Here is a 57,671-nt window from a genome sequence, read left to right as displayed (position 1 = left end):
ATCTGCAGGGATTGGCTGGGATCGTTTTTCCCCCGGCTTACGCTGCCGCTCATGACGGTGCGGCTACCCAGCGCCTTACTCAGCACCTCTGCGGTCTGACTGTTTGGAGCGAAGCCGCCGAAGATGGTGTCCTGGCAGTTGTCTACGATGATCTCTGAACCCTCTTTACCATAGTTTTTTTCGAGCTGACCGAAGGACTGTATGATGGGCACCATGGAAAGCCGGCGTGAACGTGATGCACTGAAAATTAATTCAAGCGATTCAATAGCCGGAAGCGTTCCCAGCTCATCGCAGTAAAACATCACACGGTTTTTTAGCTTGCCGCCGTTTTCATCGGCCACCGCAAGGATTTCACGGTAAAGCTGCTGGATCATAAGGGATACCATAAAATACTTAGTTAGATCTTCTTCGGGAAGCACAATGAACAGTGCGGATTTTTCATTACAGAACTTTTCCGCATCAATAGCTGTTTCAAAGCAGAGTATCTGTTCCATCTCGGAGTCAAGGAAGGCATTTAAACGGGATAGTACGGTGGAGAGCACCGATGCCATGGCCTGCTCTGCGGAATTGAGGGCAGCTCCCGCAAACCAGCGGGCCTTGTGGTCGGATGGCAGTTTATCCATCAGGAGCTGGAATTGGCTTTTTCCTTTTACTTTGCTGGGTGATAATAAATCCTGTACCAGTTTGAACACACTGATGATATGACGGCAGTCCACCTTTTTCCCATCCACCTCAGTGGGGGGCAGATATTCGGCAATCAGCAGAATCACCGAGGACAGGAGTCCTTCGGCGGCATCATAGAAAAACTGATTTTGTCCATAATTCTCACCGCTGGCATTGATGATGGTTTTGGAGATAATCTTTACGTACTTTTCCGCTTTTGCCTTTGATACAAGGTTGTTTTCATCAGCAAGGTACTGATCCATGTAGGTGTTGACCAGATGGAGCATATTGTTGCCGTCTGAGCGGGTGGGGTTACGAAGATCGATGACCGCCACACGGTAGCCGTAATAATCACGGGCAATGGCACCATAATTGCGATAAAGATCACCCTTGGTGTCGGTGGTCAAAAAGCTCATACCCGAGGCGCAGGCATATTCCAGATTGGGGTATAAGAAGAATGCCGTCTTACCTACGCCGGAGGCACCAATCATCATGCAGTGGACATCATCGGTATCCACAAGTGCCGTCACTTTGTTCTTGGCTCCTGTACTGCCGAGGATGATTCCCTGCTCATCTGTGGCAGGGAGGGACTGTCCCCGTCGCTTTTCAAGGTTACGCGCCCGGTACTCCCTTGAATACTGCCGGTGGTAGGCGCGGCTCTTTTCCTTTTGGGCTTCCTCGATTTTCTCCCGCATTTGCCGGATTTCCTGCTCCGTTGGCTCTGTAAGCTGTGTCACTTCGTTCTCAAATTTGCCGATATAGTTGAAATATATCCCGATGTGCTGAATGGCTTGTTTTGCCCTTTTCTTGTCGCGCTCATGCACTTCAATCCGGCTGATAAACTCGTTGAGAATGGCGGGGGTCAGGTCGGTAAAGGCAGCGTAGCGTTCCGTCAGCTTCAAAAACTTCTGCGCCCGTCCGCCCGCGTTCTCAAAAGCGGATAGCTGCTCTTGCAGCTCGGCAAGCTCCGCTTTCAGCGCATAGTATTCTTCTGAATACTTCTGCGACATTTGCTCATAGCGGTCTTGCGGGATCGTGCCGAGGGCGTTGTCCTCATAGAGCTTGTTCAGCACCTTGTCAATCTGTTCAAGGCGCGTCGTGATTTGCGGGATACGCTTCTGCTGTTTCTTGGTCTTGTCGGTCTGCTGCATGGCAAGGTTCTTTTTCACTAAGGCTTCAAATTCCGCCCAGTTGCTGATAGAATAGTCCTCGATTTTCTTCAGCACTTCCGCGATGGTCTGCATGAGCAAATCCGCGTCAATGATGTGCGGGGAATTGCATTTGGGGTTTTTGGCTTTTCCCTTGTGGTACTCGCTGCAATAGGCAACATGACGCTTGCCGCCATTCCGATAATCTATGCGAATGTGCATTTTCGCACCGCAATCCTTACAGAAAAGCAAGCCCGACAAAGGGTGGATTTCCCCGTCCCCGTTGGGGCGTTTGACGGGCGCATTTTCCAAAATCCGCTGTACGGTTTCAAAGTCGGTGCGGTCAATAATCGGCTCATGCACATTTTCGGTTATCTGCCATTGGCTCCGGTCTACATAGTGGTTCCGCTTGTCGCGGAAGTGCTTTGTGGTCTTGAAGTTGACAACATCACCGCAATACTCCTGCCGTGTGAGGATATGGGTCAGGGTGGCTTTGTTCCACTTATAGCGGTTGGCCTCATTGAGCGCCCTGTTTTTACAGGTTCCCCGCCCGCGCTCTTTCATGTAGAATGTGGGCGTTGGGATTTGCGCCTGCGTGAGATATACGGCAATTTGGTTTCGGTTTTTTCCGTCCAGAAACAGGCGAAAAATCAAACGAACAACTCCGGCGGCTTCCTCGTCGATAATCCAAAAATCCTTGTTGTCCGGGGATTTGACATAGCCATAGGGGGCTTCGGTGGCAATCGGCTTTCCACTCATGCCCTTCGTCTTAATGCCGGTCTTTACTTTCTTGCTGATGTCCTTTGCGTACCACTCCGACATGATGTTGATAAAGGGCGCAAACTCCAATGTATCGGGCTTTTCGCTGTCTATCCCGTTGTTGACTGCGATAAAGCGCACATTGTTCCGTCTGAATATCTCCATCGCATTGCCGACTTGGAGATAGTCACGCCCCCAGCGTGTCAGGTCTTTCATAATGCAGACACCGATTTTCCCGTTCTCTACATCGTCCATCATGCGGGAGTAGGCAGAACGGTCAAAAAATCTGCCGCTTTCGTCATCGTCAATGTAGTGCCGGATATTGGTTAAGTGCTGCCCTCTGGCGTAGTTCTCCAAAAAGATTTTTTGGTTCTGTATCGAGTTACTCTCACCGCCGTCCCTGTCCTCGTCGCCCACGGAAAGGCGGGAGTAAAGGGCTGTAATTTTACTATAATCAGTCATGTGCATAACCTCCTGTGCGTCCATATAGGCTTCCTTTACACTTAAAATTATGCACTCCAACGTGCAGAACCGTATTCCATGCCTTTTCGGTACTTCTTCGCGTTCTTGCCTTTCATGTAAACGGCAAGCCGGATAATGACCGCCCCCGCAATGCCGATAAGCAGATCGGCGGGGTGCAGGCTCGGCGCGATACTGGAAAAGGCGGCGGCAAAGCCCGTCCCAAGCTGCAAGAGCTTTTCGCTTGCGTCTGCGCCGGGGGTAAGGCGTATTGCTGCGCCTATCTTGTCAAACAGATAGACAAAGAGCAGATAGGGCAGGTTGAGGATAAGCAGCTTTTTGACTTCCTGCTTCATAGCGATACCTCCCTGTCCTTGTTCTTTACCTTGTCCCGCTGCGCGTTCAAGCCCGCCGCCTTTTCTTTCAGAGAGGAAAGCAGCTTGCGGATAGAGGGCTTTTTCTCCTGTGTCAGCTTCTTTGCGGAAAACTCCTTAAAGGCTGCGGTCAGCACGTCAGCGTCGCGGCCTTTGAAAAACACAAGGTAGCGGGGCGGGTTTTCCGTCGTGTCCTTTTTCAGCGCAAAGTCGATACCGTACTTTTTCGCCGTACTCTCAAAGGCTTTGATATTGCCCTCGGTAATCTCAATGTTGGAAACTCCCGCGTTCTGCTTCATAAGCTGCTTTAAGGTCTGCTTGCCCTGCGGCGTTTTGTCTTTCTGCTTCTTCATCTGTGCAAGCAGCGTTTTCATAGCCTTTTGAAGTGTCTGCGCGGTCAGCTTCCCGGTCTTGATGTAAAGGGCTATGGTCTTTTCGTTGATTTCATCTTGCATTTACCGTCCTCCTTTCGCGGTAGTCTGATAGTGTTAGGGTGGTACGCCGCTGCGGTAGCCGCCCATAAGCTTTAGATACGGACGCGCAAGCCGTTCAAATCCTCGGCGCGGATACCCACAAGGTACCATTCCTGCGCCGCGCTCATTTCAATGCGGGTCGGCTTCCATTTGCCGCCTGTGAATACGTCGAAACACTCTCCGCAATGCAAGCCGCCGTAATAGTCGGCAATGTCAAAGCGAATGTCGTAGCGGTCGGTCTGTTCGTCAAAAATCAAAGCTCCTGTTTTCTGTGCCATGTGGTAATCCTCCTTTAGATTTTGCCTGTCGCCATGTCGTGAGCGACAAGGGCGGTATAGTAGCTGTCAATGGTATTCGGCGCATTGAACAGCACCGCTTTAAGGTACTGTTTGATGTTGCGGATTTTGGTGGTATTCTCTTTCATGCAGTCAAAGACAAATTCAATGTGACTGCTGTTGAGCTTCATAAACTTTGCCTTGACAAGCTCTGCCGGGTAATCGTCCCCGGCGATACGGATTGTCTTTCTCTTGCTGCATACCGTTTCAAGGATAATCGAAACAATTTCGTCCAGACGGTCTTTGTCTACCTGCCCGTAGCGTACAAAATGGTCGTACTCGATATTGTCCTTGATGATTTCCTCATAAACGCTGTATGCGTCTGTCGCTTCCTTTCGTTTCCGTTCCGGCGGCTCTGCCGCTTCCCCGTCGTAAGGCAAGGGATTTAGGGAATGGATAGGAATGGAATCGGTACTTGATAAATCTATATTTGATTTTTCTTTTTTGGGTAAGTTAGTCTTTTGTATATCTTTATTTAATTGCGTTGGATTTTCCAACGTAGGTTTTTTCTGCGTAGGTTTTTCCAACGTTGGATTATCCAATGTTGGATTTTCCAATGTAGGTAAATCCGATACAGGCGGGGTCTGCGGCTGCTCAAAAATCACATAATCTGCGCCGCGCAAGCGTCCTTTCTCGTCGCGTTCCCTTGAACGCACGATATACCCGGCGCGTTCCAGTTCCTTAACGGCTTCCCGGATAGCGTCGATTTTCTCCCGGTTGATAAAGGACAGCCCCGCAAGGGTGTAGTCCCAATCCTCTGGCAAGGACAGCATTTGCGATAACAGCCCTTTTGCCTTTAGGGATAGCTCCTTATTGCGTAAGTGGTGGTTGCTCATAACCGTATAGCCCTTGTTGCGCTCCACTCTGAAAACTGCCATAGCTTCATCACTCCTTTGCTGCATACCTGTTACGCAATAGAAACGCGATTTTGAGGGTTTAGGTATCAATCCCTTATCCGCTGAAAACCGCGTCCGCAAAGCCGCGTAAATCAAGGGCTTTTTCATGCCTACTGCGTAACAAAGGGCATGAAAAAAGCGGCGTTCCTGTTCTTCCTTGTGGGAAGTGAGAAACGCCGCCTGTGCGGTGCGTTATTCTGCTTCTTCGGCTATGAGGTCTTGTATGACTTCGCCAAAGTCTGCCGTAAAGGAAAAAATGAAGTATTCCAAAACGGCGGGGTCTGCGTCCATAGGCTCGGCTTCCTCGGAAAAGGGCAAGCCCATAAGCCCATAGAGCATTTTTATGATTTTGAACAGCTTCCCCCGGTCGGCGGGGGTGTTCATGGTAACAAGTACGTCGGTCAAGCGGTTTACGGTTTCCATGTCGCCGCCTGTCGTTACCCATACCATTTCTGCGAATGGCTGCGTGATTGCTCCGGTTACAAGGTTTACCTTATCCTTGCTGATTTCGCCGGACGGGAGTATAATACCCTTGTCTAAAAGTACGTTTTTCATGTCGTCCTCCTATAATTTGTGGTGCCAAAATGGTGCCCGGTCTTACAAAATCATCTTATACGGAGATATGGCAAGATAAATGACGATATGCAGAAAACCTTGATTTTAAGCCATTTTCGCGAGGTTTTATAAACACTTGCGCGGGCTTATAAGAAGATTTCCGTCTATCAAATCAATAAAAAATAGTAAGCAGACAGATGACCACTTATGTCTCAAATTTCATCAAAAATCATCCCGAGACGAGTGGAATTTAATTTTTCTCAAACTGCTCCAGTCGTCTGTTTGCCATACAACAAACAAAAACGATGAACCGATTTTATCACGTTTTTCAGAGGTCTCAAAGCACAATTTTATGAAATCATTCCTCAAAATCGCAAAAGAGACCATTTTTCATAGGTAAAGTGGAATTTACTTTTTCATTTGACCGAAATCAGCCATCGCACTATAATGGACTATAATGCACTATAATGTTATAAAAAAAGAGACCAGAACAGGGTACTCCCCTATCCTGATCTCATCATACAAATTTACATGTCCAATAAAAATGCCTTTAAAGCTCAATTTGCGGTTTTACTGGCTCATTTTGCACCTGTCGCTGTGTTTCTCTTTGGGGGACTGCACTGTTTGCGGCTACTATAGCTTTCTTGGCCGCAAGTCTCGCCCGAAGTGATGGGCGTTCCCCTCTTGCCCTGCGCTTTCGCTCTTCTTCCTCGATGCGCTGCAGTTCCTCCAATCGTTCCTGCTCCGCTTGCCGGTTTTTCCTTCTCTCCTCGGATTTTGGAACCGTGTTGCTGAGTACATTGTCAATCTGGTTAAGATTGACCTCTTCAAGCTCCTCCACTTTGGCAAGTGGCTTATACTCTGCCAGCTTCACAAGAAGTTCCGCAGCCTTGCGGACATCCTCGATGTTGTCGCTCTCTTCTATCACAGTTCCGAGGTACTTCTTATAATCAGCAGAGTTGCCATTTCGGATATCATCCGCTATATTCTGCACCTGCAGTTCCCAGTTATCGACTGTATCCTTGTACTCATAGGGATCAAAATCACTGGAAAAGCGGTCTATTTCAGCCGCCAGCTTCGCAGCCTCGTCCACATATACTGGCTTTACGGCATCCATATCCGGTTGCGCTCTATCCTGCACAGTTAATCCCGGCAGTTCTCCAACCACCTTTGCATCCGGGAAAGCATCTATGATCTGCCCGATCTTTGACAGTCCCTCCTGATCATGCCATATCTGAGGGACATACCGCAGATCATCAAGGTCTATGCTGTTTCCATAAAGTACATCCATCTGCACATCATCTATCTCCGGTGTCCCGGCTTCATGTATGTTGATACCGACAGCAGGAATCGTATTGCTATGGCTCTCACGGATGCCTTCAAACAATGCTTTTGCCTCTTCTATCGTGGCAATTCCCTCATAATAGGCTCCCATGCTGTGAAATTCGCCACACTCCGCAACGGTATAGGTTATCTCCGTGTTATGCTGCTGTGCTTCCTGTATTATTTGAGCCTGTTTTTCTGTAAGGTACGCTTCCACACCGGTCAGATACTCGGAAAGACTCCCATGCTGTTCCTGTGATATCGTGTTTATATCGAGCTTTACTCCACCCATAATGATATTTCCCTGATTAAGAGTGTTAAACAGATCATCCTCTCTCACCGAGCCGCTGTAATACAGCACCACATCAAGGTCAGCTCCCTTCTCCTCCATACCTCTGCATCGACTTCCGGATACAACGACATCCTCAATGGTTACATCCATTCCATAATCATTCACTATGCCCTGCACTATATTTTTTACATTAGCCTCTATCGTTTCGGGATCCATGCCGTCAAGCTCATGAAACATCTCCTTGGTCTTATCCTTAAATGCGCTTATGACAGCGGCATCATTCAGGCTTTCGCCTTTTGTATCGTCTTTTGCCATTTCCGCTCCTTTCCAAAAGGCTCCAGAGATAATCCCCAAAGCCTTTTAATCTTATGCTATAACCTCTTCTTTTTTCTTTGCTACCGCAGGTGCTTTCTGATCCATGGTAGCCACAACTGCCTTCTTCTCATTAAGCCTTGCGATAAGGGAAGGTCTTTCCTCTTTCGACTCCGGTTTTGTAACAGGTTCTTCCGCATCATCCGTATTGGATATATCAGATTCCTCAGCTTTTTCACTGATTTCAGCCTTATTCTCTGATATGTGACCTGCCTCTGTGTCAGCCTCCTGTGCCGGCACTACCGTCTCAGTCTGCTCTGCTGTTTCTTTCTCCGGCTCCGGCTTTGGAGCATCTTCATCAAGATCAACCGCATCCTCACCCTTTTCATCCATATCAAGCAGGCTGTTCAGCTCTGCAAGCCTTGTCAGCTTATCGTTAAGCTCCTGTTCATGTGGGAATGGCTTTTCTACCTCAATCTTTGCGGTTTCAAGCTGCTGTTCCACATTGGCGAGCTTTGCAATCGCATCCTCAAGCTGTTTTGTCATGGATTCCATGGCATTACCTATACGGGTAATGTTACCGGACGGGTCAGAGCCAATCTCCACTTCATGGCTGAGTTTTCCCTTCATGTTCAGCGTAAACTTCCTGAAAAATGAATCAAAGGTTACATTCATCTTCATACCCAGATACTCACCGATTGGCACAGCCACATTTGCCTGCTTCATCTCCTTACAGATACCGATGATCGCTGTTCCGGCTTCCTTCCTGTCATCATAGGTCTTTCCGGCTACCGTCATGGTGAAGATATCCTTATCCGCAGGCTTGTTTGCATTATAGGTTGCGATATCTGCCTTCATTCCGGCAATACGCTCTTTTAACGCTGATATCTGCTGCGGATAATTCTTTGCGATATTATCCTCCAGTCTGTATTTCTGACTGGTATGGTTCGCTTTCATCAGCTTCAGCTTCGATACCTGGATATCCAAGTCCATCTTTTCCTTAATGTACGGATTACCTGTTGCCAATGCCTTGACCTCTGCATAGGTAAGAGCCGCCTCGTCGATATCCTCACAGCTTCTGACCGGAGATTTACTGGTCATGATCTGCCCGATGAATTTCTGCTTATTCTCGATGAGCTGCCATGAGTAGGCATCAAATGTGCCTTCCGTGACATACCGGAAGATCTTTACTTTCGGATTGGTATTACCCTGTCGTAAGATACGACCTTCCTGCTGTTCAATGTCAGACGGTCTCCACGGCACATCCAAATGATGAAGTGCTATCAGCCTGTCCTGCACGTTTGTACCGGCTCCCATCTTCTGTGTTGATCCCAGTAAAAAACGGACCTGTCCGCTTCTTACTTTGCCAAACAGCTCCGCTTTCCTCGTCTCGGTATTCGCATCATGGATAAAGGCTATCTCTTCCGGTGGTACTCCTTTTGCTATCAGCTTATCTCTGATATCCTCATATACATTGAAAGTTCCGTCTCCTTTTGGTGTCGAAAGGTCGCAGAAAATGAGCTGGGCTGACCGCTTATCTGCTGTCTTTTCCCATATCTCAAAAGCTTTCTCCACGCAAACACTGGACTTACTGTTTTCATCATCCGGTAGCATATCATTCATGAGTCTCTGATCAAGAGCCAGCTTACGCCCATCGTTGGTAATTTTAAGCATATTATCGACGGATGAATCCACCATGCGGTTACGCACCCGCTCTGCCCTGTCTGCCAGGGATGCCACCATTTCCTTCTGTGCCCCTGACGGCTTTAATGTCACATTCTCATACTCCGCCTCCGGCACAGGAAGCTTTAACATATCCGGTGTCTGTATATCAGCACTCTCCTTAAAAAGTGCGATCAACTCCGGCAGGTTAAAGAACTTCGCAAACCTTGTCTTAGCCCTGTATCCGGTTCCTTCCGGCGCAAGCTCTATCGCTGTCTGTGTATCACCGAAGTTAGCCGCCCATGCATCGAACTGTCCAAGCCCCAGCTTCTGAAGCGTACCATACTGTAAATATCTCATATTGGTGTAAAGCTCCGTCATGCTGTTGGAAATTGGCGTTCCGGTTGCAAAGGTCACGCCTTTACCGCCTGTCAGTTCATCAAGGTACTGGCATTTGTTGAACATATCCTGCGACTTCTGCGCCTCTGTCTGTGCGATACCTGCCACGTTACGCATCTTGGTATAAAGGAACAAATTCTTGTACGAATGCGACTCGTCCACAAAAAGCCTGTCAACGCCCAGCTGTTCAAAGGTTACGACATTATCCTTACGGCTCTGATCATTAAGTTTATCAAGCCTTGTCATAAGCTGCTTCTTGGATTTTTCCATCTGTTTTATGGTATATCGTTCGCCCCTGTCCGCTTTTGCCTGTGCTATGGCTTCCGTGATCTCATCTATCTGCCGCTCCAGAATCGCCACCTGTCTTTCCTGTGACAACGGGATCTTTTCAAACTGGGTATGGCCGATGATAACAGCATCATAATCGCCTGTCGCTATACGGGAACAGAACTTCTTACGGTTTGCAGGCTCAAAGTCCTTCTTCGTTGCCGCAAGGATATTTGCTCCGGGATACAGACGCAGGAAATCACTCGCCCACTGCTCCGTCAAATGGTTTGGTACTACAAACAGCGACTTCTGAGCAAGCCCAAGCCTTTTAAGTTCCATAGCTGCCGCAGTCATTTCAAAGGTCTTGCCGGCCCCTACGCAATGGGCAAGGAGCGTATTATCTCCATACAACACATGGGCTACCGCATTTTTCTGATGCGGCTTAAGCTCTATATCCGGTGTCATGCCCGGAAACTGCAAATGTGAGCCGTCATACTCTCTTGGTCTTGTGGAATTGAAACGCTCATTATAAACCTTTACAAGATCTGCTCTTCGCTCAGGATCCTTAAAGATCCAGTCCTTAAAGGCTTCACGGATTGCCTCCTGCTTCTGTGCCGCAAGGGTGGTCTCCTTCTTGTTAAGCACCCTCTTTTCCTTGCCATCCTCCACAATAGTATCATAGATACGCACATCCTTAAGGTTTAAACTGTCCTCCAGTATCTTATAGGCATTCGCCCTTCCTGTACCGAAGGTCATGTTGGCAAGGGTATTTCCATAGTCGGCATTCTTGCCCTTTACATTCCAAAGCCCGGTCACATCCGAATACTGTATACCCATGACATTCCGGTTAAAAAGATATCCCGGTGTCTGGAAGGTCTCACGCATGAAGTCCTCTATATACTTCGGGTCAACCCATGTTGCCCCAAGACGGACTTCTATATCCGAAGCTTCAAGGTCTTTCGGCATCACCTGTTCAAGATGCACCACATTCACCTGATACTCCGGGTGATTCTCCGCATAGTTCTTTGCTATGGACAGCTTCTCACGGACATTACCGGACAGATACTCATCTGCCGTCTCCCACTGGTCTGTCAAAGGATTTTGGAAGATAACTCCTGCAAGCTCCTCAGTTATGGCTTCTTTTTCCTTTCCCGTAAGCTCTGCCATATAGTCAAGGTCTACCTTGGCTTTTTCAGCCAGGGAGACCGCCAGAGCCTCGCTTGCGGTATCAACGCTTGTCACCACCTCTGCGTGTTTGATGGTACGCTTCGTGAACATATCCGCTTTTCCAAGGAACTTGCCCTCATCATCCAACTTCTCCAAGGAACAGAGCAGGCAGTATGAAGAGTCCTGATTAAAGGCTCTCTTATTGGTCTGGGAACTGATAAGCCCGTATTTATCGGAGAACTTATCATATAATCCGTTCAGTTCTGCCTGTTTTTCTCTAATAGCTTCGTCGGGATAGTCCTCCATCTGCATCTGAATCAGTTCCTGCGTACAGTCACGGATAGAGATCATCCCCTTTATGCGGTCTTCCATGGTATCTGACACATCGGCAGGCTTCATGACGGAATTCTCACGATAATACACATGATCATCCACCATACAAAAGCTGTAATTCTTTACATTCGGATCCGCCGGTATTACTTCAAGGTCAGACTTTCCAAGCTCATCCGCCGAAAGCTCCACCGCTTCATATTCCGCATGGATATTGCTGATTGCCTCACGGAGCTGCTCTTCAAAAGGTCTGCTTTCATCAGGTACACAGGTACTCTCCATACCAAAAGGTCCTGACACCATTTCCATCTTTCCTACGATCATCTCCGGGTGGTCTGCAAAATACTGGTTCATGGCGATGCCGTTTGCATCCATGCCAAGATGCACCCAGTCCGGCTCGATATCCATCAGCCTGTCCCTTTTCTGGAAAAAAAGAATGTCGGACGTTACTTCTGTTCCGGCATTCTCCTTAAAGGCTGTATTGGGTAATCTAACCGCTCCGAGCAGCTCTGCCCTTTGAGCAAGATATTTCCTCACCTGCGGGCTTTGCTTATCCATGGTTCCCTTGCTTGTAACAAATGCTACAATTCCGCCCGGTCTTACCTTATCCAGCGTCTTTGCAAAGAAATAATCATGTATCTGGAAGTTAAGCTTATCATAGGGCTTGTCGCTGACCTTATAATTTCCAAATGGCACATTTCCCACGGCCACATCAAAGAAATCATTCTGAAAATCGGTCTTTTCATATCCGCTGATACGCACATCTGCCTGCGGATAAAGCTGCTTTGCGATGCGACCTGTCAGATCATCAAGTTCCACTCCATACAATTTGCTGTCCTGCATTTCCTCCGGCAGCATACCGAAGAAGTTTCCTACACCCATAGCAGGTTCAAGGATATTTCCCTTTTCAAAGCCCATTTGCCCCAGTGCTTCATAGATATTTCTTATGATCACGGGACTTGTGAAATGTGCGTTAAGGGTACTCTCCCTAGCAGAATTATATTCATCCGGTGTCAGCACACTCTTTAATTCCTGATATTCCGCAGACCAGTTGCTCTTACTTTCATCAAAGGCATCCGCAAGACCTCCCCAGCCGACATACTGCGATAAAATCTGCTGTTCCTCCGGCGTTGCTGTCCTATGTTCGTCCTCGATCTGCTTCAAGGTTGTAATCGCCCTGATATTGTCACGGAACTTTTCCTTTGCACTGCCTTTCCCCAGGTCATCATCTGTAATACGGAAATTCTTCGCTTCAACCTTTGCCGTCTCAGACAGTTCCGCTTCCCTTGCGTTATAGGACTCCCAGAACCTCCCGACAAGTCTCCTTGGAAAGCTCTCATCATCCATAAACTCATACTGGATGTTCTTAACTGCATCAAGGCTATCAGCCTTTTCAATCTTCTTTTCATACTGCCCGACCCTGACTTCATCAGAAAGCTTCTCTTCCAGCTTGCGAAGCTCCGGTTCAGAAAGCCTTTCGTAAATATCGTTACCTTCAGTATGGATGGAAAAGCTCTCTTCATCCCCGTCATGCCTTGTGACCTCATAACGGATCTTCTGACGCTCTCCACGGATATCGGCTTCAAGCTCATACTCCGCTGTATGCCCGAAATTACTGTACTCCGCTCCGATATAGGAAATATTCTGTATATCCTCTGCGGTAAGCTCCACGTTATGGAACTTCTCCCAGTCCTCTTCCGATACATAGGTAAGCTCGTCAAAATCAAGGTACTTTAGCTCATTTTCTATAAGATCGGTAAGGGTATCATATTCATTCTGAGAAATGATCTGCCCATCAATCGCAAGACGGATGCTGTTATGCTCAAGGTCTACAGAAGCCTGTATCGGGTACTCTTTTCCGTCAGCTTCATCTATAAGGTCGGTATAAGCTATCTCCACATTGGAAAGATCCGAGAAATCTGCATCATGATCATACTCCCTGTAGCAGAACTCATTGATAAGCTCTTTTGCCTGCTCCTGCTCTGGAGTAAGGACTGCTTCTTTTTTCCGAAGAAACTCCGGCACTTCCGAAAATCCGAAGGAATCCACGAAATATGCCTTGTCCTCACCATTCTGATGCAATACCACCACATCCGATACGGACATGGAACGTCCCTTGTAATCTACGGGATGGTCTATGTTGAACTTCTCATAAAGATCTTCGAGGGTAGTACCTTCCTCCAGTTCTCCGGTATATACCGCCTCATAGTTTGCCGCATCAACAGACAGTCCTCTGTTCTGCAGGTGCTCCAGGTTTTCAAAGATGATATCCCGTCTGTCCTCAGCTTCATCCGATATCTGATAGATTGTATATGTTGAAGATTCCTGTTCTAAAGCCTGCCCTTTAAGCACTTCTCCCCGCATGGTCTCGTCAACATACTCCTGCGCCTCTTCAAGAGTCCTGAAGGTCTCCGTTGGAGCAGCAAAAGAATCAGCAACCGGATGAATCCCATAGGAGCCATCTTCCTCACGGTATACCCATACATACTGACCGGATGGGAGCTTCGTTGCCCACTCCTGTGGATTATCATTTTCATCATCTGCCTCATGGACTATCGACCAGCGGCTGTTTTCTCCCCGTCCGACAGGCGGACCGAATTCGGGATTATGATCTGCCTCTTTGCTTTCCGGCTCTTCCTGTGCATCCCCGGCTTCAATGGCATCAACAAGTTTTTCCTGCTCATCCGCAAGAGCTTCCTTTTCCTGCTCCTTTTTATACTCCGCATAGGCTTCCTTTGCCTTGGGAGACAGATACTTATCCTCTGCAATCAGTTCACGGATACGCTTTTCCACCACATTCCAGTTAAGAAGCACGGATGTATATGGCTCCATAATACTTCCCTTGTCAAGCTGAATGCCCTTTGCATCATGGTCTTCCCAACTCTTGTCATTTCCAATCAAGGCATCCGACTGTCCGCCTGTACCATATTCTTTTTTAAGGAACGCTACATTATCCTTGCTGTCATGCCCCTCCTTAAAATAATCATAGATACGGAAAAGTCCCTGTGATACGCCGCTTCCATGGGTGAGCCTGCTGTCAATCTCATCCTGGGTGATGAAGTTTTCAAGCCTTACATTTACCTCATCTGCAAGAGGAAACTCCCTACGCTCTGCATCGAGGTCGGCAATCTCCGAAAGTAGGTACTCCGGCTCTTTTACATATCTCCACCGAAGTTGAATCTCTCCGCTCTCTATCCTGTCCGCAGCCCTTCCGATTTCCTCTGCAAGCAGTTCCCTTCCCTCATGGGTAGATAACAACTCTGCGATATGTGCCTGGCTGTCGGGATAATTACTTCCCTGGATAGAAAAAGAGTCAGGCATATCATCAATGCCGTCACGGAAAAAGAAATAAATCTGATCAGCAACTCTCGCCCGCTCGGTACTGTCCACAAGAAAGGCTTCATTTCTTGACATATATGAGCCATTTTCCACCATCTGACGGGTGAACTCTTCTACAAGGCTCCAACTATAGGTAGTGGCAAAGTCCACCTGAGCAGAATTCCCCGGTGCAATACTCATACCATTTTCATTAAACCAGACAGATACCCTCTGCCCGTCAAATTCAAAGCCCTTGCCTGTCGTTCCGATCTCATTCTTAATGAAATCAGTCATTTCCGCAGCATCTTTTCCTGCCTGGTACTTTGCATAGATACGCTTACGGTTATCCTGCTTTCCGCCACCGGAACGGATGATATCAAGAAGCTGTTCATCCTTTAACGCAAAAACAGCGGGAGCCTTCGTTTTCACGCTTGCTTCCGCTGCTGCTATCGTTCCCACCTGCTCCGCAAATGACGGGAACAGGTCAAACATATTCAGTTGTTCGGGTTCTGCATCCGGAGGATTTAGCTGTAGATCAGCTCCGATAAAACTATCTCCTCCGCCGATGCCCGGATGTTGTTCATCAGACCCACCCACTTCATCTGGTCTGATGCTTTCAGGGCTTCGTTCACTCCCTGTGACTTCGCCATCTGATCGGTCAGAAGATCCATCCTCTCCTCTGCCTGCTTCTGAATCATCAGGCAGTGCTCCTTCAGATTCCCCTCTAACATCATCCCGCTGTAGGTTCCTCTCCGATGTTCCTTCAGAAAGTTCCTCCGCATTAGTCCGTACTTCGTTAAGGGTTCCTCCGGCTCGCTGTTCGCGATCAGGTTCGGGATCAGATAATCCCCGCTCTGCATGTAAGTCAGTTCCATGGTCATTTCCTCCTTGTTCTGAAATATTAGCGCTTTCGCCTTTTTCATAATCATCGGTGGAAATATCACCTTGCCGCTCGCTTTCACGCTTTAAAGCATTATATTCATTCTGAGCCTCATTTGCAAGCGAATTTTGGCTTTTTTCAACGGCTTGTGATATATTCTCCGTTTGTCTTTCTACTTCGCCATATCGGGCGATATGACGCTCCTGTGCCGTTACCGCTCTTCCGATTTCCATGAGCACCGGCTCAGTCATTTCCGATACCGCATTTCCCAGTACAGACAGTGTTTTCACATCGCTGAACTCATGCAGATACCGGAAGTCAAAATCATAAAGCTCTGTGTCCACACCGCACCTTGTAAGAAGCGTATATGCGATGGAATCTCTCATGGTATCCTGCAATCTCATTTCAAGATTCAGCTCATCGTAACCATACAGAAAGCTTCCATCCACCCTGTCCTGCAGATCAGGCATTACATCCCTGTAATAATCATCCGCAATACGATGTGCCAGCTCCACAAGCCTGTCCCCGAAAGGTCTGTTTTCATCCGTTTTTCCATATATGTTTTCCAGTCTGTTAAGAACCGTCTGTTCATTCCGTTCTCTGACCTGCCATATGTACGGGAGCCTTCCCACATTCCATCCGGGATGCACATTTGATACATCAAATACATACCGAAGTCTCGGTCTGCCGCTGCTCTCATCCAAAAGGGCGATACCCTTGGAGCCACGATTGACCCAGCAGTTCATCTTCTGATTCCATGTTTCAAGCTCTGCACATGCTGTGGCATCTGGTCTTTGGGCATAGATAAGCAGCTGATCCATGAACGGATACCGGTATAATCTGCCGGCAGTGGTAAGAAATCCCTTCCACTTTTCCGTATCTGCTGATAAATCTTGTGCCGTAGCCTGTGCAAGCCATTTGATCTCATCATATTTTCTTGCCATAGCCTGTTTCTCCTTATAAAGATTATGGGAGAAGGACATCGCTGCCCCTCTCCCGTTCCAAAACAAAAATCCTTATGCCAAAGCCTGTCCTCTGTCCTTATTCATCTGACGAGGCTCCCTGGTTGCCTCATTCTTGGCAACAATGTCTTTCTTCTGGGCAAGTCTCTCCTTAAGGGAAGGACGCTCCTGCTTCTTTTCTTCTTTTGCAGAGGTCTTTTCTACAGCAGTTTCCTTTGAAGCCTCTGCTTCTTTTGCTGCAGCCCTCTCCTCTGCCTTGTCAGCACGGAAAAGCTCATGTTCCTTTGCGTCATAGGCATATACGTGATCGGAGAGTCTTTCCTCCGGTGCTACCTGTGTGGCATTCACATCCTGCACCATACTCTCTAAGGTCTTAAGATCCATCTGGTCATTCTTAGGTACGATCAGCACCTCATGCACACTCGAAGGTAAAATGAAGTAGTCCTGACCCAGCTTCTCGGTGATATCATCCATGACCTTATCGTTAAGGAGAACTGCCGCACCGTTAAGCTTATCCTCATTGGAAAGTACATACATCATCTCATCAGGTGTAGGCGGGATCATACCGGCGATGGCCTCCCTTGCCTCTTCCTCGGACATTCCGCTTCGCATCATATCAGGAAGCATCATATCCACCATGGTCTCCGTCATGCTCTTGAATGTTGCCGGAGTAAGGGTGTCCATGTTATCAAGGGCAATCTGATGAAGCTGTTCTACATCCACACCGTATCCCTCCATGAGCCTGTTGGTGATAGGTGCGCTCATTGTGCCGCTCTCTTCTTTGCCGATTGCGATATGGTATGTAACAGCCAGGTCATCCACCATGGTATGAGGCTTATCTGCAAGATACTCCGCATTCTGCTCTGCATTGATAAGGCGGCAGGTGATACGATCCTTCACGCTGTCAAAATCGGTAAGCTTGCTCACATCAAAATCCTGTGACATCTCATGCTGTGTGCGGACATCTGCGATTGCAGCCAGGATATCATCCATAGGTCTGCCGTCCTCATGCTGTTCATAAAACTGATTGAGGTAAATATTGGGAGCGATATTGCTGTCCTCAAGCTTAACCATAAGACCATCAAGCTTCTGATCATTGTTCTTCACAACTGTCTGGATAGATACATCCGCATCTGCGTACTTCTCAGGCAGAAACTCCTTGATACGGTCTGCCACTTCCTGCTTAAACTCTTCGTAATTCATGCTTTTGCTCCTCCCTTCATAGTTGCTTCCTTCTGCATCTGTGCCTTACGCTCCAACTTCTTCATGCCCTGCATATAGGCTGTGAAGCGTGCCTTCCCGCTTGTCTTTGGCTTTTCTGCAACCTCTGTTGCGATCACGTTGTTATTCTGCATCGTTTTCATCCTCCTTCTTCTTTGTATAATCTTCAAGAAAATCCCAGAAATCCTCCGGGGTGTTCTCGCTTACCATATCTGAAATATCTTCAACGCATCCGTTCAAAAGATCATTGTTATCCTTTCCTGCCGTGCAAATAGCTCTGATCTGCTCCAGCTTTTCTGCATTGGAGATATTTCTTCTGCGGCAAAGTCTTTCAATATCCTCAAATTTCACATTCATAAGGTATCCGACGTTCCTGATTCCTTCGAGGATATACTTGATAAAAGCGACCTCTTCTTTTTCCAGAATGCTGATATCAGCATATTTACCGGGATAGTAATCATCATCAGATGCTCCAAAATCATGATCATCCGTGCTGATAAGCTCCTCTTCCTCTTCGGGTGTAAGATGATATTCTTCATCGAAATCATCCGGCTCTTCATCAAAGTAGTCATCATCACATTCATCACAGACATACTTCCTTTTACTGTCCCTGTACTTCTTTACGGCTAAAGCCGCAGCAGAGACCGAAGCCCCTGCCGCCGCAATGCCCAGTAATATTTTTACTGCTTTCTTCATGTTGCTCACTCTCCCTTCTTCTTACGCTCCGGAAACTCAAAGGCGAACTTGAACTGAAAGCCGCTCTTTTCCTCACCATCCTTGTTGGTGTAGTCATACGCCTCCACACCTTCAGGCTTAAGAAAAGCATCATAGCTCTTGCCCTTCTTGCTCTTAAGACCTTTCATAAAGATCTTTTCTCCTGCAAGAAGCTTCTTGATCTGCTCCTCGTCAAGCTTTCTTCCCATGGCATAGCCAATGCTCATGCCGCACTTCTCGGTGCAGTATGCCCCGTACTTGCCGACAACGACATCACCGCCACACTTCGGGCATTTTCCAATTGCTTCTTCAGATCCAAACATCTTCTTTTCCTCCTCGCTTACGCTACTGTATGTTTTTATCAACTCTGTTACCATGTCCTTAATGCCCTTCATAAAAGCATCCGCACTCATCTCACCCTTGGAGACAAGGACAAGTGCGTTTTCCCAGTCCGCCGTCATCTGCGGAGATTTCACCGCATCAGGCAGGATGGTTATGAGCTTGATCCCATCATCCGTGGGAACCAGCTTTTTCTTATCTCTTTTGACAAAACCATCTTTTACCAGCTTCTCGATGATATCCGCTCTGGTGGCAGGTGTACCAAGCCCCTTACGTTCTACATCATCGTCCATTTCCGAAGCTCCGGCAGTTTCCATATACTTAAGGAGCGTATCTTCCGTGAATGACTTAGGTGGCTGCGTGAAGCCCTCTACCACTCTCGGATTTACTTCACGAAATGACTGTCCTTCATGTACCACAGGCAAAGACTTTTCCTCATCCTCCGCATCGGCTTTTACCTTAAAGCGGTTCCTGAGCATTTTTTCATACTTCTTAAAGCCTTCGGATATGACCGTCTTTCCGCTTGCATGAAACTTAAACCCATCACAGTCAAGTTCCACCTTTACACTCTTATAAATATGCCTCCCGGATGTAGCACACAGAACACGATATGAAATGAGGGAAAGAATCTTCTTCTCTCCCTCTGCAAGTGCATCCATATCCTGTTTTGCTATTTCCATCGTGGGAATGATGGCGTGGTGGTCTGTGACTTTTTTGCTGTTTAAGACTCTGCCGATGTCCGGTGAATAATCCTGCGGCATCTTTAATACGCTCTTAAACACCGCTCCGATCACATCCTCCGCAGTCTGCCCCATATCATCGGATAAAAACTGGCTGTCCGTCCTCGGATAAGTACAAAGACGCTTTTCATAAAGGCTCTGGGTATAATCTAAGGTCTGTTTTGCCGTAAATCCAAAGATACGATTGGCATCCCTCTGCAGGGTGGTAAGGTCATAAAGTCTCGGCTGTGCGATACTCTTTTCCTCTTCCTCCACCTTCGTAATACGCACCGGGTTAAATACGGCACATCCCTCTACGGACATTGCCTCATCTTCGGTCTTGAACTTATCGGATACCGCTTCCATGCCATTTACATCTATATGGCAGGTATAAAACGGCTCTTTCTTAAAGGTTCGGATTGCTTCGTCTCTGTCCACAAGCATTGCAAGTGTAGGAGTCTGCACCCTTCCGACTTTCAAAAGTCTGTTATAAAGCACAGTGAAAAGCCTTGTACCATTGATACCCACAAGCCAGTCAGCCTGTTGTCTGCATAAAGCACTCTGATACAGGTCGTTGTACATATATCCGGGTTTCAGATTGGCAAAACCTTCCCTTATGGCACTCTCTTCCATAGATGAAAGCCATAAACGCTTAATAGGTTTATCACAGCCTGCCTGCTCATATACAAGACGGAAAATCAGCTCCCCCTCTCGTCCGGCATCGGTAGCACAGATAGTCTCGTCTACGTCTTTATCGTGCATGAGCTTCTTAAGTACCTTAAACTGGGCTTTCGTATCCTTTTTAATCTCATACTGCCAGTTTCCCGGCATGATCGGGAGCGAATTATATGACCACTTCTTTAAAGCGGGATCATATGCATCCGGCTGTGCCAGCTCAATAAGGTGTCCTACGCACCACGAAATGATATAACCGTTTCCTTCGATATAGCCATCCTGTGCATTCTTTACACCCAGTGCATCCGCATAAGCTCTGGCCACACTGGGCTTCTCGGTAACCACTAACTTGTATCCCATGGCAGCCTCCTTATAAAGAAGCTTCCTTCGACTTCGTAGCAGTCTTCTGAGGTGCATCATGTTTCTGCTGAGAAACCTCGGCTTTCTTTTCGGAAAGTCTGTTCTTAAGGGATTCCCTCGGCTTTTCCTCCTGCTCCTTGCCTCTGGACTTATAAAACTCCACCATGCCCTTCAGCTCTCTGTTGGATACCTTGGTCTTTTCAGTCTCCCAGATCTTCTTGCCATCAGCACCTTCTCCGACGCAGTGATCCTTGCGTACTGTGGTATGACCGTCGGCAGGTAGCTTCATCCACATACCCTTACCATACTGATCCTCATGCACTGCATTTGACCTTGCAACAAATGTTGCCCAGGGACTGTGATCATTTTCATCCTTGTTAGGAATAAGGATCTGCTTATACTCCTTGCCATCCTTTCCCGTAAAAGGCTCTCCGACACATCCCTTGCCAAATTTGATGGTGATCTCATCCATCTTCTTTTTTTCTGCTGTCTGTTCCATAAAACTCATTTCTCCTTTCAAAAGATGACGGAGAGGTTATCCTCTCCGCCGTAAATGTGTTTATTCATCTTTTTCTGATACATCTGCTGCGCTCTCCTCTTCCGTATCAGATATTGTTGCATCTTCCATATCCTCCGCCGTAGGAGCAGGTCTGTCTTTCTGTTCTTCTGTAGGTTCAGGATAATCTGCCGCATCATCGGCATTATCAAACCAGGCGTCATTAGGATCCTTTTCCTGCTCATCTGCATCGTCTGCATATACTTCCTCTTCGGCTTCTTCATCCTCATCCTCGACAAAATCGCCGTCCTGCTTTTTCTTAATTACCTTGAAATAATATGCAGCTCCGATCACGCCACCGCCAAAGATTGCCATGATAATGTATCCCAAAAGCGGATTGCTCTTAACAGGCTCTTCCGGCTCCTCTTCGGCAGGCTCCTCCGGTTCAGTCTCCTGTGGTTCCTCCGGTGTCTCAGTAGGAGTCTCAACTTCGTGGGTATCGTCGATATCCGTATTGTTATTAGGCAATGCGCTCTCCGTCACAGGGATCTGCGATTCAAGAGCCGCTGAGTTCTTAGGCAGAGTCTCCGAATTATCTGTTGTTACATTAAGCAGGTCATTTTCTGTAATCTCTGTCAGGAAGTAAACCATTTCCTCCTGTCCGTCACGATCAATGATCAGATAAAAGACCTTGCCGCTTGCAGCTTCAATGGTATAGAACTCTTTTCCAAGGTTCATATCCTCTCCGTTTTCTCCATCTGATAAAGCTGCTTCCTCTGCATCTGCCTTGGCAAACTCAGCTTTCTTCTGTGCTTCGGGAGATGAATTGGTGCTGGTGGTTGTACTTGTCGTATTTCCGTTACTGTCAGTCGTGGTATGATCTGTAACCGTTGCTGTCGCACTGGAAGGCTTGGTTGCCTCCGCACTTGCAGGAAGCTGTTCTGCCGGATTACTGTCATCATCGGAGTTGGGATCCTTATAGTATGGATTCTTTGTCTTATAAACCTCCGATACATTCCCGGCATTATCCATGGCAGTGATCGTGAAATACTCATAGCCTGCATCGAATTGGGAAAGGCGGATATTCACGGTTCCGTTTGTAACATCTGTAAACTCATATCCGTTCACATAGATAACCTTTACACCGGAGTCATTATCGGATGCCTGGATAGTGAGAAGTCCGTCCGATACTGCCGCATTCAGCGTGGGCTTACTTGTATCAAAGCACTTAATGGAACGGCTTCTCTCATAACTCTTATCATTGGCATCGGTAACAAGCACATACACAGTGCAGTTCTCGGAAATTTCAAGGAACATATCCTCTGTTACATCGTTATAGCTGCCATTCTGTCCGATCTTTGCTTTCACGGACTTTATGGCAAAATTCCCGGTATCAAGAATATCCTCGACCTTAAAAGTGACCTTTGCGGATGTTCCGCTTGAATACCATCCCGAAGGAGTATTGATTGTGATTTTTACACTCGGCTCCTTGTATTCGCAGTCCTTAAAGTTCTGACTACATACAGGGCAGTCTTTGTTGTAATCATACTGACTGCACTTATGTTCGCAGATGCACTCAGGTTCCGGCTCAGGTGTGGGTTCTGGAGTCGGTGTGGGATCATCTTCTCCAGTCTCACCATCTCCGGATTCATTTTCAGATGTGCTGTCTCCTGTGTTGGAACCATCCCCGGCATCGGAATTATCCCCGCCTGTAGGATTCTCAACTGATGTATCTGTTCCATCTTCAGATGAACCATTATCCGTTGATTCGCTGTCTGACGCATCAGCACTTGATGACGAATCATCTGTAGTTCCTGCTTCATTACCTGTCACGCTCTCTTCGGCATATACCGATACCGCCGTGGAGCTGTTCGCAATGAATGCCCCGACCGGCAGTGCAAATAGCATCACCGATAAGATCAGCGATGCAATAATCCTAATTGATAACTTTCTTTGCATTTTCGTTTGTCTCCTTTTCATTTTCTGCATGAAAGGCCCCGCCTTCATCGGGCGGGGTCTGTTTTGATTCCTTATCCCTTGCAGCTATCATGTCCGCAACCTCTTTTTCAGAAAGGCTGTTAAATAGTGCCAACTGCTCAGGTGTTATATGTTTCTTTCTGATGATCTTCATTGCTTCCGCATCATCCGCTTCCTGTTCGAGTCTTGCCCAGTATTTCTCACGCTCGGTGTAATACTCTTTCTTCTCGGCGGCATGAATACGGTTTTTCTTGATTGTTTCTCTTTTCATCTTGCCTCCTTAATGTCCCGGCAATCTGCCAAATGCGTAGAAATGGCTCTGCCAGTATGGTGTGTTAATGGAAGAGTATTTGATGGGATCGCCTGCATGGATCATCTGACCATTGCCGGCATAGATACCAACATGGGTTACCGGATTACCGGAATTATATGTACCTGTGAAAAAGATAATATCCCCGGCTCTCGCTTCTGATGCGCTGATATGCTGGCACTGGTTATATATGCCCTGCGCTGTGGTACGTGGCAGATTGTAATATCCGCTGTGAGTCACCACATAGCACACAAAGCCCGAACAGTCGAAGCTCGTTGAAGGACTACTACCGCCCCATACATAAGGGTATCCGAGATAGTTCTCCGCTTCTGCTATAAGTGCAGCTACATCGCCACTGCCACCGATAGGATCTGTCGTGCCATAAATGGATCCGTTACCGTTTTCAAAATAGAAAAGCGGATTATAATACTCTCCATCTGATAAGCACTCCAGATGTAAGTGGCTTCCCGTTACGGCTCCCGTACTTCCGGTCTTGCCTATAATCTCTCCATGCCTTACAGTCTGCCCTGCGCTGACATTCATACTTTCAAGATGCGCATACTTCGTAGTAAAGCCTTTTGAGTCCGTGATCACGATATAATTCCCGTAATCATCGTCATAGGCTGCCGTGGTAACTGTTCCGTCATGCCCGGCATAAACCTCTGTCCCTTCCGGTACTGCGATATCAATACCTCTGTGGAACTGGTTCTCTCCGGTAATGGGATTCTTCCTATAACCGTAGTAACTCTTTATCAGGCTGTACCAGTCCGTATCGAGAGGCGTATAAAACTGCTGAAGCGCACCATTGGTCTGCTGATATGCCGCATAAAGCGTACTTGCATCGTCATTCCCGGTAAGACGCTCCGCAACGATATCCTCTAAAGGCTTACGGGTAAGTTCCACATCAAGGATCGTTACGGTATATTCCTCTTCCACTTCTTCCTCTTCACCGGTTTCCTCATTCGTAACAGTTACCGTGCGGGTTCGTGTCTCTTCCCTTGGTGTAAGGGTCAGCTCATACATCTCATCAAAAAGCGATTCGATCTCCGCATCACAGTCCGCAGCCACCACATCAACCTTTATGGCTGACAGGTAATTGATCAGCGTAAAAGGATTATGTCCGATTTCTTCCAGGTTATAGTTGTACTCGTCATAATCGGGATAATCTTCCTCGATGCTGTCTATGGTGTTCTGCAATGCCATTTCCCTTGAAGTCATGGCTTCATCCGATGCATCAAGCTGAGCTGGCTGACTCTGATAGCTTCCTGCCATAGTAGCTGACAAGCCACCGTTAAGTACGGCAGAACAACTTGATATACCTGCGGCTATAAGCATAAAAAAGAGTCCGAACAAGCCTATTGTCGCTATCGCTCCGATATGCTTCCTTGCAAACTCTGCTACTTTTCTAGCCATGTTTGTGGTTGTTGTTGCCGCTTTTTTTGCATATCCGGCAGCCTGCTTTGCCTCAGTCGTTCCTTTCTTAAGTGCCTTGGCATACTCACGCTTGATACGCTGCTTCTGAAGACGCTTCTGTATGGCTTTCTTTTTGACCTCCGGGTTTTCCTCCAAATACTTTTGATACCTGAAGTTCACTTCCGCCTTGAACTGCTTCTTTTCAAGAGCTGCCACTTTATTACTTCGCTTTGCCTGTACGCCCTGCTTTATGTTTCTTGCATGAACGATAACGGCTTCACCAGCCTCTTCTGTCCTGTGGGCAGCTTCAACACCGGAGTTATCCTTTTCATCCTCCGATATCTTGTCATGCACCAGTCCCTGTGCCTCCATCATTGCCCTGCGGTTTGCAGCAGTTATGGGATTATCATTCTTAGGCTTTTTCAGCACCTTATTGGTCTGTAGCTCATAAGTGACTTTCCCGGTCTTTTCATCGAAATGCCGTACCAGCCTGTACTCCTTACGCTGCGGCAACTTCTTTCTCGCCTTCTGGGTTTTGACTCCGGCTTTTTCAGCTTTCTTTTCAAGCATCTCAAGCTTATGGCTCTTTGCTGTCTCGGCTCCTGCCTCTTCCACAAATCCTGTCTTTCCATGGAAATCTCCATCGGACTGTATAAAGCTGTCCTTTACCCTTGCACGGCTCTCATGCTGTCTGTGCTTGCGAAGTGCCCTTGTTTCCTCACGCTGAGAAGCATACTCGGTATTTTTTTCATCTTCGTTCTCATGTCTTTTAAAGAATTCCTGATTGACCTTTCTGCTCTTTTCTTCTGCCTGAGAAACCGTATTTGCAGACGCAGCATTAAACATCTCCTGTGCTTCGCTTACAGCCTTACTTTTTACGGCACTGCCCTTACCTCTTCCATCAGCGGATCCCGTAGGACCCGCCCGTGCTTTCTTAAAATCACCGGCATCGGCTTTCGCATCAAATCCCTCGGGTTTTGCTCCGGTTATATCCGATACTTCCTTCCTTGCCGTATTATTCTTTTTCTTCGCCATCCGCATCATCTCCCTTGTCAGCAGTATGTTCCTCTTCTTCCTGTGGACGAGTGTTCATGATCGCATACGTCTTGGTATCTGTCGGATATCTGTCCGCAAACGGAATGACCACATCATTAAAAAGAATGAGTCCGCACCCGGATTCAGAGTTTGTTACATACTGGAGCTGCTTCTCCGAAAGTCCCAGCTTGTCTGCCAGGATCACCTGATCCTTTGCGTTCTGGTTAAGGAGATATACAAAATCGCTGTTACCAAGGATACCCTCGATCTCCTCCGAACGAAGGAAGTCTCCCACGTTCTGCGTAAGCCCTGTGGGAATACCGCCCCACTTTCTGAAACGCTTCCAGATCTCCACTGAATACTGCGCTGTCTGCTTATCTCTTAAAAGCAAGTGGAACTCGTCACAGTAGTAACGGGTAGCCACCCTGCGCTCACGGTTACGTGAAACCCTGTTCCATACTGCATCCTGCACTATAAGCATTCCCAGCTCTTTCAACTGCTTTCCAAGGTCTCTGATATCAAAGCAGACAATACGGTTCTGAGAATCCACGTTTGTCCTGTGGTTGAAATAGTTCTGAGAACCATGCACATATAAAACAAGGCTGTTGGCAATACGAACCGCCTTCTGCTTTGCATCAATGGCAAGCTCCTCTGATACCGCCTTGTCCGGCTCATACTTGACCAGTGCGTTATAAAGATCTTCCAATATCGGCATATTCTCCGGTCTCGGGTCTTTGAAATACTCATCATAAATACCCTCAATACAACGGTCGATGATACCCTTTTCATCATTGGCAAGACCTGTCTCCCCGCCTGCGATTGCATCACAGAGCGTGATTAAAAAGTCTGACTTAAGCTTAAGTGCCTCCCTGTCGTTCTTATGGGAAAGCTGAATATCCATCGGATTCAGATAATCCTTTGAATTGGTCGCCAGCTTAACCACCTCACCGCCAAGTGCCTTTACAAGCGGGTAATACTCGCCCTCGGGATCACAGATCAAAATATCGTCCCTTGATACAAGGAAACTTCCAAGGATCTCACGCTTTGCAGAAAATGATTTACCGGAACCGGGCGTACCTAAGATTACGCCGTTCGGTGTACGAAGCTTCTTACGGTCTGCCATGATCATGTTGTTACTTAGGGCATTCAGTCCGTAATACAAAGACTGTCCCGACTGGAAAAGCTCCTGCGTATTGAACGGCACAAGGATTGCCAGGTTCTTTGTGATCAGATGCCTGCCTTCCTTCGTTTCATTGATGCCTATGGGAGCTGCGGCATTCATAGCCACTTCCTGCTTGTACTGAAGGTCGATAAGCCTACAGTTTGCCTGCTGAATGATACCCGATACTCTCTGTGATACGCTCTCCAGTTCCTTCTTGTTTCTTCCAAAGCTCGATATCAGGATCGTTGTCCAGATGAGCTTCTGATTGCTGGTATTCAGATCATCCAAAAGCTCCATGGTGTTTTTCTCATACAGAACAATGTCTGTAGGAAGAATGTCCATGTCATACCCGGCTCTGACTGCTTTTTTCTGCTCGTCGATCTTTGTTTTCTGAACATCCGACAGTGCTCTTTTTAAGAGCTTGATCGCTTCTGTAGGCTCAATGGTTCTCATGTGGATAGATATGGAGATATTGCTGTCTATATCCAAGAGCCTCTTAAGCAGCTCGTCATTCAGTTTCGGGGATATGATGTCAAGATACTTTGTAGCCCCAAACATATGCCCCATCTTGTATCTGCCGGGGAAACGGAACTCAAAGCCCTGCGGTGCGATATAATCCTTAACCGTATTGCCGGACTCCGCCATTTCCTTAAATGAAAAACGGAAAGGCTCCATCTTATCCTGATTGAAAAACTCATACAGGACTCTTAAGCGTTCCTTTCCGTCGAGACACTTCGCATTGGTACCAAGGTTTTTGAGGTTCTTTATGATATCTGCCTCAAGGCTTATGAACCTCTGCCTTGCTTCCTTGATATTCTCTGCTTCGATGCCGAAAATGATATATTTGCTCTTGATGACTCCGTTATTCCCCTTTGCTGATAAGCTCTTTAACATATCCGAAAACTCTTCACGGATATCGTCGAACTTATCTCCCTGGGGAGAGATCTCAAACTGTGCCGCCAGTGTCTCCTCATTCACATGCCTGTTAAAGAGGAAGATCTGAAAGCTGATGGTCGGATCAAAATAGTTTATGAGCTGTGAATACAGCCCCAGTATATCCGCCCTTTCTTCCTCATCCAGAAGCACATAGTTCAGATCATAAAACTCGATCATCTTCGTATAATAATTCTTTCTAACCTTGCAGATGCCATCCTGGTACATCTTGTCAAAAGTAATGGTCTGCTGTGTGGAAATCTGCTTGCCGGACTGACCATTATCTCCGGAGAGCGTTTTCTTAAGCTTTTTCAGCTTTAAGAACTCCGCAAGCGTAAGTCCCGTGAATCTCTCAAACAGCGACTTGCCGCCTTTCTTGCTCTGCACGGCTTTTGCAGGCTTAGTTGTCTTCTTTTGACTTGCCGTCTGCTTTGCCGTAACGCTCTTCTTTCCACTTTTTTTGCTTGCGTTCAAGAGCTTCCACCTCCTTTTCCATAGATTCTCTTTCTCTTAACTGCTCGTAGAGGTTTTCCACCTTGTACCTTCTTATCCCGGGCCGGATGAATTTCATCTCAATAACCTGCTTCAAATACTGTTCCGCAGGCACTCCGTCCTTCTCATACATTGCTATAAAGAAGAACGGGAGCATGACTGCCACCATCATGAGGGCAGCCACGTCCGTCCCGATTACCTTTCTTGTCAGAAGATAAAATGGTACTCCCACCACGGCAGCCGCTCCAAAGCAAATGACCTGACGCTTTGTGAAATTCCCGATGAATTTCGACTTGATCGCCTTCGGGTCCTTTGCCACATCAACTGCGATTGCCATGTTTTTAGTCACCTCCGTTTTTATGAAGCATGAAGGATGCTCTTTGCGAGAGATCCGGTCTTAAACAGGGAGAAGCACAGGACAACGGTATAAGCCATTACCTGCCAAAGAGCTGAGTGCAGATTTGAAGCCACTGCCACAGCATTTACAAGGACTGCGTATATTGCCACGCAAACCATAATGAAAAATCCCTGGAAAGCCAGTGCTATGCATCCTTTGATATAGTTGGATCCGATGCTTCCCCACTCCCTGTTCACAAGGGTTGCAAAAGGCATCGGTGCTACCGAAACATAAAGATAGATTTCAATCATGCGCCCGTATAATATGACGGTGATCAAAACGGACATGATCTTCATACAAAAGCTGCAGAACATCGTTTCTATGCCAAGACCTATCAGCTCGCCTATCTCCATGGTTGACAGCTGTGACGAAAACATTGACTGAATCGTGGCTCCCACATCAAGCGAAGTGGAACCCGTGATGGCACTGGCAGCCTCGCTTACCATGTGACCGCCCACATCGAAGATCGCCATAACGATATCCGAGGTCTTGCTAAGAAGCATTACTGCTATGCAAGCCTTGAAAAGATATCTGAAGAAAAGGCTCGTATCGAATTCATGCATGTTGTTCTTGTCTATTACCATCGTTATCAGCTCATAACACAGCACATAGGTTATGATGATCCCGGCTATCGGTATGATGACTGTATCTGACAGGTTTTTGATCATATTGAAAATACCTGCGTTCCATGCGCTGGGAGTCTGGCTAACCTCTCCGGCGATTGTGCCTACCTTTGTATTCACATCGGTAAACATTCCTTCGAGGTTAGACATTACCCAACCTTGCAGCATTTCCTTTATGAGTTCGGTAATCTTTTCAACGATAGTGTTCATCTATCGTGATCTTCTCCTTATGAAAAGAGAGAAGTAAGCTGAGGGATCACCGTCTGGGCGATGATTACGATACCTCCGCCCGCCATCAGCTGCTTGATTCCCTGTGATTTAGCACCAGGGTTATCGTTACCATAGCCCTCCAGCAAGTTGATGATTCCCCATACGGCTACACCTGCGCCGATGGCGGTTACGACGGTTTTAAGGGCTGTTACGCTGCTAGAAAAAAAGCTCATCTCAATATCGAACACCCGTTCTATTCAGCAATCAGAAAGCCGTTAAATACTGACTTTTCAAAATGCTAATTGGGTGTCCATCCTCCTTCCAATTATTTGATTAGTTTTTTGATAGTTACTCTTGGAAGGCATAAAAATACCCTGCTTCATCTATCCTTTTTATATGCGATATCGCACATATCTGATAAAATGAACGCAGGGTTTGGTTATGCCATTCCCGCTTGGGGCAGATGATGATGTTTGCTTGGTAGGCGCTCATCGTCTGCTTCCTTTATGGATGGAATCCGCATCAGGTTTGTCCGCAAGGATCCGTTTAGCTTCATCCTATGAAGTTGTAAGTGTGGTCTTGGCTCAGGTTGTGGATTTCTCCTCCGTTTCGCCTTTGACCTGTTCGATTATTCCTGTTGCAGCATCATATTCAAATGCCGCATCCATCTTGTCATCCGGCTTAACCACCGCATGACAGAGGTTCTTGACATATTTTTCAATGTCAAATTCGTTTTTCTTGTCATAATCGGACAGCTTCTTGTACTGCTTATGCTGCGTTATATCGTATTTGTCTGAGAAAAAAGGTCTCACGCCTCTCAGCTGCATGATACACTTCCCACCATCCATGACTGCTATCTCATCCTGGCTCATGAGTTCTTTTCCGGTCTTCTGGTAATTCAGACCGTAGGACTGGCTCGTACCTCTTGTGTCCGAGGTATTATAAAGGTCAATGGTTTCTTTACCGAGGATCTCTGCCATTTCTTTCAAGGTCGTTTTTTCCTTGCCTCCCAAAAACAGGGTTGTGTCGCAGTTGCCTTCGATGGTATCCGCATTGTCCTTATAAATAGCCTTGAGCTGGGACTTTGACTGTAAAATAATAGAAGCCGATATTTCACGCGATCTGATGGTCGCTATCAGCTTCTCGAACTTGGGGATCTGACCGATATTGGCGAACTCGTCCAAAAGACATCGCACATGGATCGGCAGTCTCCCGTTATAAACATTGTCAGCGATCTCGCAGAGCAGGTTGAATAGCTGGGTGTACATGATACTGACGATAAAGTTGAAAGTATCATCAGTGTCGGAGATAATTACAAACAATGCCGTCCTCTCAGTACCCAGCTTATCAAGCTCCAGTTCATCATAACTGGTAAGCTCCCGAAGCTCTGCAATATCAAACGGAGCAAGCCTTGCACCGCATGAAATTAAAATACTTTTCGCTGTCTTGCCGGCGGCCAATTTGTACTTTTTATATTGGCGCACCGCAAAGTGATTCGGCTTCTCTGCTTCAAGCTCATCAAAGAGCAGATCCACAGGATTTTTGAAGCTTTCATCATCCTCCCTTGCCTCACTGGCATCAATCATGTCGATCAGCATAGAGAAATTCTGTTCCTTTTCCGGAGCCTCATACCAGATAAAGCCGATGTATGCTGTATATAACAGTTTCTCGGCTTTCACCCAAAAATCTTCCCCGGACTGCTGGCCCTCTCCCTTCGTATTTACTATGATCGTATTTACCAGCTTTAAAATATCCTTCTCACTACGGATGTAGGCGAAGGGGTTATAGTGCATGGAGCGTGCAAAGTTTATTGTGTTCAGGACCTTAATTTTGTATGGCTGATAGACGGTCTTTCCCTTGTCATCCTTCACCACGGCACCGTTATCATCTAAGAGCGGAATGCCCTTTTTAAGCATCCTCCCGCACTCAACCAAAACCGTGCCTTTCGGGTCAGTAACTACATATGAACTATGCATTTGCATCAGGTTTGGCTTCACGAAAAAGCGGGTCTTGCCGCTGCCACTTCCACCTATGACAAGGATATTTTTATTCCTGGCATACTTGGGTGAACTGGGTCTTCCCGACATCATGAGCCTCTCCGATGCTGTTAAGATGATATTGTTCTCGAATACCGGATCCATATAAGGCTCGATATCCTTTGCATTTCCCCATCTTGCGCTGCCATACTCCACTCCGTGTCTGAACTTTTTGGCATTCTTCGCCTTGAAATACACGATCAGGCGGAAGCCAACTCCACACGCTACTCCAAAAAGCAGATCCATTGGATTGAAACTCGGCAAAGGGTTGGCAAAAGCCTCTCCCAGCCTTGAAGCCGTATCCATAAGCCTTGGGAAAATGTCTCCCTCAACCTGTCTGAACATCCACGCTGACTTATCACAGAAATATCCTACGATAACATAGGGGATGCTCATCCGGATCAGCTTGTTTTTATCCGTGCCTTTCATCTTTTTCCGCAAGGATTCGGGTATGTTCTTTAAATCTTTTACGATTCCGTCTACTACCTTACTCATAGGCTCTGTCCCCGATCCTTGGTTTTTTCTCTGGCACGTTCCCTGTTCATTGTTTGAGTCCAGAGTTCCTTATAACGGTTCAGCCTATCCCTTACGGATTCACGGTTCTGCTTCTTTTCGTTTCCATGCACAAATTCTTTGAATGCCATCGCAATAACGTCGGCATCCCTGCCCTTGAAGAAAACAACATACTTTGGCGGATCCACGGTCTTATCTTTCTTCACGGCAAAATCAACATTGTACTTCTTCGCCACACGCTCAAAAGATTTGATGTTGTTCTCCGTTATCTCCATGGTATTCGCACCCTGATCCTTGCCCATGAGCTTCTTTACGGAAATCTTCCCATGCCAGTTAGCCTGCTTATTCTTAAGATGATTTAAGTAGGCAATCATAGCTTTCTTCAGCACATCGGCGGTCAGTTTGGAGGTTCTGATCACAAGGGCAATAGATTTCTGTGTTACTTCTTCCTGCATCATCATCCTCCTGTCTTTCGTTTATCCTCTGGTAATGTTCACAGCCAGGGAGGCACCAGCAGCCTCCTAAGATATATTTTTCTCATATAGTTCCTTTCCTCCGGTCTCCTGCCGGATAATAATCTCCATAACGCAAAAAAGGAGCAGCCTTTACGTCTCCGAAGAGATATAAAAACTGCTCCTATCGCTGTATCTACTGTTTTATTGTTCCTACCGTAGTAAATATATCGTATACAGATTTGCAAATACCATGCCGTTTTCAACCTTAAGATCATCCAGCAAAAGGCACTGGAACAGAACCGCCCGAATCACATCATCATTCAGCCTGAAAAGCTCACTGTATTTTCCATAAGCCGCCTCCGGTGATTTACTATCATGTGCCGCCTGTTGTGTACCTGCATAAGTGGCATGTGGTGTAACCTCATCCCGTGCCATATTCTTTCTGTAATCAAGGCAATCCGCATAGAGAGAACGAATCTGATATTTTCCAAAATAGAAAGAATAAGCTTCTTTCCCATCATAGGTTTTCTTACATTTCTCCAGTTCATCCTCTGCTATAGAAAAAGCGCATACATCAGTCTCTATCACGGTTTTACCGTTATAATCCGGCTTAAGCTTTCCGCCGTACCAGTTGATGTGCTGATAGATTTCCTCACGCCCGGTAATGAGCGCAGCTCTGTGAAAATCAGTCTTGCCCAGGAATACATCCATGTAGACATTGTTTGCAGACAGGGTATCATTCCATATCAGCTTTTTATGCTCTCTCACACGGAGAAGATACTGAAGGATATTGATAAGACGGTCTCTGTTGTCTATATCCCTGAACCCTTCTGCCGGAACCATAACACTATCAAGTTTTAATGGTGTCGATCCTTTCTGAATTTCTTTTTCTACAAGCGATTCTATACTCTTCGCCATTCCATCCTCCCTTTTTTCAAATAAAAAGGCAGCTACAAGATTTCTCTCATAACTGCCCTATCGCTGTATATTTTTCAAATAGATGTGGTCGGTCTGCTTTTACATCAATGCTTATTTCTATCCTCAGTATATGAAGCGCCAGCTCTATGGCTTCCGCAAGTGCTTCATCTGAGTCATTGAGCCTTGTGATGCATACGCAGTCCTCAAACTCCTTATCTCTTTTCCTTAGAATGCGGATCAATTTTATTCTTGCGTTTTTGCATAGCTGCGTCTTCGCAAACTCCCATCTGTATCCGTCTTTTGTATTATAAAACGGTTTTGAAAATTCAATAACCGCATTCTTTTCCTTTATGAAATTCGCAAGAGGAATCCCGATCAATTCCTCTTCATCTACGATAACCGTATATCCTGCCTGCTTTAAGCAATGTCGCAAAAGGATATCGGGTAACTCCTTATCAAATTCTTTTCTACATATATGGCAAGGCTCCTTATCAATGGCTCTGTCCGCTATTTTTGCCCGCCATCTATGACCACGACCGCAAGTCCACCAAACTATCCGAAGAGAATTGCGATGCACCTGCTCCGGAGAAATCATCGTATTACGATCATAGTCCCATTCAGATATCAGTTCGGGATCCGTGGTAGCAAGGTCATTCACACCGGCTACAACAACTCTGTCAGAGCATACCGGACAGGATGACCCCTTTACCCTGCTGTCTATGACTGCCCGCCATTCATAACCGCATACACGGCACTTCCACCATACATTTTCCCTGGACTTCGGGAATACTTCATCAGCCCTCTTTGGAGCATTTTTCTCCGACCACTCCTTGGCAAGTTCAGGATAATTACTGGCAAGATCATTGAAGCCCTTATAAAGCATGTGTCCTTCACAATATGGACACTGGCTCCCATAGTATCTGTCAGCTATCTTTGCTATCCACTCATGCCCTTGGATGCATCTCCACCATACGGATTTGTTGGTACAGGATAAAACCATATCCGGCATAAGCGGATGATTTTTATCTGACCACTCGGATACAAGTTCAGGCTTCATCGTAGCAAGGTCATTAAAGCCTTTTAAAAGCTGATTGCCGTTGCAATACGGACAATCTGAACCTTTTACTCTGTTCTTCACTATTGCCTGCCATTCGTGTCCACAGGAGCCTCTCCACCACACCCGCTTATGTGATCCAATCGTAACATCAGATGGCATGAGCGGAAGATTTTTGTTACTCCATTGTGCGACAAGCTCCGGGCATTTCTCAGACACCGTTTCCTTCATGCATCACAACCTCCCCGTTATGACCTGTACGGTCGTTGCTACCGCTTTTATCACAGCCACAATAGCCATAAACCCGCCTATAATCCCTCCAACGATACAATCCAGGGCTATCACACCAAGAGAGCCTGCAATGCCGTAATTCCTCGGTATCAGCCACAACCACATCCGTCTGATGCCAAATGGAAATCCTACGAGGATCCAGAACAAAAAGAAATCAAAACCTTCAGGCTTATTGCAGACCGGATAACAGAACAGCACCATAAAGCTGATTGCCAGTACCGGCAATATGACCTTAAATATCATCGCTGATAATCTCTCACTCATTAGCTGCCCTCCTCATGATTTCTTCGGCACTTGATGATTGACCGATTTGCCTTTCTTCAAGCTCCTGTATCTGTGCGTTTCTCTCAGTCTCCCTTTGACGAGCCATCTTCTGAGACATCTCGTACCATTCTTCTGTGTGCATATCGTGATGGACAAGCTGTGTGAAGTAATTATCCATCGTTGTAGGCGCATTAAAGAGTGATGCAATCATATACTTTCGCATATTGTGTATCTTACCGAGATTCTCGGCTATCATCCCCATAACATACTCAACATGACTCGCTGTCAGCGATAAGATTCTTTTACGAACAAGCCATTGGGGATACTCTGTTCCTCCGATATTCAGCGACTCTCTTTTCCCGGCTACAAGATCAACCATAACTTCAAACAGTTCGTCAAATCGACTGTTATATTCTGCTCTGTACCTTGCAGACATTTCGTCGTAATAGATATTCTCCTTGATTTGTGCAATATCTTCACGTATCACATCCTCATCCCATCCTGAGTTATCCACAGACTCATCCGCCCCTGTAATATTACCAGTAACCTGGATAAGATTATGATTAGGCTCAATAATATTTTTTAAATAATTATTAGTATCTATTGGTGCGGAATTTCCCACTTCAAGAACAAGGAAATCCCCATCTCTAGAGATTGGTTTTTCATCATTCAAGACTTCGGTTTTTCCTGTTTCAGAAAAAAGTTTTCCACAATCATCCGTTTCTTCAGAGTACGATTTTTCCGACTTCTTGCTGACAAAATTCTTCACATAAATGATATCCGGTTTGCCCTGCCCTCTGCGTTTTTTCTCGATAAGTCCAAATTCTATGAGATTTTTCAGAGTTGACCTTGCTTTATCAGCACTGCAATCATGAAGCAGTTTCTGTATGGATTCCAGTGATCTTATGACATAGGTTTTTCCTGCCTCATCAACCCATCCGTTCTGCTTTGAAAATGCAACCTGCTCATGTAGAAAACCATACAGGATGCATTCTGCTAGACCTAAATCCAAGTAATCAGGATCCTCGAAAAACACTTTCGGTATCTTCAAGAATCGGAATTGTTCACTTTCTGCACCAGAATAGTAATCGTAATCGAACTTTGGCATTTTACACACCTCCATGCGTCTTACGGTAATCTGCAAGGAGTCTTACGATCAGACTCTCAATTTCTGCATCGCTTGCCTCAGCGGGGAAATACTGCATGATCACTTCATGTTTAATGACCACATTTCTTTCCTTAATACTGGCTACCGCCAACAAAGCGTGAAGCGCTTCCTTTGTGCAGCGTTTTTCCTGTGAGAGCTTCTTTATCTGCTGTGCCTGTGAAAGAGACGGAACAACATTATCCTCTTCCATGACTTCCATAAGAAGAAACTGCTCACTCGGAGTGATATATGATAACTCAACTGCCGGGTTGAACTTTATCTTCTTGTTATCAACCATTTCCAACAGCTGCGGCAGAAGCTCTGTGAGACGGATATACCGCTGAATAGTTCTTGCACTATCACTGTTACCCTCGCTGAGTTGATTCACGCTCCATAAATTCTCGCCAACTTGGCGAGAATTATTTGATTCAGGTCTTCCCGCTTTATTCTGTCTTTTGATTGCATCAAGCTTCATCTTGTAAGCAAACGCCTTCTCACTCGGCAGAATCTCTTCCCTCTGGAGGTTAGCGTCCACCATTGCGATCACGGCTTCATCATCTGTCAGGTCCCTTATGATAACAGGAACCGTCTCCAGTCCGACTATCTCAGCCGCATGTTTACGCCTGTGACCGGATATCACTTCATAGCCGCCTTCAGGTCTGTTACGAACCATGATCGGTACGAGGATACCGTTCTCACGGACACTTTCAACTGTCTGAGCCATCTTTTCATCATCCAAGACCTTAAACGGATGATTCTGAAATGGGAAAAGCTCTCTGATCGGAACATCAAGCACCTGTCCGGTCTGTTCCTGATCAATACCAAAAAGAGAATCCAGTCCTTTTAGCTGTACCCTGTCCGGAAGTGATTTCTTAGCAGCCATACGCCAGCACCTCCTTTGTCAGTTCTTCAAAAGCTCTTGCGACCTTGCACTTAGGATCATGCTTATATATGCTGTGTCCGTATGCAGTACATTCCTTTGCCCTTACGGACTCCGGTATCATCACATCAAATACCTTTATCTGACTGCCATAGGCTTCACGGAGCTTTTCTATGATATCTTTCTCATGGTTGGTACGGGTATTTACCTTATTGATAACGATGCCCTCAACCTCCAACTTACGATTGAGTTTTCTCTTGGTTGAGCCTATCGACGCAAGCAGCTGTTGAAGACCAGCCATCGAAAGATAAGATGCTTCAACCGGAATGATTACAGAATCCGCAGTTGTCAGCACATTGATCGTTACCAGATTGAGGCTGGGTGAACAATCAATCAAAATATAATCATATTCATCCCTAACGCTTGATACGAAAGCATCCAGCAGATGCTCTCTGCTGAGAGCATTCATTATCATGTAGTCCATACCGGCAAGCTTTATATTGCACGGCATGAGATCCACGCCTTCATCGTTATGGAGAATATACTCCGCAGGATCTATCGGATCCTCATTTATCTCACGCTCTATGAAAGAAGCAAGAGTGTTCTCCAGTTCATCCGCATTATCTATACCGAGACTGGATGTTAAATTTCCCTGGGGATCAGCATCAATGACCAATACCTTTTTGTCATTCATGGCAAGACCAACGCTCAAATTGCTTGCCAACGCTGTCTTCCCGACTCCCCCTTTTTGATTAGCTACTGCGATTACTTTAGCCATAACCGTTCCTCCTGTTCTTTTTTATCTGTTGCCCTGCCTTTTGCGGGCTTCTATTTTTGTTCTTTTGTCCACATCCGAAAACACTCGGAAGATCTTGTTGGTTCCCTTATTCTTTAAGGGCTTGGATTGGCTTGTGACTTGGTACACCTTGTCTTTTTCCATGTGTTCCAAATAATCTTTCAGCTCGTAGGTCGGTCCCGAAACTCTTACTTTTAACATACTCGTTCATTCCTCCTCTGATTGGGTATAATCTCTGTCTCATTTCGGGAACGGTTATTCTCATAATCGCTCTGCCTGCACCTATCGCTGTACTTGTTTTCATGGCATTTCCTCCTTGCTAATAGTTTTTGACCATAACAAAAAGGACACTCTCAAAAGATTTCTCTTTTAGAAAGTGTCCTTAATTTTGCAAATATTTGATTGACTACCCAAGAAGTAAATGCATTATCATGTACTGTCCTGCATCTACCATTGGAACTATTGTGGTACTTTTGTGGTACCTAAGCTCCTTTTACCACTCGAAACCCTTGATTTTACTGGGGTTTACTTGCCTGTTGACTTCAGCGTCGGGAATAATAATACATCCCTTATAGCCTGAGAATCTGTCAAAAGCATAACCAGTCTGTCGATACCGTAACCGATACCTCCTGTAGGCGGCATACCGATTTCAAGAGCATATAAGAAGTCTTCATCTGTATGGTTTGCTTCTTCATCTCCTGCTTCAAAAGCAGCATCCTGAGCTTTGAAACGCTCTCTTTGATCAATAGGGTCGTTAAGCTCAGAATAAGCATTGCACATTTCCCAGGTATTAATGAAAAGCTCAAAACGTTCAACTTTTTCAGGAGCAGAAGGTTTTTTCTTTGTAAGAGGTGAAATAGCAATAGGATGATCCATTACAAAAGTAGGCTGAATCAGGTTCTTTTCACAAAATTCTTCAAAGAATAAATTAATAATATCGCCTTTTGTGTGACGTTCTTCAAATTCTACACCTTTTTCTATAGCTAATGATTTAGCTGCTGCATCGTCAGCAACTGTATCAAAATCAATTCCTGTATATTTTTTAATACAATCAATCATTGTAATTCGCTCAAAAGGCTTTCCAAGATCTATCTCAATTCCGTTGTAGCTGATTTTTGTGCTTCCGCATACTTTTTCTGCAAGATAACGAAACATTGACTCTGTAAGTTCCATCATTCCTTCATAGTCTGTGTAAGCCTGATAAAGCTCCATAAGGGTAAATTCAGGATTATGTCTTGTATCTACACCTTCATTACGGAATACTCTTCCAATTTCGTAAACTCTCTCCAAGCCTCCTACAATAAGTCTTTTAAGATATAGTTCAAGAGAAATACGAAGTTTTACATCTTCATCTAATGCATTATAGTGAGTTTCAAAAGGTCTCGCAGCTGCACCACCGGCATTTGATACAAGCATTGGTGTTTCTACTTCCATGAAATCTCTTTCATCAAGAAATGAACGGATTTCTTTTATTATTTTTGAACGCTTTATAAAAACATTTCTGCTATCCTCATTCATGATAAGGTCAATATATCTTTGACGATAGCGTGTATCTGTATCTGTCAATCCATGAAATTTTTCAGGTAAAATCTGAAGGCTCTTTGTAAGAAGGGTCATTTCTTCAGCGTGAATAGATATTTCTCCGGTTTTTGTTCTGAAAAGAAAACCTTTTACTCCGTAAATATCACCAATGTCGGATTTTTTAAAATCCTCATATGCTTCGTCCCCAAGAGCATCTTTTGCTACATAAATCTGAATATTTCCTTGTAAGTCACGGATATTGCAAAATGACGCTTTTCCCATTTTACGCTTAAACATCATACGACCAGCGATTGATACTCTTATTGGATCAGCATCCATAATTGCGCGTCTTTCGTTATAATCTTTTGTTATGACCTCTTTTTTTGCTTCATCATCAAGACCATCTGTTGAAGGTTTTTCTCTTCCGGAAAGTAATTTTGCCTCATGTGCCTCATATATATCCTTTGCCTCTAGGGTATGATGGCTTTGTTCATATTTTGTAATAACAAAAGGATCCTTTCCGTTGTCCTGTAAATCTTTTAATTTATCACGACGAACCTTTAAAAGCTGATTAAGATCTTGTTCTTTACCTGCCAATTTATTCACTCCTTTAAAAATATACTCAATTATTTAATAATATCTAAAACCTTGTACTGAATCTCTCCAACCTGTGTTTCAACGGTAACAACATCACCTACATGAGCTTTTAAAATAGCCATTCCTACAGGAGATTCGTTTGAAATCTTTCCTTCAAGGCTGTTTGCCTCTGTAGAACCTACAATTTTGTATTCCAATTCTTCGTCATATTCACAGTCCAAAAGTCTAACAGTAGCACCGATACTTACTTTATCATCTTCAACATCTTCATCTGCAACGATTTCTGCATTCTTTAAAATTTTAGTAATTTCTTCAATACGCGCTTCAATATCTCTTTGTTCGTCTTTAGCAGCATCGTATTCGGCATTTTCCGAAAGGTCTCCCTGTTCTCTTGCTTCTTTAATTTTCTGAGCTATTTCCTTACGCTGAACTACTTTAAGATCCTGAAGCTCATCCTCAAGTTTTTTCAAACCTTCTTCGGTTAAAATTGTCTTTTTCTCTTCCATAATTTATTCTACCTTTCCATAATTTTTATCCGTCTTTTTGCTTATACAGATATTTTCTAATCATTTCTGTATAAAAATCGTATCTGGTAATTTGTAAAAATCAGCTCCCACATGTACTTTGGATCTTAACATTATAAGAGCCATCCTCAAACTAGAAAAAAGCGCTTTAAGCGCCAATTCAACTAATTTAAAACAAAGGATATGGTATTATATAACATATGTATAAATTTGTCAATTTATCAGCTTTTTAGTTAATTTTTCTATTTTTATTCCACACTGTTTTTTTCTTTACTTGAACGCAGTGTAAGCAATCCCCCGCTTCAAAAGCGTAAGCTTTAAGCGGGGGTATAAGCTTACTAGTGTCAGAAGGGGTTAAAGCCCCTTCTGACAGGTGGCACATAGTGCCACTGCGTTCATGAGGAAGTAGCGAAGCGGATTCCGAATGTCCGCTTTACACTTTGAATTTTTCAATCATTTCAATAAGCTCATTAAGGCTTTCTATTTTATTAATCTGTCTTCTAAGGGCGGTAGCACCATAAAGACCTGCTGTGTACCAGCCTGTATGTTTTCTCATTTCCCTTACTCCGATATATTCTCCTTTGTATTCACAAAGCATTTTTGAGTGTCTGATAATCATATCACAGATTTCATCCATATCCGGAGGCGGAATCAATTCATTATTTTCAAGATAGGCATTTATTCTTTTAAATATCCAGGGATTTCCTCTGGCACTTCTGCCTACCATTACTCCGTCACAACCTGTTTCATCAAGCATTTTTTTAGCTTTTTGGGGAGAATTAATGTCACCATTTCCTATAAGGGGAATGGATATGGCATCCTTTACCTTAGCTATCATTTCCCAGTCGGCTTCTCCAGAATAATATTGTTCTCTGGTTCTACCGTGAAGACAAAGGGCTGAAGCTCCTGCATCTTCTAACATCTTTGCAACTTCAAGGCAATTTATGCTTTCTTTGTCAAATCCGGTTCTTATTTTAACTGTCATGGGCTTTTTTATCTTTTTTACTGTTTCTTTGACAATTTTATAAGCCAATTCGGGATTTTTCATTAAGGCTGAGCCTTCAGAGTTATTAACTACTTTGGGCACCGGACATCCCATGTTAAAATCCAATATGTCAAAGGGAAGTTCCTCAATTTGTAAAGCCATTTCACTTACAATATCAGGATCAGAACCAAAAAGCTGTAATGATACGGGATGCTCATCTTTTGAAATGTTTAATAATTCCTTTGTTCCCTTGTTTTTATAAAATATTGCTTTGGCACTTATCATTTCAGAACAAACAAGTCCTGCTCCAAATTCATGACAAAGCCTTCTAAAGGGCAAATCCGTCACTCCTGCCATTGGGCCTAAAACCACATTGTTTTTAAGTTTTACATTTCCTATCTTCATTTTATAATTCCTTCTTATTCATCTGAAAAATAGCAAGTAATCCTATCATGGTAAGCTCTTTGTCATAAAAATCAATATAATCAGTAGACTGTGCTATTATCCTGCCAAGACCGCCTGTGGCAACTACCTTTATATTATCAATCTGTGCTTCTTCTTTCATCTTTTTAATGATATATTCAGTCTGACCTATCTGACCATATACAAGTCCTGCCTGCATACTGGAGATGGTCTCCTTTGCCAGAATATGATCCGGCTTTTTAATCTCTATCTCCGGTAGCTGGGCTGCATCCCTCCAAAGAGCCATGGCCGATATCTGTATACCGGGAGCTGTTATACCTGCTGCGAAAGAATGATCCTCCAAAATCAAATCATAGGTTGTGGCTGTTCCAAAATCAATTACAATAAGGGGGCCATCGTATTTTGAAAGGGCACCTGCCGCATCTACTATCCTGTCTGTTCCAATCTGACCCGGGTTATAGGTTATTTTTTTGATTCCCGTTTCTGTATTTGAATCGATAATCATTGGTTTTACGCATAAATATCTCTCAATACCGGTTACAAGAGCATGCATGATATTTGGTACAACTGATGCAATTACAGCATCAGTAATATCTTTGGGGCTGATATTTCTTCCCTGAAGAATATTTTTTAAAAGAACTCCTATTTCATCTGCTGTCCTTGGGGTTTTGGTAGTTATTCTAAACATTCCAAGAATTTTTTCACCATCAAAGATGGCTGAAGTAATATTGGTATTTCCTACATCAAGGGCAAGAAGCATTTTTATTTCCTCCGTCTAAATATTTACAAATCCACATGTTCTTTCAGTATAACAACTTTGTAATATAATTCAATAGAATTAAAAAGTTCCTTTTTTTCTTCTTTTATTTTTTTGATTTTTAGGTCACTTCCAATTTCATCAAACAAAAGATCATTTTCTTTTGCAGATACTTCAAGTCGTAAACTACCTTCATTGTCAAAAATTAATGAAATAATGCCTCCCACTTCCTCGGTAAAAAGTACACACATAATATGAAGTTCTGTTTTTACTGCTTCAGGAAGCCTTTCAAACAGGGGATTTAAGTAATATTTTTTTTCGTAAACGCTGGCTGCGCAAAGTACAACTTCTTCCATTTTTTATTTCCTCTTATTCTTTCAATTAAATGTAACCATAGATTCCTCTTACAGACACTTCTCCGGAAATAATATATTCAATATTTTCATTTTCTGTAACTACCATTAATTCGCCCTTTTCGTTAATTCCTTTTGCTGTTCCTTCTATGGTTTTGTCTGTGTATATTGCTTTTACTTCTCTGTCCTTATTTACCAGTAATTCATTATATTCATCCACCAGATATGTAAGATCCTGGCTTTTTAAAAACAATTCATAATATTTTTCAAAAGCCTCCATTACTTTAATTATAATGTCACTTCTTTTAAAATCTTTTCCGGCTTCAAGCTTTAATGAAGTCGCTTTATCCTGTAATTCTTCAGGAAATTCCATATTTCCCACATTTATTCCGGTTCCTATTATTACATTGTTGATATAGTCCATTTGCATGCTCATTTCCGTGAGAATTCCGCATATTTTTTTACCATTGATAACTATATCATTAGGCCATTTTATTCCCAAATCAAGACCTGTAATCTCCCTTACTCCTTTGCAAACGGCAAGTCCCATCACCAATGTAAGCATTGAGGCATTTATAGGGGCAATATCCGGTCTTAATATAAGAGTCATAAATATACCTGTTTTATGGGGAGATGTCCAGGCTCTTTGGCGTCTTCCTTTTCCACTTATCTGGGCATCAGAAATAACGAGGGTGCCCTCTGATTCACCCTCGTCTGCTATTTTTTTTGCATATATATTAGTGGAATCCAATTCGTCAAAATATATGACCTTTTTTGCTATCCACCTTGTTTTTATCCCGGATACTATCTCTTTTTCAGAGATTATATCCGGTGAAGATACAAGCCTGTATCCTTTTTTTCTGACAGCTTCTATTTCATAGCCCTCTTCCTTTAGGGAATTAACCGCCTTCCAGATTGCAGTTCTTGACACATTCATCTTTAGGCATAAATCCTGACCTGAAATATAACCTTTGCTTTCCTTTAGTAGCTTTAATATTTTATCTTTCATTTATTCTCCAAGTGTTGCAACCATAACTGCTTTTATGGTATGCATCCTGTTTTCAGCCTCATCAAACACCAGTGAATTCTCGGCCTCAAACACTTCTGTTGTAACTTCATTTCCTTTAACAGCAGGCAGACAATGAAGAAAAATGCTGGTATCTTTTCCTGTCTTTGCCATGAGTTCTTTATTTACCTGATAAGGTTTTAATAATTTAACCCTTTCGGCAGCTTTATCTTCTTCACCCATTGAACACCAGACATCGGTATAAACCACATCTGCTCCTTCTACCTGATTAACATCATCTGTAATTATAACACTACTTCCTGCTTCTGCGGCAAATTTTTTAGCCATATCCACAACTTCATCTGTAGGCCATAATTGTTTTGGAGCTATTATTTTAATATTTACTCCCATTTTTCCAGACCCCACTAAAAGGCTGTTTGCCATATTATTTCGTCCATCTCCCACAAATACAAGTGTAAGTCCTTCAAGTTTTCCAAAATGCTCCTTCATTGTTAAAAAATCTGCCAGAATCTGTGTTGGATGGCACAAATCCGTAAGACCGTTCCATACCGGAACACCACTATATTTTGCAAGGGCCTCTACATTTTCATGTTTAAATCCCCTGAATTCAATTGCATCAAACATCCTTCCTAAAACTCTTGCTGTATCTTCAACGCTTTCCTTGTGACCAAGCTGAATATCATCTTTACCAAGATACTCCGGATGTGCTCCCTCATCTATTGCACCTATGGTAAATGCACATCTTGTTCTTGTGGAAGGTTTTTCAAAAATAAGGGCTACATTTTTTCCTTTTAAACTGTTTCCGGTTATTCCTTTTTTCTTTTTGGCTTTTAAATCTGCTGCTAAATCTATAAGTCCTCCGATTTCCTCAGGTGTAAAATCTTTAAGTGCCAAAAAGCTTCTTCCTTTAATATTCATGTTTATCCCCTTTCTTACAAGCGTATTTATATTCGTTCTAAATGTATATTTATGTTAATCTTATACCACAAAATTTAAGATGTCAATATCTTTTTGTATTTTTATTCATATTTACATTTTTCTTTATGTAAGCAAAAAGGGACCTTCATCCCGGAGACAAGTCACCGAAAATCCAGTCCGATTTTTTATTATTTATGCACTTCTTCTTTTACAACTTCGGCAATTGACTTTGAAAGTCCTGCAATGCTTTGTATTTCTGAAGGAATAATAATCTTGGTAGCCTGTCCGTCAGCTGCCTTTTCAAAGGCTTCAAGACTCTTTAAGGTTAAAACTGACTCATCTGCTCCAGCCTCTTTTAAAGCCCTTATTCCCGCTGCATTTGCCTCCTGTACTACTCTTATAGCTTCTGCTTTACCTTCGGCTTCTTTGATAGTAGCCTCTTTTTTAGCCTCAGCTCTTAATATCTGTGATTGTTTATCAGCTTCTGCATTTAAAATGGCTGCTTCTTTCTTTCCTTCAGCCTCTAAGATTGCTGATTTCTTTTCACCTTCAGATCTTAATATTGATTCTCTTCTTTCTCTTTCTGCCTTCATCTGCTTTTCCATGGCTTCTTGAATTTCTCTAGGAGGAGCTATATTTTTAAGCTCTACCCTGTTTACCTTTATTCCCCATGGATCTGTGGCTTCGTCAAGGGAAACTCTCATTTTATCATTAATAATTTCTCTTGAAGTAAGTGTCTGGTCAAGCTCTAATTCACCAATAATATTTCTAAGAGTTGTAGCTGTAAGATTTTCTATAGCAGATATTGGATTGTCAACTCCATAGGTATAAAGCTTAGGATCCATAATCTGATAAAAAACAACAGTATCAATACTCATTGTTACATTATCTTTTGTAATAACCGGCTGTGGTGGAAAATCTGCAACCTGTTCCTTTAAAGTAACTCTTTTTGCCACTCTGTCAATCAAAGGTATTTTAATGTGAATACCTGCATCCCAGGTAGCAAGATAAGTTCCTAGTCTTTCAACAACTGAAGCATAAGCCTGAGGAACAATTCTGACATTTGCTATAATAAGCAAAATTAAAATAACAACCAATCCAATTAATCCAAATGGCATAATTTCATCTCCCTTTTTAATATATGTCTGAATATCACTTTACGAATATTTCAGACTTTTTTTACAATCTCGTTAATTATACAACACTTTCTAAGTACTAACAAGTTTTTGAAGAAATTCGTAAAAAAAGGCATGCAAAATATCAATTTTGCATGCCTTTTATAAATGGGTATAAGCGTTTTTACTTTTTTATCTATAATTATTAATGGAATACCTGGCTTCCATATACAACACCTGAAGTGGAACCTGCCGGTCCAAAATACATGGCACCATTTGTATTATCCTGTCCTGCAAGGGCTGCATTTGCTGCCTGGGCAGCTGTGCTGGAGTAGCCGTTTGATAAAGCTTTGTTTAATGCTCCATTTACAGTCGGACCAAACTGTCCTCTTTGATAGATAACCTCTCTGATAGAATTTGGATATGCTGAACTGTAAACTCTGTTCATTACTACTGCACCTACGGCAAGCATTGCATCATAAGATTCTCCACCGGCTTCACAATAGATAAGTGCTGCCAAAAGTGTGGTATCACTTACTGAGGCAGCAGTTGCAGGATTTGAAGCTTGTACACTTGCACTCTGTCCTGACGATGCTGCTACGGCGGCTGCAGCTGCTGCGGCAGCTGCTTCTTTAGCGGCTTTTTCTGCTGCAATGGCTGCCAGCTCTTCCTCTATGGAAATAGCCTGGGATGTATTCCAGGAAACTGAAACAAATTCTTTGGCAATAAATGCACTTTTGTCATTATAAGAAATTTCCATAAATCCGTTTCCTGCATCTTCATTAAGTACTTTATATTTATTTCCTGCTCCTGTAAGGTCATATACTTTACTATTTAAATCAGGCTCATATCTAAGTCTGATGGCATTTTCATTTACTGTGGCAACTCTGTCGCAAATTGTCCCAGCCAAAGCTTTGGCATCTGCATCAAAAACCAAAAATTCGTTTGATACATATCCTTCCACGCTTCCTGATGAAATTTTTGTCCAGACTTCCCCTTTTTCAACAACACTTGCAAGGTCGCCTCTTCTAAGTTTTCCTAATATCTTTGACTCAGTTGTTGCTTCCTGTCTAATGTTTACAAAATCATCTACATTAGCCATGGCCTTTCCTGTAAATTCATCTTCTTTAGCTGCTTCTTCCTGACTTTCTTGCGCTTTAGCATCATCTTTAGCTTCATCTGCCTTTTCTTCTGTTTCTTCTTCAGAAGCTGCATCAGCTGTTTCTAAATCTTTTGATGCCAGTGTGATGTGCTCGATTCCATCCGAGTAGTCCATGGAAAATACGGAATTAGAGCTTAGTAAAATATTATTTGTATCAACGGTGTAATTTTTTTCTAAAACTGTTGTAGATTCCATGGAAGTAGTTGCGGCATTTACCTGAACCGGTCCTACGAAAGTCGCAAGGGTAAGTGTTGCTGCAAGGGCAATACTTGTTCCTTTCAGAGTAAATTTTTTGTCTGCTTTCATAAATAATCCTTCCTTTGTTGTTTAACACAATTTCAAACCAGTTCGTTAAAACTAATTTATTTAATTTGTGTTATTATTATAAGTCGAGTTTATTACATTTATTACAACTTTGTTACGGATATATATTAGCACATTTAATTTTTTATGTCAATTTATGGGGTTTTTTTTCATATATCTTTTACACTTTATCCTTAAATATTTTATGTTTACTTTATTTCTTGGTCACTCCGTATGTGCTTAATATTTTTATTAGAGTTTTCGTGTTACTATCTATATTTTCAAGGGTTCCAATGACTTTAAAATCAACAATAACCCCAAATAAATTATGAAAATTTTTAGATTTAAAATAAAAAATTTAGCTTTTAAATCTGGAAATTATGTCTTTTCTCAATCTTTTTTTATTATTGTTTTTTTGAATACACTTGTAATATTTGTGTAAAACACAATAAAAAAGCGTAACAATTGAAAATACAATCGCTACGCTTAAATATTATTATAATTATCGTCTTTGTCTTTTTGCTTCATACATAAGTATCCCTGCTGCCTGGGCGGCATTTAAAGATTCTACCTTTCCGGACATGGGGATTTTTATGTAATTATTTATCTCATTGCTTAACTTGTCACTAATTCCTTTGCTTTCATTTCCGATAACAAAGGCTGTAGGCTTTTTATAATCCTTTTCATCATAAAAATTTTCTGCTTTTAAATGGGCACAATAGATGTTTATTCCTTTATCTTTTAGTATATTAACATCCCTTAATATATCTTTAGAATATACAAAGGGTACTCTGAAAATGGAACCCATGGTGGAACGAATTGTTTTTGGATTATAAATATCCACACTATTTTTACTAATAAGCATTCCACTTATTCCAGCCGCTTCCCCGGTTCTAAGCATTGTTCCCATATTTCCGGGATCCTGTAGATTTTCAAGAATCAAAATCAGAGGATTATTATCTTTCAATAAATCCTCTAATTCATACTCTTTCTGTCGCAAAACTGCCAACACCCCCTGGGGTGTATCAGTTCCCGACACATTTTTAAATACTTCATCTGATAGTATTTCTACAATCTGAGTATCTATATTTCTTTGTTTTAAGCTGTTTTCTAGGTCTGTATCATTTTCAAATTCACTTTCATAAAAGGATTTTGAAAAATAAATCTCAATAATTTCGCTAAAATGTGCCTCACTAAACATCTTGGGGCCTTCAACTATATAAACCCCCAAATCATCTCTGTTTTTTCTTTTTTTTATAAGCGAAATAAGATTTTTTACTTTTTTGTTTTTATTACTTGTTATTATTTCCATTTTTTCACTTTGCTAAAATTCTGCTTATCTTATACTGATATTCTGAAATATTTTTCTGCATCTCTAATGCTTCATCTATATCAAGATTTATGTATTCGCCATCTTTATAGGCAATAATTCTGTTGATTTTTCCCTGTACTAAAAGGTCAACAGCCAAAGCGCCCATAGTTGAAGCAAATACCCTGTCCTTGCAGGTCGGACTTCCACCTCTTTGCATATAGCCTAAGATAGTGGCTCTGGTTTCTATACCGGTTGCCGCTTCAATTCTTTTGGCCATACCGTTAGAATCACCAATTCCTTCCGCATTGATAATAATATGATGCTGTTTTCCTTTTTTTCTGTTAGCAATAATATTGTCTATAATTCTTTGTTCATCACCGTCAAATTTTTCAGGAAGAAGTATATCTTCTGCTCCATTTGCTATACCACACCACAATGCAATATATCCTGCATTTCTTCCCATAACTTCAATAATTGAACATCTTTCATGGGAGGATGAGGTATCCCTTACCTTATCAATAGCCTCCATTGCAGTATTTACTGCCGTATCAAAGCCTATTGTATATTCTGTACATGCAATGTCAAGGTCAATAGTCCCAGGTATTCCCACAACAGCAATTCCCTGATGGGAAAGTGCTCTTGCACCTTTGTAGGAGCCGTCTCCTCCTATTACCACCACTGCATCTATTCCCATTTCATGGCAGATTTCAGCGGCCTGTTTCTGACCCTCTAAGGTAACAAATTCCGGACATCTGGCTGTCTGTAATATTGTTCCACCTCTTTGTATTGTTTCACCAACACTGGTGACATCCATTTCCATTATTTCTTTTTGTAAAAGTCCTGCGTATCCTCTTTTGATACCCATTACTCTAAGATTGTTATATATTCCGGTACGGACAACAGCTCTGATGGCTGCATTCATCCCAGGAGCATCTCCACCACTTGTAAGTACTCCTATGGTTTTAATTTTATTTTTCACGAAAAAGCCTCCTTGTAAGATTGGTTTAAAGCTTGTATGGTAAAGCGGACATTCGGAATCCGCTTCGCTACTTCCTCATGAACGCGATGGCACTTTGTGCCACCTGTCAGAAGGGGCTTTAACCCCTTCTGACACTAGTAAGCTTATACCCCCGCTTAAAGCTTACGCTTTTGAAGCGGGGGATTGCTTACACTGCGTTCAAATTCCTTTTTCAACTACCTTTACATTATTTTCGCCCAAAATCCCTTTTAACATTAGTACAAAATCTTCTTCTAAACTATCTGTCACTTTTTTGCCTAATTTTTTTAGTTGTCTGGACTCTTTTAAGTAAATAATAATACCGTTTACATCACCGTGATTATAAGCTGAAATAAGGTCAACCACACTGTCTTTTTTACTTTCATAATCCTCCATATTTGTAAACTGAAGCCATAGTTCCTTTTTTAGATTGTCAAAGGTAACTGCACTTTCAGCAATAAGCTTTCCACCTTCATCCTCTCTGTTTTGCACTTTTCCCCTTATAAATATTCTGCCATCTTCTTCAAAGATTGCTTCGTTTTTCTCATAAAGATTAGGAAATACTATTATCTCCATGCTTCCATATAAATCCTCTAAAGTAACGAAAGCCATCTTTTGATTTTTTCTGGTGTATTTTACGGTAATGTCACTGATTATTCCCCCTACAGTTACATATATACCATCTTTTAATGAACTTTCTTCCTCCCCGTCCCCGGAAAGCTGGAAATCTATGCTTTTGGCAGTGGTAAATTTTTCCAGCTTTTCTCTGTCATCATCAAGAGGATGCCCGCTGACATAAAGGCCCATTACATCTTTTTCAAAGGATAAAAGGACTTTTTTAGGATATTCTCCTACATTTGGCAGGGAAGGCTTGAATTTTTCCTTATCCTCATCATTCATGAAATCGAAAAATGACATTTGACCTGCCACAACATTTTTCTTATCCTTCATTACTCTGTCAATAATTGAGCCATAAACAGACATTTTTTGCTTTCTTGTCCCTTCAAAACAGTCAAATGCTCCTGCTTTTATCATATTTTCAACGAGCCTTTTATTTATTTCAAAAGAGGACATTCTTTCTATAAAGTCTTCTAAGTCCCTGAAATTTCCATGGGCATTTCTTTCCTCAACTATTTTTTCTATAATCCCTCCCCCAACATTTTTTATGGCTGAAAGGGCATAGACAATTGATTTATTTTTTACGGAAAAAGACCTGATTCCGGAATTTATATCCGGAGGACATATTTTTATTCCCATTTGACGACAGGTTAAAATATAAGCCGTAACCTTGGAAGGATTATCAATAACAGAGGTCATTAAAGCCGCCATGTACTCTATGGGATAATACCTTTTTAAAAATGCTGTCTGAAATGACACCACCGCATAGGCCGCAGCATGGGATTTATTAAAAGCATATTTCGCAAAATCAATCATATCGTCATAAATCTTGTTTGCAACTTCTATAGAAATCCCTTTGCTGATACATCCCGGAACATTTTCTTCTTTGTTTCCGTAGACAAAATTCTTTCTTTCCTGCTCCATTACGGAGGCTTTTTTCTTTGACATGGCCCTTCTTACAAGGTCACTTCGCCCCATGGTATAACCTGCCAGGTCTCTTACGATTTGCATAACCTGCTCCTGATAAACTATGCAGCCATAGGTGGGAGAAAGAATATTTTCCAGAAGAGGCGTGTCATATTTAATCTGATCCGGATTGTTTTTTCCCTTTATATAAGCCGGAATAAAGTCCATAGGTCCCGGTCTGTAAAGGGAAATTCCGGCTATGATGTCTTCAAGACTTTTGGGGGAAAGCTCATGCATAAAGCTTTTCATACCGGCACTTTCAAGCTGGAATATTCCCTCGGTTTTTCCACTTCCTATAAGCTCTAGGACATTTTTATCATCATAATCTATTTTTTTAAGGTCAATATCTTTACCGTAATTATCCTTGATAATTTTTAAGGCATCCCTTATTACCGTTAAAGTTCTAAGTCCCAAAAAGTCCATTTTTAAAAGACCAAGACGCTCTAATGTAGTCATGGTAAACTGGGTGGTAATACTTCCATCCTGGGACCTTGAAAGGGGAACATATTCATCCACACTTTTTTTACTGATAACCACCCCTGCCGCATGCATTGAAGTATGCCTTGGAAGTCCTTCAAGTCTTCTTGACATATCAATGAGATTTTTTACGGTGGGGTCATTTTCATATAAATCAGCCAGCTCTTTATTTTTTACAAGCGCCTTATCTATGGTTATTCCCAGCTCATTTGGAATCATTTTAGCTATTGCATCAACATTTGCATAAGGAATGTCCAAAACCCTTCCCACATCTCTGATTACACCTCTTGCTGCCAGGGTACCAAAGGTAACTATCTGAACCACCTTATCTTTTCCGTATTTTTTTGTAACATAATCAATAACCTCCTGACGCCTTTCATAGCAAAAATCAACGTCTATATCGGGCATTGTCACACGCTCTTTATTTAGAAATCTTTCAAAAATAAGGTTATATTTTATGGGATCAATATCTGTTATTTCCAGGGTGTAGGCAACAATACTTCCTGCTGCAGAGCCTCGTCCCGGGCCCACCATAATTCCATGGTCTTTTGAATATTTAATAAAATCCCAAACTATTAAAAAGTAGTCAACATAGCCCATGTTTTCAATAACATCCAGCTCATATTTTAGTTTATCTTTGTATTTATTTGCATCCTTTCCATATCTTGTTTCAAGACCTTCATAACACAGTTTATTTAGATACTCAGTAGAGGTATATCCATCAGGAACATCAAATTTAGGAAGTTTTAAATTCCCAAATTCTATGTCTACATGGCATCTTTCCGCTATTTTTTGGGTATTTTCTATAGCTTCTTTATGATTTGGAAAAAGACTTAACATTTCTTCTTCGCTTTTTACATAGTACTGTCCACCCTCATAACGCATTCTGTCCTCATCTGTAAGCTTCTTTCCTGTCTGAAGACAAAGAAGTATGTCATGAGGAATAAAGTCATCTGCATAAGTATAATGAACATCATTGGTAGCCACAAGTTCAATACCTGTCTTTTCACTGATTAAAACAAGCTTTTCATTAACCAGACTCTGAGCTTTAATGCCATGGTCCTGAAGCTCTAAAAAGAAATTATCCTTTCCGAATAATTCTTTAAACTCCAGTGCTTTATTAGTGGCCTCTTCCAATAAACCTCTTTGTATAAGCCTTGGAATCTCTCCTGCAAGGCAGGCACTTAAAGCAATGATACCCTCATGATATTTTCTTAAAAGCTCCATATCAATCCTTGGTTTGTAATAAAAGCCATCCACAAAACCCTTTGATACTATCTTCATAAGATTTTCATAGCCTGTATTATTTTCAGCCAAAAGCACAAGATGATAATACCTGTCCTCTTCACTTGAAATTTCCCTGTCAAACCTGGAGCCCGGAGCAACATATACTTCACATCCTAAGATGGGATTTATCCCCATAGCCAGACATTCTTCATAAAAATCTATAACGCCATACATTACACCATGATCTGTAATGGCAGCGCAGTTCATGCCTAACTCCTTAACTCTGGCAACATATTCTTTTATTTTATTTGAACCGTCCAACAAACTGTATTCTGTGTGGACATGCAAATGTGCAAAACTCAAATTCTTTCCTCCTTGGAAAATTCTTTAAATAAAAATTTAAAGGTAACCGTCGACTTATTCTAACACAAAAAAACCGGAGTTGGTAGATTTGCCTTTTACCACTCCGGTCTTTTAGATTTTTTGTATATGACTTTAAACTTATTATCCTTTAAAAATTTTAACGATTTCCAAATCCCAATCCTTTTGTTGAAAATATAGATGCGATTGCATAAATTACAAGTAAAATAAAAGCAATCTTTGCAAGTCCCGTAAAGAATAGGACTACAAGTGCCAAAGGTGTAAAAATAATATAACCTGCAATTTTAAGTATTCCCCAGGTTGCACCTACTGCAAAAATTATTAATCTTGCTATTACTGAAATCATTAAACACATAAATATTATTGATAGAATCATTTTTTTCTTCCTTTCCATAAAAAAGTTTTATTATCCTGTGACTAGTTTTGTTATTGAATATTTTTTCGTTCATTTATTCAATAAGTTTTGATGTTTTTATTTTATATCTTTTTTATTTTTTCTTAAACCTGTAATTTCGGGAATAAGAATATCTTATTTCTCTAAAAACAGAGAATTAGACTTTTCATAACTCTTAAAAATCTATATAATATTATAATATTTAAAAATGACATTTACATGACAGCTAAAAGGAGTTTATAAATGGGAAAAAGATCCACTAAAGACAACAAAAACATATACCAGATAAGTCGTGAGGAATCAAACCTTACAAGAGCCCAGGCCAGTGAACTTATGGAATATGTATCAGAAAGCAGAATTGAAAAAATCGAAAATGACACTGCCCAGGTTCAGCCAGAGGATGTAGTTGCCATGGCTAAGGCCTATAAAAAACCAAGTCTTTGTAACTATTATTGCACCCATGAATGTCAAATAGGCCAGGATTTGATTCCTGAAATCAAAATCTCCAGCCTGCCGGAAATCTCTCTTGGAATATTGTCATCCTTAAATGCGTTAACAAAGCAAAAAGACAGGCTTATTGAAATCGCAGAAGACGGAAGACTTACTGAAGACGAATTCCCGGATTTCGTAAAAATCCAGGAACAGCTGGAAAAAATCTCCCTTACCATTGATTCATTAAGACTTTGGATTAATACAAATATTGCCAAGGGAGAAATTGACAAAGAAAAACTTGATATGCAAAAAAATCTTAGCATGAAATCTTAAAAAAAGCGTATAACAAAAAGACTTTTGCCTTTTTGCTATACGCTTTTTATTTTAGAAGTTGGCTTTTTCAAGCTTCCATATATCTTTTACATATTCCTCTATTGTTCTGTCTGAACTGAATTTTCCACTGCAGGCTGTATTTAAAAGAGCTGCCTTTGCCCATCTGTTCTTATCCCTGTAAAATTCCTCGATTTTTTCCTGAGCATTTGCATAGGATTTAAAATCTTTAAGGATAAAGTAAGTATCTGCCCTTGAAGAAGATTTTGTATTAAGTAAGGAATTATAAATATCTCTGAAAAGTTCTGTATCGCCAGGATTATAGAAGCCGTTTATAAGCTGCATAAGAACTTTTCTGATATCAGGGTCACTGTTAAAGATTTCTACAGGATCATAGCCTCCATGGTTTTCATATTCTATTACCTCTTGCGCACTAAGTCCAAAGATTACCGCATTGTCATCTCCTACTTCTTCCACTATTTCCACATTAGCACCATCCATTGTTCCAATGGTTATTGCACCGTTTAACATAAATTTCATATTACCGGTTCCTGAAGCTTCCTTTGATGCTGTAGAAATCTGTTCACTGACATCTGCCGCTGCAAATAATAATTCTGCATTGGATACTCTGTAATCCTCTATAAATACCACTTTCAATTTTCCGTGGATGGATGCATCATTATTTATTATATCTGCAACTGTATTTATAAGCTTAATTGTAAGTTTTGCAATATGATAGCCTGCCGCAGCCTTTGCTCCGAAAATAAAGGTTCTCGGATAAAAATCAATATCAGGACGTTCTTTAATCCTGTTATAAAGATACATAATATGAAGTATATTTAAAAGCTGCCTCTTGTATTCATGAAGTCTTTTTACCTGAATATCAAATATTGAATGAGGGTCTATTTCCACTCCATTATGTTCTAATACATATTTTGCAAGACGCTGCTTATTCTTGAATTTAATTGTCATAAATTCATTCAAAGCTTTTTCATCTTCCGTATATAATTTAAGTTTTGACAATTCTGAAAGATTTGTAATCCATTCATCTCCGATTTTATCAGTTATCCAGTCTGCTAAAAGAGGATTTGCATGGCACAAAAATCTCCTTTGGGTTATTCCATTAGTCTTATTGCTGAATTTTTCAGGGAACATTTCATAAAAATCTTTAAGTTCCTGTTTTTTAAGAATCTCAGTATGAAGTCTTGCAACACCATTAACTGAAAATCCGCAAGCAATAGCAAGATTAGCCATTCTAACCTGTCCATCATATATGATACCCATTTTTTCAACTTTTTTAGTATCACCAGGATATTTTGCCTCTATTTGAGCCTGAAATCTTCTGTTTATTTCTTCGATTATCTGATAAACCCTTGGTAAAAGCCTTGAAAACAGCTCAATAGGCCATTTTTCCAATGCTTCTGACATAATGGTATGGTTTGTATAAGCACAGGTATGAGAAGTAATTTCCCATGCATCATCCCATTCTAACATTTCATCATCCATAAGCACCCTCATAAGCTCTGCTATGGCTATGGTCGGGTGAGTATCATTTAACTGGAAACATACATATTTAGGAAATTCCATAATATTATCATTACCTAATTTAAAGGCTTCTACAGCTCTTTGTACACTGGCTGAAATAAAGAAATACTGCTGTTTTAATCTAAGTTCTTTTCCTGCCATATGATCATCTTTTGGATAAAGTACCTCTGTAATGGTTTTAGCAAGATTATCCTGTTCTAGGGCTTTTTTATAATCACCGGCATCAAAGGATTCCAATTGAAATTCGTTAATAGGCTCAGCATCCCAGATTCTAAGGGTATTTACTACATTATTTTTATAACCGATTATAGGAATATCATAAGGAACTGCCTTTACTGACTGATAACCTTCATGAATATAATCATAGGTTCCATCCTGTTTTAATACATAATTAACATAACCTCCAAATCTTACTTCTTTGGCATGTTCAGGTCTTTTTAACTCAAAAGGATAGCCGTCTTTTAACCAGTTATCAGGAACTTCTTTCTGGAAGCCATCATCTATTTTTTGTTTAAACATTCCGTAATGATATCTGATTCCACATCCGTAAGCACGATAACCAAGGGTTGTCAAAGAATCCAAAAAGCAGGCTGCCAGTCTTCCAAGACCACCATTTCCAAGGGCCGGATCCGGCTCTTCATCCTCCAAAAGATTAAGGTCAACTCCTATTTCATCCAGGGCCTCGGCTATTTCTTTATAACATCCAAGGTTAATAAGGTTATTACCTAATGCTCGTCCTACTAAAAATTCCATGGACATGTAATAAACCATTTTTGCGCCCTGTTTTTCAAATTCATTTTGTGAACTCATCCACTTTTCAATAATCATTTCTTTTACGGAATAGGACACAGCCTGATAAAGCTGCTGTGTGCTTGCTGATTCTACATCTTTCCTGTATAAAAGCTTAAGATTATCTTCTACGGATTTAATAAATTCTTCCTTGCTAAACATTTTAGCCATTTTATGACCTCCTTTAAATTCAGATCTTCATCCTAAGATAATAAAGGCAAAAGCCCCCAAAACAAAGATTTCGGGGGCAAATTTTAATATCTTATTTAATTATTGTTTCTCGACACCAAGGCTTACTTTTTCACCGTTAATGTTCCATTCTTTGTTATAGCCTGAAAGGGAATCGTAAATGATTTCCTCGCCTAAAGTATCTGCCATGATAACTTCGCTGTTATTTTTAAGAATATCAGCAATCTTTTCATTTCCGGATACATAGATTTTGATTTTGTCCATTACCTCAAAGTCAGCCTCTTTTCTCATGGTCTGAATCTTACTGATAACCTCACGTACAAAA

The 57,671-nt window shown here is 42.8% G+C and carries 45 protein-coding genes and 1 pseudogene (2 of these 46 cut by a window edge); 1 reads left to right on the top strand and 45 read right to left on the bottom strand.

Going from position 1 to position 57,671, the window contains the following annotated elements:
• From BM153_RS14260 to BM153_RS04580, 43 genes and pseudogenes are all read right to left on the bottom strand, one after another.
• Positions 1-3,032: the 5' portion of a VirD4-like conjugal transfer protein, CD1115 family gene (locus tag BM153_RS14260; RefSeq protein ID WP_334293885.1), read on the bottom strand. Its footprint begins 352 nt before the window's first position; the window shows 3,032 of its 3,384 coding nt (coding positions 1-3,032); its start codon is at positions 3,030-3,032; the stop codon falls past the left edge of the window.
• 56 nt (positions 3,033-3,088) lie between these two features.
• Positions 3,089-3,385: pseudogene (locus tag BM153_RS04780) on the bottom strand (VirD4-like conjugal transfer protein, CD1115 family); the annotation flags it as partial.
• Positions 3,382-3,858 carry a PcfB family protein gene (locus BM153_RS04775; protein WP_058351589.1) on the bottom strand — a complete coding sequence of 159 codons (477 nt, stop codon included), beginning with the start codon at positions 3,856-3,858 and terminating at the stop codon, positions 3,382-3,384. The pseudogene BM153_RS04780 and the gene BM153_RS04775, both read right to left, overlap by 4 nt.
• A 71-nt stretch (positions 3,859-3,929) precedes the next feature.
• Positions 3,930-4,154 (bottom strand): DUF5348 domain-containing protein, encoded by a 225-nt coding sequence (locus BM153_RS04770; protein WP_002584988.1) that lies wholly within the window; start codon positions 4,152-4,154, stop codon positions 3,930-3,932.
• Positions 4,155-4,168: 14 nt separating this feature from the next.
• On the bottom strand, positions 4,169-5,089 hold the full coding sequence (locus BM153_RS04765; protein ID WP_002584989.1) for a DUF6017 domain-containing protein: 921 nt from the start codon (positions 5,087-5,089) through the stop codon (positions 4,169-4,171).
• Positions 5,090-5,299: 210 nt separating this feature from the next.
• A complete protein-coding gene (locus BM153_RS04760) occupies positions 5,300-5,662 on the bottom strand; it encodes a hypothetical protein (RefSeq protein WP_002584990.1) in 363 nt (120 codons plus the stop codon).
• A 550-nt stretch (positions 5,663-6,212) separates the two neighbouring features.
• The gene (locus BM153_RS04755) at positions 6,213-7,592 is read right to left on the bottom strand and encodes a hypothetical protein (RefSeq protein ID WP_092871285.1); all 1,380 of its coding nucleotides are present in this window, start codon (positions 7,590-7,592) and stop codon (positions 6,213-6,215) included.
• A gap of 51 nt (positions 7,593-7,643) precedes the next feature.
• Entirely contained in the window at positions 7,644-16,556 is an 8,913-nt protein-coding gene (locus tag BM153_RS04750) for a YodL domain-containing protein (RefSeq protein ID WP_456297602.1), read from the bottom strand.
• Between the two features lie 72 nt (positions 16,557-16,628).
• Positions 16,629-17,777 carry a DUF5688 family protein gene (locus BM153_RS04740; RefSeq protein ID WP_092871281.1) on the bottom strand — a complete coding sequence of 383 codons (1,149 nt, stop codon included), beginning with the start codon at positions 17,775-17,777 and terminating at the stop codon, positions 16,629-16,631.
• The gene (locus BM153_RS13655; RefSeq protein WP_177205574.1) at positions 17,774-17,929 is read right to left on the bottom strand and encodes a hypothetical protein; all 156 of its coding nucleotides are present in this window, start codon (positions 17,927-17,929) and stop codon (positions 17,774-17,776) included. Before BM153_RS13655 ends, BM153_RS04740 begins: the two co-directional genes overlap by 4 nt.
• Entirely contained in the window at positions 17,919-18,491 is a 573-nt protein-coding gene (locus BM153_RS04735; protein ID WP_092871279.1) for a hypothetical protein, read from the bottom strand. Before BM153_RS04735 ends, BM153_RS13655 begins: the two co-directional genes overlap by 11 nt.
• A gap of 5 nt (positions 18,492-18,496) precedes the next feature.
• Positions 18,497-20,602, bottom strand: coding sequence for a DNA topoisomerase 3 (locus BM153_RS04730; RefSeq protein WP_092871277.1), 2,106 nt, complete (start codon positions 20,600-20,602; stop codon positions 18,497-18,499).
• Between the two features lie 10 nt (positions 20,603-20,612).
• Entirely contained in the window at positions 20,613-21,101 is a 489-nt protein-coding gene (locus tag BM153_RS04725) for a hypothetical protein (protein ID WP_092871275.1), read from the bottom strand.
• Positions 21,102-21,161: 60 nt separating this feature from the next.
• Positions 21,162-23,057: a CD1107 family mobile element protein gene (locus BM153_RS04720; protein ID WP_092871273.1), complete on the bottom strand. Its 1,896-nt coding sequence runs from the start codon at positions 23,055-23,057 to the stop codon at positions 21,162-21,164.
• A complete protein-coding gene (locus tag BM153_RS04715; protein WP_092871271.1) occupies positions 23,035-23,346 on the bottom strand; it encodes a hypothetical protein in 312 nt (103 codons plus the stop codon). The genes BM153_RS04720 and BM153_RS04715 overlap by 23 nt, the downstream gene beginning before the upstream one ends.
• Before the next feature lie 9 nt (positions 23,347-23,355).
• Complete coding sequence (locus tag BM153_RS04710; protein WP_092871269.1) at positions 23,356-25,833, bottom strand: CD1108 family mobile element protein; 2,478 nt, start codon at positions 25,831-25,833, stop codon at positions 23,356-23,358.
• The gene (locus tag BM153_RS04705) at positions 25,814-28,402 is read right to left on the bottom strand and encodes a VirB4-like conjugal transfer ATPase, CD1110 family (RefSeq protein ID WP_330392018.1); all 2,589 of its coding nucleotides are present in this window, start codon (positions 28,400-28,402) and stop codon (positions 25,814-25,816) included. The genes BM153_RS04710 and BM153_RS04705 overlap by 20 nt, the downstream gene beginning before the upstream one ends.
• Positions 28,329-28,757, bottom strand: a complete 429-nt coding sequence (locus BM153_RS04700; protein WP_092871267.1) for a PrgI family protein — start codon at positions 28,755-28,757, stop codon at positions 28,329-28,331. The genes BM153_RS04705 and BM153_RS04700 overlap by 74 nt, the downstream gene beginning before the upstream one ends.
• A gap of 20 nt (positions 28,758-28,777) precedes the next feature.
• Complete coding sequence (locus BM153_RS04695) at positions 28,778-29,650, bottom strand: VirB6/TrbL-like conjugal transfer protein, CD1112 family (protein WP_026667050.1); 873 nt, start codon at positions 29,648-29,650, stop codon at positions 28,778-28,780.
• Between the two features lie 17 nt (positions 29,651-29,667).
• Complete coding sequence (locus BM153_RS04690) at positions 29,668-29,883, bottom strand: Maff2 family mobile element protein (RefSeq protein ID WP_092871265.1); 216 nt, start codon at positions 29,881-29,883, stop codon at positions 29,668-29,670.
• A 351-nt stretch (positions 29,884-30,234) separates the two neighbouring features.
• A complete protein-coding gene (locus BM153_RS04685) occupies positions 30,235-32,181 on the bottom strand; it encodes a VirD4-like conjugal transfer protein, CD1115 family (protein ID WP_092871263.1) in 1,947 nt (648 codons plus the stop codon).
• Positions 32,178-32,654, bottom strand: coding sequence for a PcfB family protein (locus BM153_RS04680; protein WP_027215728.1), 477 nt, complete (start codon positions 32,652-32,654; stop codon positions 32,178-32,180). Before BM153_RS04680 ends, BM153_RS04685 begins: the two co-directional genes overlap by 4 nt.
• A 210-nt stretch (positions 32,655-32,864) precedes the next feature.
• Entirely contained in the window at positions 32,865-33,572 is a 708-nt protein-coding gene (locus BM153_RS04675; protein WP_092871261.1) for a hypothetical protein, read from the bottom strand.
• 46 nt (positions 33,573-33,618) lie between these two features.
• On the bottom strand, positions 33,619-34,857 hold the full coding sequence (locus BM153_RS04670; protein ID WP_092871258.1) for a zinc-ribbon domain-containing protein: 1,239 nt from the start codon (positions 34,855-34,857) through the stop codon (positions 33,619-33,621).
• A 3-nt stretch (positions 34,858-34,860) separates the two neighbouring features.
• Complete coding sequence (locus tag BM153_RS04665) at positions 34,861-35,181, bottom strand: DUF6050 family protein (RefSeq protein ID WP_092871256.1); 321 nt, start codon at positions 35,179-35,181, stop codon at positions 34,861-34,863.
• Complete coding sequence (locus tag BM153_RS04660; RefSeq protein ID WP_177205573.1) at positions 35,174-36,289, bottom strand: DUF6017 domain-containing protein; 1,116 nt, start codon at positions 36,287-36,289, stop codon at positions 35,174-35,176. Before BM153_RS04660 ends, BM153_RS04665 begins: the two co-directional genes overlap by 8 nt.
• Position 36,290: 1 nt before the next feature.
• Positions 36,291-37,211 carry a ParB/RepB/Spo0J family partition protein gene (locus BM153_RS04655; RefSeq protein WP_092871251.1) on the bottom strand — a complete coding sequence of 307 codons (921 nt, stop codon included), beginning with the start codon at positions 37,209-37,211 and terminating at the stop codon, positions 36,291-36,293.
• Positions 37,201-37,986: a ParA family protein gene (locus BM153_RS04650; protein ID WP_026667042.1), complete on the bottom strand. Its 786-nt coding sequence runs from the start codon at positions 37,984-37,986 to the stop codon at positions 37,201-37,203. Before BM153_RS04650 ends, BM153_RS04655 begins: the two co-directional genes overlap by 11 nt.
• 21 nt (positions 37,987-38,007) lie before the next feature.
• On the bottom strand, positions 38,008-38,157 hold the full coding sequence (locus tag BM153_RS14375; protein WP_408606163.1) for a hypothetical protein: 150 nt from the start codon (positions 38,155-38,157) through the stop codon (positions 38,008-38,010).
• Positions 38,093-38,308: a hypothetical protein gene (locus BM153_RS13925; protein WP_242949071.1), complete on the bottom strand. Its 216-nt coding sequence runs from the start codon at positions 38,306-38,308 to the stop codon at positions 38,093-38,095. Before BM153_RS13925 ends, BM153_RS14375 begins: the two co-directional genes overlap by 65 nt.
• Positions 38,309-38,529: 221 nt before the next feature.
• Complete coding sequence (gene lysS / locus BM153_RS04640) at positions 38,530-40,131, bottom strand: lysine--tRNA ligase (protein ID WP_242949070.1); 1,602 nt, start codon at positions 40,129-40,131, stop codon at positions 38,530-38,532.
• Between the two features lie 20 nt (positions 40,132-40,151).
• On the bottom strand, positions 40,152-40,628 hold the full coding sequence (gene greA / locus BM153_RS04635; protein WP_092871247.1) for a transcription elongation factor GreA: 477 nt from the start codon (positions 40,626-40,628) through the stop codon (positions 40,152-40,154).
• Positions 40,629-41,079: 451 nt separating this feature from the next.
• Entirely contained in the window at positions 41,080-42,036 is a 957-nt protein-coding gene (dusB, locus tag BM153_RS04630; protein WP_092871245.1) for a tRNA dihydrouridine synthase DusB, read from the bottom strand.
• A gap of 1 nt (position 42,037) precedes the next feature.
• Positions 42,038-42,814, bottom strand: coding sequence for a type III pantothenate kinase (locus BM153_RS04625; RefSeq protein WP_092871243.1), 777 nt, complete (start codon positions 42,812-42,814; stop codon positions 42,038-42,040).
• Positions 42,815-42,837: 23 nt separating this feature from the next.
• Complete coding sequence (locus tag BM153_RS04620; RefSeq protein WP_092871241.1) at positions 42,838-43,167, bottom strand: DUF6145 family protein; 330 nt, start codon at positions 43,165-43,167, stop codon at positions 42,838-42,840.
• Positions 43,168-43,192: 25 nt separating this feature from the next.
• Entirely contained in the window at positions 43,193-44,173 is a 981-nt protein-coding gene (locus tag BM153_RS04615; RefSeq protein WP_092871239.1) for a biotin--[acetyl-CoA-carboxylase] ligase, read from the bottom strand.
• Complete coding sequence (gene argF, locus BM153_RS04610; protein WP_092871237.1) at positions 44,174-45,109, bottom strand: ornithine carbamoyltransferase; 936 nt, start codon at positions 45,107-45,109, stop codon at positions 44,174-44,176.
• A gap of 188 nt (positions 45,110-45,297) precedes the next feature.
• Positions 45,298-46,227 carry an SPFH domain-containing protein gene (locus BM153_RS04605; protein WP_092871235.1) on the bottom strand — a complete coding sequence of 310 codons (930 nt, stop codon included), beginning with the start codon at positions 46,225-46,227 and terminating at the stop codon, positions 45,298-45,300.
• Positions 46,228-46,429: 202 nt separating this feature from the next.
• The gene (locus BM153_RS04600) at positions 46,430-47,692 is read right to left on the bottom strand and encodes a cell wall hydrolase (RefSeq protein WP_092871233.1); all 1,263 of its coding nucleotides are present in this window, start codon (positions 47,690-47,692) and stop codon (positions 46,430-46,432) included.
• Between the two features lie 499 nt (positions 47,693-48,191).
• Positions 48,192-48,995, bottom strand: coding sequence for a TrmH family RNA methyltransferase (locus BM153_RS04595; protein ID WP_092871325.1), 804 nt, complete (start codon positions 48,993-48,995; stop codon positions 48,192-48,194).
• Positions 48,996-49,005: 10 nt separating this feature from the next.
• Positions 49,006-49,980 carry a 6-phosphofructokinase gene (gene pfkA, locus BM153_RS04590; protein WP_092871231.1) on the bottom strand — a complete coding sequence of 325 codons (975 nt, stop codon included), beginning with the start codon at positions 49,978-49,980 and terminating at the stop codon, positions 49,006-49,008.
• 198 nt (positions 49,981-50,178) lie between these two features.
• Positions 50,179-53,649 (bottom strand): DNA polymerase III subunit alpha, encoded by a 3,471-nt coding sequence (locus BM153_RS04585; RefSeq protein WP_092871229.1) that lies wholly within the window; start codon positions 53,647-53,649, stop codon positions 50,179-50,181.
• A 157-nt stretch (positions 53,650-53,806) separates the two neighbouring features.
• On the bottom strand, positions 53,807-54,043 hold the full coding sequence (locus BM153_RS04580; protein WP_242949069.1) for a hypothetical protein: 237 nt from the start codon (positions 54,041-54,043) through the stop codon (positions 53,807-53,809).
• A gap of 261 nt (positions 54,044-54,304) precedes the next feature.
• Between BM153_RS04580 and BM153_RS04575 the strand changes: the two genes are divergently transcribed.
• The gene (locus tag BM153_RS04575) at positions 54,305-54,826 is read left to right on the top strand and encodes a helix-turn-helix domain-containing protein (RefSeq protein WP_092871227.1); all 522 of its coding nucleotides are present in this window, start codon (positions 54,305-54,307) and stop codon (positions 54,824-54,826) included.
• 51 nt (positions 54,827-54,877) lie between these two features.
• On the opposite strand, the gene BM153_RS04570 is transcribed toward BM153_RS04575, so the two are convergent.
• Entirely contained in the window at positions 54,878-57,328 is a 2,451-nt protein-coding gene (locus BM153_RS04570; RefSeq protein ID WP_092871225.1) for a glycogen/starch/alpha-glucan phosphorylase, read from the bottom strand.
• Positions 57,329-57,427: 99 nt separating this feature from the next.
• Positions 57,428-57,671 carry the 3' end of an isoleucine--tRNA ligase gene (gene ileS / locus BM153_RS04565; RefSeq protein WP_092871223.1) on the bottom strand. 2,900 nt of this gene lie beyond the right edge of the window, so 244 of the gene's 3,144 nt are visible here — the last part of the coding sequence; its start codon lies beyond the right edge, outside the window; the stop codon is at positions 57,428-57,430.

Origin of the sequence: Acetitomaculum ruminis DSM 5522 (genome assembly GCF_900112085.1) — a bacterium.
Taxonomy (GTDB): Bacteria; Bacillota; Clostridia; order Lachnospirales; family Lachnospiraceae; genus Acetitomaculum; species Acetitomaculum ruminis.
Note: the sequence above shows the minus strand (reverse complement) of the source record. Positions and strands in the feature narration are given on the sequence as shown.

What these genes read in the sequence shown, in the direction of transcription:
- BM153_RS04700 (WP_092871267.1), bottom strand. Translation starts at nt 28,757, where the DNA reads ATGGCAATCGCAGTTGATGTGGCAAAGGACCCGAAGGCGATCAAGTCG.
- BM153_RS04670 (WP_092871258.1), bottom strand. Translation starts at nt 34,857, where the DNA reads ATGAAGGAAACGGTGTCTGAGAAATGCCCGGAGCTTGTCGCACAATGG.
- BM153_RS04690 (WP_092871265.1), bottom strand. Translation starts at nt 29,883, where the DNA reads ATGAGCTTTTTTTCTAGCAGCGTAACAGCCCTTAAAACCGTCGTAACC.
- BM153_RS04680 (WP_027215728.1), bottom strand. Translation starts at nt 32,654, where the DNA reads ATGCAGGAAGAAGTAACACAGAAATCTATTGCCCTTGTGATCAGAACC.
- BM153_RS04765 (WP_002584989.1), bottom strand. Translation starts at nt 5,089, where the DNA reads ATGGCAGTTTTCAGAGTGGAGCGCAACAAGGGCTATACGGTTATGAGC.
- BM153_RS04600 (WP_092871233.1), bottom strand. Translation starts at nt 47,692, where the DNA reads ATGAAAGCAGACAAAAAATTTACTCTGAAAGGAACAAGTATTGCCCTT.
- BM153_RS13925 (WP_242949071.1), bottom strand. Translation starts at nt 38,308, where the DNA reads ATGAAAACAAGTACAGCGATAGGTGCAGGCAGAGCGATTATGAGAATA.
- dusB (WP_092871245.1), bottom strand. Translation starts at nt 42,036, where the DNA reads ATGAAGATAGGAAATGTAAAACTTAAAAACAATGTGGTTTTAGGCCCA.
- BM153_RS04720 (WP_092871273.1), bottom strand. Translation starts at nt 23,057, where the DNA reads ATGCAAAGAAAGTTATCAATTAGGATTATTGCATCGCTGATCTTATCG.
- BM153_RS04575 (WP_092871227.1), top strand. Translation starts at nt 54,305, where the DNA reads ATGGGAAAAAGATCCACTAAAGACAACAAAAACATATACCAGATAAGT.
- BM153_RS04615 (WP_092871239.1), bottom strand. Translation starts at nt 44,173, where the DNA reads ATGAAAGATAAAATATTAAAGCTACTAAAGGAAAGCAAAGGTTATATT.
- BM153_RS04725 (WP_092871275.1), bottom strand. Translation starts at nt 21,101, where the DNA reads ATGGAACAGACAGCAGAAAAAAAGAAGATGGATGAGATCACCATCAAA.
- BM153_RS04755 (WP_092871285.1), bottom strand. Translation starts at nt 7,592, where the DNA reads ATGGCAAAAGACGATACAAAAGGCGAAAGCCTGAATGATGCCGCTGTC.
- BM153_RS04660 (WP_177205573.1), bottom strand. Translation starts at nt 36,289, where the DNA reads ATGCCAAAGTTCGATTACGATTACTATTCTGGTGCAGAAAGTGAACAA.
- BM153_RS04740 (WP_092871281.1), bottom strand. Translation starts at nt 17,777, where the DNA reads ATGAATTACGAAGAGTTTAAGCAGGAAGTGGCAGACCGTATCAAGGAG.
- BM153_RS04735 (WP_092871279.1), bottom strand. Translation starts at nt 18,491, where the DNA reads ATGAAGAAAGCAGTAAAAATATTACTGGGCATTGCGGCGGCAGGGGCT.
- BM153_RS04570 (WP_092871225.1), bottom strand. Translation starts at nt 57,328, where the DNA reads ATGGCTAAAATGTTTAGCAAGGAAGAATTTATTAAATCCGTAGAAGAT.
- argF (WP_092871237.1), bottom strand. Translation starts at nt 45,109, where the DNA reads ATGAATATTAAAGGAAGAAGCTTTTTGGCACTTAAAGATTTTACACCT.
- BM153_RS04665 (WP_092871256.1), bottom strand. Translation starts at nt 35,181, where the DNA reads ATGAGTGAGAGATTATCAGCGATGATATTTAAGGTCATATTGCCGGTA.
- BM153_RS04675 (WP_092871261.1), bottom strand. Translation starts at nt 33,572, where the DNA reads ATGGCGAAGAGTATAGAATCGCTTGTAGAAAAAGAAATTCAGAAAGGA.
- BM153_RS04775 (WP_058351589.1), bottom strand. Translation starts at nt 3,858, where the DNA reads ATGCAAGATGAAATCAACGAAAAGACCATAGCCCTTTACATCAAGACC.
- BM153_RS04625 (WP_092871243.1), bottom strand. Translation starts at nt 42,814, where the DNA reads ATGCTTCTTGCCCTTGATGTAGGAAATACCAATATTACTTCAGCCATC.
- greA (WP_092871247.1), bottom strand. Translation starts at nt 40,628, where the DNA reads ATGGAAGAGAAAAAGACAATTTTAACCGAAGAAGGTTTGAAAAAACTT.
- BM153_RS04760 (WP_002584990.1), bottom strand. Translation starts at nt 5,662, where the DNA reads ATGAAAAACGTACTTTTAGACAAGGGTATTATACTCCCGTCCGGCGAA.
- BM153_RS04655 (WP_092871251.1), bottom strand. Translation starts at nt 37,211, where the DNA reads ATGGCTGCTAAGAAATCACTTCCGGACAGGGTACAGCTAAAAGGACTG.
- BM153_RS04710 (WP_092871269.1), bottom strand. Translation starts at nt 25,833, where the DNA reads ATGGCGAAGAAAAAGAATAATACGGCAAGGAAGGAAGTATCGGATATA.
- BM153_RS04685 (WP_092871263.1), bottom strand. Translation starts at nt 32,181, where the DNA reads ATGAGTAAGGTAGTAGACGGAATCGTAAAAGATTTAAAGAACATACCC.
- BM153_RS04580 (WP_242949069.1), bottom strand. Translation starts at nt 54,043, where the DNA reads ATGATTCTATCAATAATATTTATGTGTTTAATGATTTCAGTAATAGCA.
- BM153_RS04650 (WP_026667042.1), bottom strand. Translation starts at nt 37,986, where the DNA reads ATGGCTAAAGTAATCGCAGTAGCTAATCAAAAAGGGGGAGTCGGGAAG.
- BM153_RS04605 (WP_092871235.1), bottom strand. Translation starts at nt 46,227, where the DNA reads ATGCCATTTGGATTAATTGGATTGGTTGTTATTTTAATTTTGCTTATT.
- BM153_RS04730 (WP_092871277.1), bottom strand. Translation starts at nt 20,602, where the DNA reads ATGGGATACAAGTTAGTGGTTACCGAGAAGCCCAGTGTGGCCAGAGCT.
- BM153_RS04715 (WP_092871271.1), bottom strand. Translation starts at nt 23,346, where the DNA reads ATGAAAAGAGAAACAATCAAGAAAAACCGTATTCATGCCGCCGAGAAG.
- BM153_RS04750 (WP_456297602.1), bottom strand. Translation starts at nt 16,556, where the DNA reads ATGGCAAGAAAATATGATGAGATCAAATGGCTTGCACAGGCTACGGCA.
- BM153_RS04620 (WP_092871241.1), bottom strand. Translation starts at nt 43,167, where the DNA reads ATGGAAGAAGTTGTACTTTGCGCAGCCAGCGTTTACGAAAAAAAATAT.
- BM153_RS04770 (WP_002584988.1), bottom strand. Translation starts at nt 4,154, where the DNA reads ATGGCACAGAAAACAGGAGCTTTGATTTTTGACGAACAGACCGACCGC.
- BM153_RS04695 (WP_026667050.1), bottom strand. Translation starts at nt 29,650, where the DNA reads ATGAACACTATCGTTGAAAAGATTACCGAACTCATAAAGGAAATGCTG.
- BM153_RS13655 (WP_177205574.1), bottom strand. Translation starts at nt 17,929, where the DNA reads ATGCAGAATAACAACGTGATCGCAACAGAGGTTGCAGAAAAGCCAAAG.